Source organism: Bifidobacterium sp. LH_450 (assembly GCF_056356715.1).
Genome location: NZ_JBKEUU010000004.1, coordinates 230,687 through 288,357, shown reverse-complemented (window position 1 = coordinate 288,357; position 57,671 = coordinate 230,687). Strand labels below are relative to the sequence as shown.

Sequence of the window (57,671 nt, the reverse complement as noted above, 5' to 3'; positions counted from 1 at the left end):
CTGAAGCTGGCGATGCGGGCCGGCGGCGGCTCCGTGCGTGACACGCTGTCGGTGCTGGACCAGCTGATGGTCGGCGCCGAGGATGGCGTCATCGCCTACGATTCCGCGGTGGCATTGCTGGGCTTTACGCCGGACGTGCTGATCGACGAAGCCATGGACGCGCTCACGTCGAACGACGGTGCCGCGCTGTACGGGGTGATCCAGAAGGTCGTGGTCGGAGGGTTCGACGGACGGCGTTTCGTCGAGGACCTGCTGGCCCGCGTACGCGACCTCCTTGTCATCGCCATCAGCGGCGATGAAGCGGCGCAGGTGCTTGGCGACGACATGGCCGACCGGCTTGGCGCGATGCGCCAGCAGGCCGATGAGCTGGGACTGCCGATGCTGACGGCGATGGCCGAAACGCTTGACGAGGCGCTGGCGTCGATGAGCGGCGCCGTTTCGGGCCGCATGCGCCTGGAGCTGCTTGCGGCGCGCCTGATGGCGGGACGCGAGCTAGGCTTTGCCATTGCCGGTGCGCAGGGCGTACCGGCCGCAGCGGCGCCCCCTGCCTCGACGGCCGTCTCCAAGGAACAGGCCATGGCGGCCGCTCAGGCACAGGGCGGTTTCATCGGCGCGAAGAAGGCGGCAGCCCCGCAGCAGCATACGCCTGCCGCCCAATCCGACGCAGAGTCCTCTTCTTCTCAGGCTACCGGAGCGGGCCATGGCTCCCCGACGCCGGCCGCCCCGGCTCCTGCAGCCATCCCCGAGCGCCAGACAGTGCAGGCGACGGCCGCTGCGCAGCAGCCTTCGGCCCCGGCGCAGCCTCCGGCTCCGGCATCGGCTGCAGGGGCAGGCGTACCCGCAGCGTCCCAGGACTCCGCCCAGCCGGCCGCGCACGGCGAAGGCGCTTCCGTCGATGAGCGATGGGACGCCATCGTGGCCGCATTGCCGGCTGATGCCCAGCGCTATGTCAACCGCGCCAAGGTGCCCCGCGTCATGCTTGCTCCCGACAAGGCCAGCGGCCGGGAACGGCTGTGGATCAAGTTCGACAAGCCGGTCAGCAAATACGCCTTCGCGCTTGCCGTCATCAACGACCCCATTTCCGGAACGATGAGCCTGCCGGACATCATGCGTGCGCGCGTGCGCGAAACGTTCGGCGAACGCGTACAGCTGGCCCCCACCGAGAAGATGGCCGACGGCCAGAAGGCCCCGGCGTTCAGCAAGCTCGACCCCGCTCGCCAGCAGCAGGTGAAGGCGCAGGTGGCGCAGGCCAGCCTGCAGGAAAAGATGGGGCTTGCCCTGCGGGGGGATGCGTCCGCGTCCAACCAGTCCGGCCATACCGTCGCGTCCGCGTCGCCGTCGACTGCGAGCAGCCGTTCCACGCCGGCAGGCTCATCCGCCTCCGGCGCAGCCGACGACGAGGAGGATCCATGGGCGGCCAGCGCCGAGCAGATCGGACGGATGCAAACGCATTTCGGGCAGCCCGCGAACCCGGCGCCCCAGCCGGCGCATGCGCCGGCGGCGGAGCCGAAGCGCGTGCCGGTTCCCGATCCGGATGACGACGAGGACCCATGGGCGAACCCGCCCGCTTCCCAGGCGCATCACGACGAAGCCAAGGCGCCGGCGCAGGCGCAGGCCGATCCATGGGAGCATGTCGAACCGGCCGCCGCATCCTCCGGGTGGGGGGCGCATGTGCCTGCAGCGCCGGCCGAGCCGGAGCCGGAAGAACCGGTGGCGCCTGAGGAAGACGTCTATTCATTGAGCGACCAGTCGCTGGAAAGCGCCGGCGAAATGGGGCTTGACGAGCTCAAGGAGATCTTCGAGGTGAAGAAGGTCGAGACGTTCGCGCCTGACGACCCGAAGAACCCGAAGAACATGCACGCGCGGAAGGGCGAGTTCGAATAGCGCACAGCGCCCTCAAGGCGCCAGGAGGAAACTGATATGGCATTGGCATACGATGGCGCCATCCAGCGCCTGATCGACGCGTTCGCCGCATTGCCCGGCATTGGCCCGAAGGGCGCGCAGCGCATCGCCTTCTACCTGCTTTCGGCGTCCCGTGAGGAAACCGACCGCCTGGTGGAGGCCATTACCGAGGTCAAGGACAAGGTGACGTTCTGCGAAATCTGCGGGAACGTCTGCGAGCACAGCCCCTGCGCGATCTGTTCCGACCCGCGCAGGGACCATTCGCTCATCTGCGTCGTCGAAGAGCCCAAGGACGTCATGAGCATCGAGCGCACCCGCGAATACCGGGGGCTCTACCATGTGCTTGGCGGCACGATCAACCCGATGGCCAACGTCGGGCCGTCCGACCTGGCGATCGCGTCGCTGCTGCAGCGGCTGCAGGGCGACGAAGTCAAGGAAATCATCGTGGCGCTCAACCCGAACATCGAGGGCGAGGCGACGACGACGTACCTGAGCCGGCTGCTCACGCCCCTGGACGTGAAGGTCACGAAGCTCGCCAGCGGCCTGCCGGTAGGCGGCGACCTCGAGTACGCCGACGAAATCACGCTCTCGCGCGCGCTCGCCGGACGCCGGGAAGCGTAGCCGCGGTTTTCGTATCGTGGGAGGGCCGCGCTGCAGACGCGTAGCATACCCTTATAATCGTCCTGTTTGCGTACACTTTGGCGTGAGAACGCTATTTCCGTATGACAGATTGGATTGCTGTGGCTCTTATCGTGCAGAAATACGGCGGCTCTTCGGTCGCCGACGCCGATTCGATCAAACGCGTAGCGCGAAGGATTATCGAGACCAAGAATGCTGGCAACGACGTTGCCGTCGTCGTGTCGGCGATGGGGGATACCACCGATGACCTCATCGACCAGGCGATGAGCATCGATTCCGATCCGCCGGCCCGTGAAATGGACATGCTGATGACGGCTGGCGAACGCATTTCCATGAGCCTGCTCGCCATGGCTATCCACGCCGCCGGTTCGCATGCCTATTCGTTCACCGGCTCGCAGGCCGGCTTCATGACGGACGCCCAGTTCGGCGCCGCACATATCAAGGCGGTCAATCCTGACCGCGTGCGCCGTGCCCTTGGCAAGGGCAGCGTAGCCATCGTCGCCGGCTTCCAGGGCCGTGACGGCAATGGCGACGCGACCACTCTCGGCCGCGGCGGTTCCGATACGTCCGCCGTGGCGCTGGCCGTGGCGCTGGGCGCGGATATCTGTGAAATCTATACCGACGTCGACGGCGTCTTCACCGCCGACCCGCGCATCGTGCCGACGGCCCGGCGCATTCCGGTCATTGGCTACGAAGCCATTCTGGAAATGGCGTCGTGCGGCTCCAAGGTGCTTGCGCTGCGCTGCGTGGAGTACGCGCAGCGTTTCGGCATGCCGCTGCATGTGCGCAGCTCCTTCTCGCACCGCCCCGGCACCCTTGTGATTCCCGATGGCGTGGACCCGTCCACGCTTCCGAACATTGCCTGACTGTAAGGATTGGAGAGAGCAATGAACGAAGACAAGTCGCTAGGGGACCTCTTCCCCGATCTGGGCCAGGAAACGCCCATCATTTCCGGGGTCGCGCATGACCGCACCGAAACGCTCGCCACCGTGCGCGGCGTTCCCGACGAGCCGGGCATGGCCGCGAAGGTATTCAAGTGCCTGGCCGAAGCGGACGTGAACATCGACATGATCGTGCAGGCGGGCGCATCCACCGGCACGGCCGACATCTCCTTCACGCTGCCGGGCTCGGCCGCCGCCAAGGTGCAGGACGTGCTGCTGGAGCACCAGGAGGAGCTGGGCTACGAGTCGTTCGACGTCAATCCGAACGTCGGCAAGGTGGCCGTCGTCGGCGTGGGCATGAAGACCCATTCCGGCCTGGCCTCGAAGTTCTTCCAGGCGCTGAGCGACGAAGGCATCAACGTGCTGATGATTTCGACGTCGGAAATCCGCATCGCCGCGCTCGTCCCGCTGCCGCAGCTCGACGCCGCCGTCAAGGCGCTCCATACCGCCTATGGCCTAGACGCTGATCAGGTGGAAGCGGTGGTCTATGGCGGCACCGGCCGCTAATCCGCAAATGTTGGAAAGCGAACAAGAGAAGGATAGGAAATAACCAAAATGGCACACATCAATGAACGCGGCGTGAACGTTGCAGTCCTTGGCGCCACCGGCCAGGTGGGCATGGTCATGCGCCGGGTGCTCGACGAGCGCGACTTCCCGGTCAAGGACCTGCGTTTCCTGGCATCCGCGCACTCGGCAGGACAGGTCCTGCAGTGGCGCGGCCACGACATCGTGGTGGAGGACGTCGCCACCGCCGACCTGAGCGGCATCGATATCGCCATTTTCTCCGCCGGCGGCGGCACCAGCCGCCAGTGGGCGCCCAAGTTCGCCGAGGCCGGCGCCTACGTCATCGACAACTCCTCGCAGTGGCGCATGCATGACGACGTGCCGCTCGTCGTGGCCGAAGTCAACCCGGACGACCTCGACGACATCCCGTCTCGCATCGTCGCCAACCCCAACTGCACGACGATGGCCATCATGCCCGTCGTCAAGCCGCTGGCCGATGCGTTCGGCCTCAAGCGCCTGATCGTCAGCTCCTACCAGGCGGTGTCCGGCGCCGGCCGCGCCGGGGTCGAACAGCTGATGAACGAGGCGAAGGCCGCCGTGGAACAGGGCGCCGACAAGCTCGTGTTCGGCGGCGACGCCATCGACTTCCCGGAGCCGACGAAGGTCGCCCGCACCATTGCGTTCAACGAAGTGCCGTTCATCGGCTCGATTGTCGACGATGGTTCGGAAGAGACCGACGAAGAGCAGAAGCTGCGCAACGAAAGCCGCAAGATCCTGCATCTGCCCGACCTCAAGGCGTCGTGCACTTGCGTGCGCGTCGGCGTCTTCACATCGCACGGCATGAGCGTCAACGCCGAGTTCGAACGCGACGTGACGCCGGATGAAGCCCGTGAGGTGCTGGCCAACGCCGAGGCCGTGGAAATCGTCGACATCCCGACCGCGCAGCTGGCCGCCGGCAAGACCCCGAGCTTCGTGGGACGTATCCGCCAGGACCAGGCCGTCGACGGCAAGAAGGGCCTTGCGTTCTTCGTGACCAACGACAACCTGCGCAAGGGCGCGGCGCTCAACGCTGTCGAACTGGCCGAGATCGTCGCGAAGAAGCATTTCGCAGACCAGCTCTAGGAAAAGCGGCGCGTCCACTCCGCCGGCGGCTTGTGCTATCGATGGCCGCCGGCGGACGCGCTAAGCTGTAAATCATGTCACAGGCATCGAATGAAGCGCGCAGGCAGCTGGACCGCATCGTCGCATTGGGGTACCCGGACGTTGCCGACATGAGCGCCGCAGCGTTCCGCGCCCTTGCGGAGCCGCTGATCCGCGCGCTGGAGGGCAGCGACCTGGGCTCGCGCCTCCTGCTGGTGCCGACCCGTGAGCTCGTTTCCCCTGAATCGCTGATCGCGCGCACGTCGATCAACCGCATGGCCGGCTTTACGACGATGCCGCCGCGCGATATCGCCAGCTTCGTGCCCCAGAAAGGCTTCGAGCCTCCGGAGGGGCCCTTCTACCTGGTCGTCGAACCCCACACCGGTACCTGCTATGTCAACCGCGAACCCGATGTGGCGCGCAAGCTCATCGACTCCGACGAGCGCACGCCGCTGACGCTGGAGGAGGGGCTCGCCATCGCTACGCAGCACCCTGAATGGCTGCTGGAAAAGAACGGATTCAACCTGCTAGGCTCGCGCAGCAACGATGGGCGCGTGCCGAGCATCTGGCTGAGCCAGAATGCGCCGCGGCTAGGGGCCGTCTGGCCGAATTCGCGCCATACATGGCTGGGCAATGCGTACTGTTTGGGGCGGCGCGGCGTTTCGCTATTCGCGTGATGGCCGACGCTTGCGACCACACTATGAACTCCGCTTTGACATGTGGAATCCGGGCGTTTATTCCAAGGTTATGTCGGTAGGATGGAAGAGCCGCTCTCTAACCGCTGAAAACCGGGTAGGGAACGGCGTAGCTGTCTCTACACCGACCAACCATCGCCAAGCGTATTTGAAGAAGGAGGAGTGATGGGTCAGGATCAATCATCTGTATTTGATCTCGCTGCGGTCGCCGCGGCATCCAACGGAGGGAACAATGACCCGCTGCTGCCCCCGGCCCGTTTCATTGGATCGCCACAGAAGCCCAGCGCGATGCCCTACACGAAGTACGTTGCCTACGACAAGCAGGTTCCGTTTGACTATCCCGAGCGTACATGGCCCGGCAAGCGCCTGGCGCGAGCGCCGCGCTGGTGCTCGGTCGACCTGCGCGACGGCAACCAGGCGCTGGTCAACCCGATGGATTCCGAACGCAAGCTGCGTTTCTGGAACCTCCTCGTCGACATGGGCTTCAAGGAAATCGAAGTGGGCTTCCCGAGCGCTTCGGAAACCGACTACGATTTCATCCGCATGCTCATCGAGCGCGAGCTCATTCCCGACGACGTAACGATCGTCGTGCTCACCCAGGCCCGCGAGCACCTTATCCGCAAGACCTATGAATGCCTCAGGGGCGCGCGCCGCGCCATCGTGCACTTCTACAATTCCGTCTCCGTGCTGCAGCGCGAAGTGGTGTTCCGCAAGGACCGCGAGGGCATCAAGAAGCTCGCTACCGACGCGGCGGCCCTGTGCAAGGAGCTTGAAGGCGACGCCGACGGCACCGACCTGTACTACGAGTATTCGCCCGAATCCTTTACCGGCACCGAGCCCGACTACGCCGTCGAGGTGTGCAACGCGGTCATCGACGTCATCAAGCCTACGCCTGAACATCCGATGATCATCAATCTGCCCGCCACCGTGGAGATGACGACGCCGAACGTATTCGCCGATGAAGTGGAATACGTGTCGAACAACCTCGCCGACCGCGACGCGGTCGTGCTGTCGCTGCACCCGCACAACGACGAAGGCATGGGCGTGGCCGCGGCCGAACTGGGCATCCTTGCCGGCGCCGACCGCATCGAGGGATGCCTGCTGGGCAATGGCGAGCGTACCGGCAATGTCGACCTCGTGACGCTGGGGCTCAATTTCCTCACGCAGGGCATCGATCCGCAGCTCGACCTGTCGAACGTGCCGGAAATCCGCAAGACGGTGGAATACTGCAACCAGATCAAGGTGTCTGAACGCCACCCGTACGCCGGCAATTTCGTGTTCACCGCGTTCTCCGGCTCCCATCAGGACGCCATCAAGAAGGGCCTTGAGGCCCGTGAAGCGGCCGCTGCGGCAGCCGGCGCCGAACTCGACAACTTCGTGTGGCTCGTGCCATATCTGCCCATCGACCCCAAGGATGTCGGCCGCTCCTACGAAGCGATCATCCGCGTCAACTCGCAGTCGGGCAAGGGTGGCATGGCCTACCTGCTCAAAGCCAACCACAATCTCGACCTGCCCAAGCGCCTGCAGATTGAGTTCGACCGCGTCGTGCAGGCCCATGCCGACGCCACGAAGAAGGAAGTGACGGACGGCGATATCTGGCGCCTCTTCAAGGACGAATACCTGCCGGTCGAGGAAAGCGGCGCGACGAGCGCAGGCCATGCAGTTTCCGACGTGCACGACGAAACCCTCGAGCAGTGGGGGCGCCTGAAGCTGCTCAAGGTCGCCGTGTCCTCTGGCGAGGACGGGTCCGATACCGAACTCACCGCCAAGGTGCTTGACCGTGGCCTGATGCCGGGCAAGGAAGAGGCGGTGGAGCGCCGCATCACCGGCCATGGCAATGGGCCGATCGCCGCGTTCCTCGATGCCGTCGGCTCCTTCGGAGTCAAGGCCCGCGTGCTCGACTACGCCGAGCATACGATGGGCGTAGGGTCCGATGCGATGGCGGCTTCCTATGTGGAGTGCGAAATCGGCGAAGACGCCGAAAAGCGCGTGCTATGGGGTGTCGGCATCGACTCGTCGATCATTACGAGCTCGCTGAAGGCCATTATTTCGGCCATCAACCGTTCGGTGCGCTAAGCATCTAAACGCACGGCAAAGGGCCCCGCGACGAGCATTCGTCGCGGGGCCCTTTGCGTTGCCGCCTAGGACGTCACCGGATGGAGCGGGACGTCACCATGCGCAGCCGGATGCCACCGGTTTTCTGTGCATCTGGCCGCCATTGTCATCGACATCGCCATGCGCAGCCGGACATCACTTGGTGGAACCGGTGGTCTGGTTCTGCGCCTGGGGTTCCTCCGTCGCCGTCGAGGTGGACGGTTGCGGCGCCGGGGCGGTCGTCGTTTCCGGCTGGGTCGGCGTCTGGGTCGGCGTCTGCGAAGGCGTGGCCGTTTCGGAGGGCTGGGCGGACTGCGTCGTATCGTCGCCGTCGCCCGAGCCGCTGGTGCTCGTCGTCTCCTGATCGGTCGAGTCGTTCTGGTTCTCCGTATTCGTCGACGTCCACGGTTGCGTGGTGGTCGACGACGACCTGCTGCCACCAAGGCCCCAATCGCCGTCAGGACCGCCGATCTTGCCGGTGTCCTCGGCCGTCGGGAAATCGATGACTTCCTGGCCCTCGAGCGCCTGCGACATGAATTCGCTGAACAGGTGCGCTGGGTATCCAGTCGATGTCACGCCGTAGCCGGCGAAGGAAGGCACCACCTGCGCACTGCCGTCCTCGCCTGGATTCCAGATGGCCCAGACGTTGAGCAGCTGTGGCGTATAGCCGACGAACGAGGCCGCCGTCTCGTCGTTGGCGGTACCCGACTTGCCCGCTACCTGCCGTCCCACGGTCGCCTGGACCGTCGGGGCCGTGCCGCCGGTGGTCGTCGTGCCCAGCATGGCCTTCTGCACCAGCGCGCAGTCATTGGCATCGAACACCTTCGTCGCGTCGGACTTGGCCTTATAGAGCTCCTTGTCGTCCTTCGTGACCGACGAGACGATGTGGAGCGTGTTCTTCGTGCCGTTGTCGGCGATCGTCGAATGGCCTTGCGCAAGGTCCCAGGCGGTGATCGAATTGATGCCGAGGATGTTGTACAGCGTGTTGGCATCGACGTCGCCGGTAATGCCGGCCTCCTTGACGATTTCCGCGTAGCGCTGCGACGTCAGATGCTCGTTAAGGTTCATGAACACCGTGTTGACGGACTTGGCGGTAGCCGTGTAGAGGTTGATGCTTCCATAGCTGTATCCCAGCGCGTTGGGCACCTGGGCGTAGACGCCTGGCTGCGTTTCGAACGTCAACCCGGAATTGCCGTTGAACAGCGTGCTGAAGCTCACGTCGTCCTGCGCCGCGCCGAGCAAGCCGAACGGCTTCATCGTCGAGCCAGGCTGGAACGTGGCCTGCGTGGCGTTGTTGAGCTGGTGGGCCAGGTAGTCCGAACCGGCATACATCGCCTTGACGGAACCGTCGCGCGGGTCGACGGCTATGCCGCCGATCTGGATGCTGTCGGGCATGTCCTCCGGCCTCGTGTCGCCCACCGTCTGGATTTCCGACTGCATGTCCTTGTCAAGGGTGGTGATGACCTTGTAGCCGCCGGTTTCCAGCTCGTCCTTGGTAAAGGCCCCGCTGTCAACGAGTTCGTTCTCCACCGTCGACAGCAGGTAGCCGTTGGCGCCGGCGAAGTCGTTGCCGAGCGCGTATTCCTTCACCTCGGGGAACTTCGCTTGGGAAGCCTGCTCGTCAGTGAGGTATCCATCCTCCTTCATGATGCGGATGACACGGTCGAAACGCTCTTCGGCCTTGTCCTTGTCGACGGCCGGGTCCCAGCTGCTCGGCGCGGGGATGATGCCGGCGAGCATGGCGGATTCCGACGGCGTCAGGTCCTTCGCGTCCTTGCCGAAATACGCCTGGGCGGCCGCCTGGATGCCGTAGGCTCCGCGCCCGAAGTAGATGGTGTTCATGTAGTTGCACAGCACGGTGCCCTTATCCTGCGACTGGGCGATCTTGATGGCCAGGATCGCCTCGCGCAGCTTGCCTGAATAGCTGGTCGTTTCGCCGAGGTAATACCTCTCGACGTACTGCTGGGTAATCGTCGAGCCGCCCTGGCGCGAGCCGGTGGTGAGGTTGTTGTACAGCGCACGGGCGATGCCGCCGATGTCTATGCCCTTGTTGGTATAGAAGCTGCGGTCTTCGGAGGCGACAATGGAGTCGCCTACGTAGCTGGGGAGCACCGAGCAGTCGATGATTTCGCGGTTCTGCTCCTCGAACGACCCGATTTTCGTGGTGCCGTCGGAATAGTAGACGGTCGTCTTTTCCGAGAGGGCCATGCTCTCGGGCTGCGGGATGTCGGTGGTGGCGTACAGGTATGCGAATACGCCGATGCCCAGGGCCAGGATTCCTCCGATGACGCCCAGGAGGATTTTCCACCACAGGCCTTTTTTCTTGCCGTTCTTCTTCTTTTTGCCGTTCTTCGGCTTCTGGCTGCGGCGATGGGCGCCGGAGCCGGTCTTGGCACGGGTGGTACTGCTGCGGCTGGTCCGAGGACCGTTGCCGTTCGGACTCGAGCTTGCGGTTCTTGCTTGTGAAGCCATGCGTTCCACGGTAATAGCCGCACCAGAAAAAACGCTTAGGCGATTGGGTGGAAATTGTCAAGGCGACGTCCGTTTTCGCGCTCGCTGCCTGTTTTCCGCGGCTTAGGCTATCTTTTCCGTACAACCTCCGGTAACCAAAGGGGGTTCGAGAAGGTATGCTTAAGGATTGACAACACGACAAGCAACATAGAGGAGTCGTTTAGATGAGCATTCGCGTGGCTATTGCAGGCGTGGGCAATTGTGCTTCATCCCTGGTGCAAGGTGTGGAATACTACAAGGACACCAAGGATGAGGACAAGATCCCGGGCCTGATGCACAACAACTTCGGCGGCTACCGCGTCGGCGACATCGAGTTCGTCACCGCGTTCGACGTGGACTCCGAAAAGGTCGGCAAGGACCTTTCCGAAGCCATTGGCGCCTCGCAGAACAATACGATCAAGTTTGCGGACGTGCCGAACCTCGGCGTTGAGGTGCTGCGCGGCCCGACGTATGACGGTCTGGGCGAATACTACCGCCAGATGATCACCGAATCCGACGCGGAGCCGGTGGACGTCGCCCAGGTCCTGCGCGACAAGAAGGTCGACGTCCTCGTGTCCTACCTGCCCGTCGGCTCCGAAGAGGCCGACAAGGCGTATGCCCAGGCTGCCATGGATGCCGGCGTGGCCTTCGTGAACTGCCTGCCGGTCTTCATTGCTTCGGACCCCGAATGGGCCCAGAAGTTCCGTGACGCCGGCGTGCCGATCGTCGGCGACGACATCAAGAGCCAGGTCGGCGCCACCATCACCCACCGTGTGATGGCACGCCTGTTCGAGGACCGCGGCGTGCGCCTCGACCGCACCTATCAGCTCAACGTCGGCGGCAACATGGATTTCATGAACATGCTGCAGCGTTCGCGCCTGGAGTCCAAGAAGATCTCCAAGACGCGCGCCGTGACCTCGATCGTGCCTCACGAGATGGATGACTACAACGTGCATATCGGGCCGTCCGACTACGTCGCATGGCTCGATGACCGCAAGTTCGCCTTCGTGCGCCTGGAAGGCACCACGTTCGGCGATGTGCCGCTGAACCTGGAATACAAGCTTGAGGTGTGGGATTCCCCGAACTCGGCCGGCATCGTCATCGATGCCGTGCGCGCCGCCAAGATCGCCCTTGACCGTGGCCTGGCTGGCCCGGTGCTCGCGCCGAGCTCCTACTTCATGAAGTCCCCGGCCGTCCAGCATGAGGACAACGAAGCGCGCCAGCTGGTGGAGGACTTCATCGCCGGCAACGTGGAAGCCACCGAAGAGCAGCTCAATGCCGATGTGGCCGCTGCCAAGGCCGCCGGCAAGGACGTGTGGAAGGCCTGATTGCCTATCCTCCGAAGCCTGGAAGAAAGCCCGCATCGCCTTGATGGCCTGCGGGCTTTCCCTTTGGTCGAGGCATGGTGTACACTGGCTTGTGCCTCCACGCGGCGTTATGTCACCCAAACCCCCCAGGGCAGGAATGCAGCAAGGGTAAGTGGCCTCTGGCGGGTGCGTGGAGGTTTTCCATTTCCTTTCCACCTCCCGGGCAATTTTTGGCTTCGTAAACGGCAGGCCCTACAGTCTTAGACTATGAGCGACGTACAGCACCCCACTGGGCCCTCGGACCCGCAGACCACCGGCAATGAGGCCGGCGGCACCCAATGGCAGCCCCTGCTGGCACACGAACCGTTACCGGCTGCCCCTGCACCTGCTCGGCAGCCGCAGCGTGACAGCATGCAGTCGACGTTTACCGATGAAGCCCTCGCCGAGGACCTGGAAGAGGGCCTGGCCAAGGCCGATCCGCTCACGTTCAGGCCGCGCCGTTCAAGCGTGGCGCTGTGCGTGGCGTTCGGCGTGATGTTCCTGCTGATGGCCGCCGGGGCGTACCGGCTTGGCGTGCATACGGTGCTGGGGCAGGCCTATGAGGATCAGGTCTTCGGCACATACAAGACGTCAAGCCCCGCATTCCTGCAAGCTGCTGGCGCCATGGTGGCCTCTTCCCTCGTCGTCTTCATCGCCAGCGGCGTTGTGGGCGTGGCGGCGGCCGTCGCGGCCATCGTGCGCAAGCGGTGGTGGCTGCTCGGGCAGCTCGCCGTGTTCGCCCTGGTCTGCCTGGCTGCGGCGCGCATGCTCAAGCCGTTGCTGCCGCGGCCGTTCCTGGTCAACATCGAGTCGTCGACGGCCAATTCGGCTCCCTCCGGCCACGTCATGCTCGCGGCAGCCGCGTCCATCGCGCTGGTATGCGCGGTGCCGCACATGCTGCGTGCGTTGTGCGCGGTGCTCGGGGGCGCCTTCACGGTGGCGGTGTCGTGCTCGGTCATCATGGAGCAGTGGCACCGTCCCGCCGACGTGGTCATGGCCATGCTGATTGCCGGGGGCGTGGCGTTGCTGGCCATGGCCTTCACGCGCAATACCGGCATGGATGCCCCCGGCACCCGCGTATCGTCGCCGAGCGTGCAGATCGTGGGCAGCGCGCTGATCACGCTGGGCGTGTGTGCCTACGCCTATGCGGCCTATGCCATCTGGCAGATTGCGGATGGGCTGCAACTTGACGCCGCATGGACCTTCCAGGCGGCCGATAACTCGACGACGGCACTGGTCGTCGGCACCGCCTGCCTGGTATTCGGCTTGGTGCTGGCCATGCGCCAGCTTACCGCCTCGCCTCTGAGCCGGCTTGGGCTGATCGGTGCCCCGCCGGCGCCTCCCCAGAAGCGTTGAAGGGGCTGACCGCAGCCTTTCGCAACGCGGGAAAAGGCCATTTTGCGCCCATTCTGAGTAATATGACGTGCGAAAGTCCCGTCACGCTTGAAGTTGAAGGAGAAAAAACATGACGCATGGCAGCAAGCTGGTCATTGTGGAGTCTCCCACCAAAGCCAGGAAAATAGGCGGGTATTTGGGGGATGACTATACCGTCATGGCATCGGTAGGGCATATCCGCGATCTTGCGCAGCCCAGCCAGATACCTGCCGATGAGAAGCAGAAGTTCGGCAAGTTCGGTGTCAATGTCGACGATGGCTTCGAGCCCTACTACGTCATAGGGCAGGACAAGAAGAAAACCGTGGCCGATTTGCGGGCGGCCCTGCGCAATGCCGATGAACTCTACCTGGCAACCGATGAGGATCGCGAAGGGGAAGCGATTGCGTGGCATCTGGTACAGACGCTCAAGCCGAAGGTCCCGGTCAAGCGCATGGTGTTCCACGAAATCACGCCGGAAGCCATCAAAGCGTCGCTGTCCAATACGCGCGATGTAGATGCCAATATGGTCGACGCGCAGGAAACGCGCCGCATTCTCGACCGTCTGTATGGCTATGAGCTTTCGCCGGTGCTATGGCGCAAAGTAGGCCCTGGGCTGTCCGCCGGCCGCGTGCAATCGGTGGCCACGCGCCTGATCGTGGAGCGCGAGCGCGAGCGCATGGCATTCGTGCGCGCAGCCTACTGGGATGTCACGGCCACGCTGTCTGCAAGCGCACTGGACGGTCAGGACGGTTCATTCGACGCGCGCATGGTGGCGCTCGATGGCCATCGGGTCGCCGGATCCAAGGACTTTGCCGACAACGGGCAGCTGACCGAATCCGCTGCCGCCGAGGGCGTCGCGCTCGTCGGCGAAGCGCAGGCGCGGGCCATTGCCTCGGCCTTGCAGGGTGCCCCGTTCGCGGTGGATTCGATGGACACGAAGCCGTACCATCGTCGTCCGCAGCCGCCGTTCACCACCTCGACGCTGCAGCAGGCCGCAGGCAACCGCCTGGGCATGAGCTCGCGCCAAACGATGCGCGCTGCGCAGGGGCTCTATGAGAACGGCTTCATTACCTACATGCGTACCGATTCGGTGACGCTGAGCCAGGAGGCCATCCACGCGGCGCGCAAATCGGTGGAAGGTCTCTATGGCGCGCAGTACCTTTCCGACAAGCCGCGCCAGTACGCCACGAAGACGGCCGGCGCGCAGGAAGCCCATGAATGCATCCGCCCTGCCGGTTCGCATTTCCGTGATCCTTCCGAACTGGCGTCGCGCGTGCCGCCGGACCAGCTCAAGCTCTATACGCTGATCTGGCAGCGTACCCTGGCCTGCCAGATGGCCGACGCTTCCGGCTCCACCGCCACCGTCAAGCTTTCCGCATTCGCCGAGGGGCATGGGCGCACCATGTTCCAGGCGTCCGGCACCGTCATCGAGTTTCCCGGCTTCCTGAAGGCCTATGGCGATGGCAGCAAGGCGAAGCAGGGCGATGAGGCGTCGTTGCCGCCGATGGCGCCAGGCGACGAGCTGAAGGCCACCGACGTGCAGCCGGACGGCCATGAAACGCAGCCGCCGGCCCGGTATACCGAGGCTTCGCTTGTCAAGACGCTGGAAGCCAAGGAAATCGGCCGTCCGTCTACCTACGCCAGCATCATCTCGACGATCATCGACCGCGGCTACGTGTATGAGCGCGGACGGGCGCTGATTCCGTCATGGCTGGCCTTCGCTGTCGTCAAGCTGCTGGAAACGAAATTCCCCAAGTACGTGGACTACCAGTTCACGGCCGACATGGAGAACGGGCTTGATGAAATCGCCCATGGTCGCGAAAGCCGCAACGACTGGCTGACGCGCTTCTACTTCGGCTCCGGAAACGGGGCCGCGCAGTCGCAGGACGAAGCGCATGCCGGTTTGCAGCAGCAGGTGGCGCAACTAGGCGAAATCGACGCACGCGCCATCAACACCATCGAAATCGGCGACGGCATCAATGTGCGCGTAGGCCGCTATGGCCCGTACCTGGAGGATACCGAACAGCTCGGGGCGGACGGCAATCCCCGCCATGCCTCCATTCCGGATACGCTGGCTCCCGACGAGCTGACGGTAGCCGAAGCGCGGGCGTTGCTGGACAGCAATGCCGGAGGTCCGCGCGTGCTGGGGACCGATCCGGCGACCGGCGGCACCGTGGAGGTCCGGCAAGGCCGTTTCGGCCCCTATGTGGCGCTGGTGGAACCAAAGACCGACGGAGCTGCCGCGGCGAAACCCAGGATGGCTTCGCTGTTCAAGTCGATGCAGCCTGAAACGGTGACGTTCGAAGACGCCATGAAGCTGCTGTCGTTGCCGCGCACGCTCGGTTCCTATGAGGAAGCCGACGAGAAGACCGGTGAAACGCAGGCCGTCACCGTTACCGCCAACAACGGCCGCTATGGCCCCTACCTGACCAAGACCGGGGCCGATGGCAAGTCGGACACGCGGTCGCTGGGCAGCGAAGAGGAAATCTTCACCGTCGATCTGGCCAAGGCGCAGGAGCTGTTCCAGCAGCCCAAGTATGGGCGGCGCCGCGGCTCCGCCAAGCCGCCGCTGCGCGAACTGGGCAACGATCCGTCCAACGGCAAGCCGGTGACGATCAAGGAAGGCTTCTACGGTGCCTACATCACCGACGGGGAGACCAACCGTTCGCTGCCCAAGCAATACGACCCGAAGACCATTTCGGCCGAGGATGCCTTCCGGCTGCTGGCTGAGAAGAGGGCTGCTGGGCCGTCCAAGCGCGGCCGCAAGGGCGCTGCGAAAAAGACGGCCAAGGGCGGCGCCAAAGCCTCGAAGGCAGCCAAGGCAGCGCCCAAGAGCGCAGCGGCCCAGGCCCGCGAAGAGCGCAGGGCGAAGGTGAAGGAGCTGGCCGCCCAGGGGTGGGCCAATACCCGCATCGCCAAGGAAGTGGGCTCTACGCCCGCGACCGTCAAGAACGACGTCGAATGGCTCGAGGCCAACGAAGGGTTCAAGCGCCCTCCGGTCATCGTGGCGCGATGAACGCGTAGGGGAATGCCTGGCCGGCGCACTCGTGCAGAGCGCCGGCCAGGCATCGTCTTCTTCGGTGCCGGAGGAACGGCAGCGGGCGGTTGTCTGCATGGCGTCTTCTGCCTGCGCAACGCCGGGCAGGGCGCGCCTGCCGTGCAGCGCGGCGTTGCTACCATAGAGAAAAGGTTCGGGAAGGCGGGGATCATGGAGCACGCAGGCTTATTCATTACGTTCGAAGGCGTCGATGGCGCCGGCAAGAGCACGCAGGCGCGCCGTCTGGCTGAATACTGGCGCAACCAGGGCCGTGAAACGGTGCTGACCCGCGAGCCCGGAGGGACATCCTTGGGCTGCACGTTGCGCAAGATGGTGCTGGACCCCGCCGAAGGCGAAGGAAGCATCGCGCCTCGGGCGGAGGCGTTGCTGTTCGCCGCCGACCGCGCCCAGCATGCGGCACGGGTCATCATGCCGGCGCTGCAGCGTGGCGCCGTCGTCATCTCCGACCGCTATTTCGACTCGTCGGTAGCATATCAGGCCGGCGGCCGGGAACTGGACGGCGATGAAATACGCGAGTTGAGCCTGTGGGCCACCAATGGCCTGGTGCCGCATCGTACCTATCTGCTTGATATCGACCCGTCGGTATCGCATCAGCGGCTCAGCGGTCCGGAAGACCGCATGGAAGCGGCCGGCGACGGCTTCCAGCAGCGTACGCGCGAAGCGTTCCTTGCGATGGCGCGGCGTGAGCCGGCGCGGTTCATGGTGCTGGATGCCACGCGGCCCAAGGACGAGGTGGCCGCGCAAATCGAACGCGACAGCGTCATGTTGGCCACGATGGCCACGCCGCGCAGCGAATCGGTGGAGCAGGTCGCCGCGCGCAGGGAACGCAACGGAAGCGGGGAGCGGTCATGAGCGTTTGGGATTCGCTGGTTGGCCAGCAGCGGGCCGTGGGGCAGTTGCGCGCGGTCGCCAATGGCGATCCGTCCGGCATCGCGCAGTCATGGCTGATCTGCGGACCTCCCGGATCTGGGCGTTCCAACATGGCGCGCGCCTTCGCCGCCGCCCTGGAAAGCGACGACCATGGCGAAGGCGACGAGCCCACCAAGACGGCGCAGCTGGTGCTCAACGGCACCCATCCGGATGTGACGGTACTGGCTACCGACAAGGTGACCATCGGCATCCGCGAAGTGCGCGACCTCGTCGAGCAGTCCGAACAGGCTCCCGCAACCGCGCCCTGGCGCATCATCATCATCGAGGACGTCGACAGGATGCTGGAACGCACCACGAACGTGCTGCTCAAGGAAGTGGAGGAGCCAAGCCCGCGCACGATATGGATCCTGTGCGCGCCGAGCCCGCAGGACGTACTGCCGACGATTCGTTCACGCACCCGCATCGTCAATCTGGCCGTTCCCTCGACGCGGGACGTCGCGGCATACCTGGAAACGCAGGTCGGCATCGAAAGCGCGCTGGCGGCCCGTGCCGCGCGGCTGGCGGAAGGCCATATCGGGGTGGCGCAGCTGTATGCGCAGGATTCGCAGGTGCTGGCCGACCGCGACGAGCTGGTGGTGGGCGTATTGGGCCTTTCGCGCGCCTCGCAGGCCGTGCTGCTTGCCGCAACGCTGAACGATACGGCCAAAAGCCAGGCCCAGGCGGACGTGGAACGCGCCAGCGAACAGCGGCAACGTGAATTCCGGCATCTGCAGGGGCTGGATGACGATGAGCCGGTGCCTGCAAAGCTGCGCGGGGCATTCAATCAGCTGGCCAAGAAGGACGAGCTGAAGCGCCAGGCGACGCGCCGCACGCGCGATGTGCTTGACCGCGCCCTGAACACCATCGCGAGCGTATACCGCGATGTCGCCGTACTGCAGAACGGGGCGGAAGAGGAAGTGGGCCTGGTCAACCGCGAGAACCGCAGCGCCATCGCCGCGCTGTCGGCGCGCCTGACGCGCCAGGCGGTGGTGGAACGGCAGGATGCGGTGGAGACGGCGCGCCGCCGCCTCGCCGGCAACGGGAACCCGGTACTGGTTTTCGAAGCGCTGTTCTGCTCCCTTATCGCCTAGCGGATCTTGCCGAATGCCGGAAAACGGAGAATCGCCAGACGGGTTCACCGTCCTCTGGCTGTGCGTGTAGGGGCAGCTGCGAACAACAACCTGTCCGGCGAATCCGACCGCGCCTCTGGCTGTGCGTGTAGGGGCAGCTGGCACCAGGCCATGCCCGTGTGCCGCTGGCTGTTTCTGTAAGGGGAGGCTGATCGCGAACCCGATGCGGGTGGAACCGGCAGCCCGGAGGGACTGCCTGCACGGGCAGGGGCAGCCGGCCCCTTATTGCACGCTGGCGGCTGCGCCCTGCGCATCGCTGCCGGCGGTGGACTGCCGGATAACCAGGTCGCAGGCAAGCGCCACCTGCGCCGCCTTGGAGGCGCCCTGCTCGATCAGCCTCAGCGATTCGTCGACGATGCGTTCGAACGGCGGTTTCAGCGTGGTCAGCCCGGCCGCTGGCGGGGCCGCGTTCCCGTTGCCGATGACCATGACCTCGTTGGGCACGTCCAGCCCCATGGATGCGCATGCGAGGACGACGCCATGGGCGACGGCGTCGCTGGAGCAGATGACCGCATCCGGATGGCTCTCGCGGAACAGCGTGCAGGCCGAGCGGAATCCCCGGTCGAGGGTGTCGTCGCCGAACTCGTTCCATTGGCTGGTGGTCGTCAGGCCGAACGTGCGGATCTGCGTATGGAGCATCGCCACCTGCTCCGCCTCTTCGAACGAATGGGCCTGCGTGCCCAGATAGGCTACCGTCGAGGCGCCGCGGCTGGCCAGATGGGCAATGGCCTGCTCCATGGCCAGCACGTTGTCGAGCGACACCTGGCTGGTGGAGAGCATGCGCTTGCCGTTGCCGATGCCGACGATGGGCACCGTCTGGGCATGGCGCTCCAGCACGCGCGACAGGTCGATGCCGGGCGTCTCGACGTAGATGAGCCCGTCCACGTTGCGCGCCATCAGCGATTCGATGCGCGAGGCCTGCAGTCCCTGCGTTGCCCCGACGCCTAGCAGTAGCTGGGTCTGGCGGTCGTCCGCGGCGGGTTCCAGGGCGTCGAGCAACTGGGCGCAGAAGGGGTCGGTGGCGCTGGGGATGACCAGGCCGATGGTCCTGGTGCCGGCCCCGCGCAGGGAGCTGGCGGCGTAGTTGACCGAATAGTTGAGCTGTTCGGCGGCTTCGCGCACGCGCCGGGCCAGCTCGTCGTCCTTCTGGCGCTTGCCCGACAGCACGCGGGAGACGGTGGCGATCGATACATTGGCCAGCGCCGCTACATCGGTAATGGAACTGGACGCGGCCGGCCGCGCCGAGCCGTTGTATTGACGTACCATGTCGTGCCTCTCCCTCGAATGCTTGGCGTCCGTCTTTACACTATCCAAGCAAAAACCGTCCGCCGAAAGGCGGACGGTTGAAAAAATCCAGAAAATCTTTTCAGCGTGCAGCTTACTCGGCAGCCAGAAGAATGGAAACGAGTTCGTCGGCGACGGCTTCGGCGTTGTCGCCTTCCACGGTGACGGTCACGTTGTCGCCCTGCTTGACGCCCAGTCCCATGACGGACAGGATGGAGTTGGCGGCCACGGGGGCGCCGTCGCCCTTGGCGATGGTGACGTTGGCGCCGGATGCGCCGGCCGCCTGCGCGAACTGCGCTGCCGGACGGGCGTGGATGCCGACGGGGTCGTTGATGACGGTGGTACGGGTTGCAGTTGCCATGAAAGCACTCCTTTGCGCGCGAAATACCTATGTAGGGCCGTTGCCGCAGCCGCGGGCATGGGAAGCGACGCGTACCGCAGGTCGCTACGGCATCCGTCATTCCCGCAGCCAAGGGCACGCGGGCTGGCGAACGATTCAAGCATAGCGCTTATGCCTGATTGCTTGAAAACGTTTACCCTTTGTAAAATGTACCCTCTTAGCGTATACTGAGGTGCTGATAAAAAACTGTTTACCGGGTATTACCGAAAACGATGAGGCATGCAGCGGCGCACCTTGTTCGCTGCGGCCCCTCGGGCTCCCGTAATGCCGCCGGGACAACGCAACCCAAGGAGAGCACATGATCATCAAGGGTGTGGGCATCGGGCGCGGCGTGGCCGTCGGGCCGGTGATGCGTATGGCCGATCCGCTTCCGGAACCGGCGGACGAGCCGCGTGACGCTTCGGTTTCGGCCGAGGCCGAGACCGAGCGGGTAATGAAGGCGCTGAACGCCGTGAACGCCGATCTCAACAGGCGCGCCGAGGAAGCGGCCCATGGCGACGAAGGCGCGAAGGAAGCGGCTTCGATCCTCGAGGCCATCGCGATGTTCGCGTCCGATCCGCAGCTGGCGGCTTCGATCCAGCAGCTGATCGAACAGGGCAAGACCGGCGAACGCGCCGTGCTGGAAGGCTTCGGCGCCGTCGAGGACATGTTCCGCGCCATCGGCGGCTACCAGGGCGAGCGCGCCGCCGACCTGCATGATGTCGGCCAGCGCGTCATCGCGCTGCTCATGGGGCTGCCGGCGCCGGGCGTGCCGGAATCCGACGAGCCGTTCGTGCTCGTCGCCAAGGACCTCTCCCCGGCCGACACCGCGGGCCTTGACCTCGCCAAGACGCTGGCCATCGTCACGTCCGAAGGCGGGCCGACGTCCCATACGGCCATCCTGGCGCGCGCCCGCGGCATCGTGGCCGTCGTTTCGGCTCCGGAAGCCGCGTCGCTGTCCAATGGCGAAACGGTCATCGTCGACGCCGCCCGCAGCGAAGTCATCGCCGATCCTTCGGCCGAGCAGATCGAGCAGGCGCATGCGGCCAAGGCGAAGGCCGACCAGGCCAAGGAGCTGCGCGGGCAGCCCGGCCGCATGGCCGATGGCACGCTGATCCCGCTGCTGGCCAATGTCGGCAAGCCGGCCGACGCGAAGGCGGCGCATGAGTACGGCGCCGAGGGCGTGGGCCTGTTCCGCACCGAGTTCCTGTTCATCGGCAACAGCGAGCCGCCGAGCGTCGAAGAGCAGACGAAGGCGTATGCCGAACTGCTCTCCCAGTTCCCGGGCAAGAAGGTCGTCATCCGCATGCTCGACGCCGGCGCCGACAAGCCGCTGCCGTTCCTGACGCCGGAAGACGAGCCGAACCCGGCCCTGGGCCTGCGCGGCCTGCGTACGCTGGTTGCCCACCGTCAGGTGCTCGAAGACCAGCTCAAGGCGCTGGCGGCAGCCGATGCGCAGACCGATGCGAACCTGTGGGTCATGGCCCCGATGGTGGCCGACGAGCGCGAAGCGGACTATTTCGTCAAGCTCGGCAAGAGCTATGGCCTCAAGTTCGTCGGCGCCATGGCCGAGGTGCCGTCCATCGCCCTGATGGCCGACAAGGTCGCCGACGTCGCCGACTTCGTGTCGATCGGCACGAACGACCTGACGCAGTACACGCTGGCCGCCGACCGCACGCTCGGTTCGGTCGCCTCCTACCAGACGGCATGGCATCCGGCTGTGCTGCGCAACATCAAGCTGATCTGCGACGCCGGCAATGCCAAGGGCATGCCGGTGGGCGTGTGCGGCGAAGCGGCGGCCGATCCTGACCTGGCCGTCGTGCTCGCCGGCCTTGGCGTCAACTCGCTGTCGATGACCCCGGTGGCCCTCGATGACGTGCGCGCCGAACTGGCCAAGCACACGATGGAAGAAGCCCGCGAACTGGCCGCCAAGGCCCTCAACGGCGACTTCTACCATCCGTCCGGCTGGGCTGGCGAAGCCCAGGCCTGACAGCTTCCTTTCTCTCTCCTCCGCGCCGGCTTGTGCGGCGCGTCCTCCCTTTTCTCTCAGACAGGCCCCGTCGCTTCGGCGTGCGGGGCTGCCAGCTGCTGGCTTTGCCGTTTGTTTCTGTTTGCTGTCGTCTGTTTTCCGTTGGCGTTGGCTGGCTTTGCCTACTGTGCTGGCGTGTTTTGCAGCCCTGCGTCTTCTATACTGGACTGTGTTAGAACATTTGTTCGAATACTGGGAGGTGACGGGGCCATGCAATCGATGTATAGCGTTTTGCATGCCCACGGTGCTTTCCGGTTTTCGCTGGGGGCGGGCTGATGTTGCGGGCGGTGCGGGTGCGCCTGGACCCGTCCCCGGCGCAGGAGCGGCTGCTGCGCGCGCATGCGGGCGCAGCCCGGTTTGCCTATAACTTCATGCTTACCCTGGTCAAGAGGGCCATTGATGGGCATATCGGCTGGGTGGGCTGGTCGCGCGCCGAACTGCGCAAGACGTGGAACTCGTGGAAAGACGACGTGGCCCCCTGGTGGCGGGAGAATTCGAAGGAGGCGTACGCGTACGGCGTCGAATGCCTCGCCAACGCGTTGAAGAACTGGGCGGACTCCAGGCATGGCAGGCGCAAGGGACGCCGGGTGGGCTTCCCGAAATACAAGTCGCGCGCCAGGCATATGAAGTTCGCGTACACCACCGGCAGCTTCGGACTTATTGAAGGGGACCCGAAGGCGTTGAAGCTGCCGCGGATCGGGCGCGTGCACTGCTTCGAGAACGTGGAGAAACGCGTCGGCGCCGGGCGCGTGGTGCGCATGACCATCAGCCAGCAGGCCGGCGCATGGCATGCGTCGCTGACGGTCGAATACCCCGACCGTCCAATCACCCCTAAGAACGGGGGCAGGAGGGTCGGCGTGGATCTGGGCGTGAAAACGCTGGCCACGCTCTCGGACGGCACCGTCATCGCCAACCCAAAGCATTACCAGCACGGCGAACGCAGGCTGCGCCGCGCCAACAAGCGCCTCGCGCGCCGCGTGCAGGGATCCAACCGGTGGAGAAAGGCGAAGCTCGCCGTGCAGAAACAGCACGCGCATGTCGCCGCCCAGCGCCGGGACGCCATCGACAAGGCCACGGCGATGATCGCCCGCGACTACGACGTGGTTGTCGTCGAGGATTTGAACGTGGAAGGCATGAAGCGCAACTGCCGTCTTGCCAAGGCCATCTCGGATGCCGGGTTCGGCGAGTTCCGCCGCCAACTGGCCTACAAATGCCAGCAGGCCGGTGCGACGCTGATCGTTGCCGACCGCTGGTATCCATCCTCGAAAACATGCTCGAAGTGCGGGACGGTGAAAGCCAAGCTGTCCCTCGCGGACCGCGTGTTTGTCTGCGACAACCCGGAATGCGACTACCATGCCCATGGCGTGGACCGTGACTGGAACGCCGCCATGAATCTTGAACAGTACGTCGCCCCGAGTGCCGTGGGAGACGCTAAACGCGCGCGGAGGAACCATAAGACGACCGGCCCCAGGATGGCCGGCAACGCAGGACCCGTTGAAACGCGAACCAAGCAGAACGCTCTCATCAGCGTTTCATAAGTCTTGGAGCCTCCCCGCCGCAAGGCGCGGGAGTGCAACCAGCGTTGCTTTCGTCCAACAAACGAAAACAAAGCCAGTTGCAACGGCCTGTCCGTGTGCGTGGATGTCGGCGCACGTTCCTAGTTTGCTGGGGTGGGCGTTGCGCCGGCCTGAACGCTAGGCGCGTGCTGGATGGCATGCGCTTGCCGGACGGCCTCATGCCGTTCTCCGCAGCCCCGCGTGCCTGGCGGGTGACGCCGTACGGCGTCCGCCACGCCAAGAGGGAAGTCGCGTGAAGCGGGGACGGAAATGTCCGAATATGGAAACCGCATTATCGTCCCGACGCAAGGAAAGGAATACTGGAATCATGTTACTTTCAGCCGATTTCAGCGTTATCCCGGACGCCTACGCGAAAAAGGCGCCCGCAGAGGATCGAATCGATGGCGAACCGATGGTGTCGTTCCCGTTCTTCATCGACCGTCTTGCCCCGTCCGTGCGCTACCTGCACTGGCAGTTCCTCGACCCTGATTCCATTCCGGTCTGCGGGTTTGAATGGATCCACTGGACGGTGGCGAACCTGCCGGTGGAAGCGCTGATGTTCGATCCCAACAACGCGCATGCGCTGTCCATCCCCGCCGATTTCTCGCGCACGATGGCGACGATGGTCCCGGAAGCGGCGCAGGGCCGCAATTCCTCGGCATCGCCGTTGCTGGGGCGCCCGCAGGATCCGGCGCTGACGATGCGCTACAACGGGCCCGTGCCGCCCGACAAGGACCACGAATACTTCCTCGAGGCGTGGGGCACCCACGATCCGCTTCCCGGACTGGAGCAGGGATTCTGGATGAACGACATGATGCACGCGTTGCGCGACTGCAACGACGTGCGCGACGAAGGCGCGATGTTCCTCATCGGCAAGGCCTGAACGGCAGGGCCATGGCCTTCGCGACGCAAGGCTCCAGCAGTATTTGCACTACCAAACCAAAGGAGAACAACCAGCATGGCATGCACCACGATTCTGGTCGGCAAGGATGCGAGCTATGACGGCTCCACGATCATTGCCCGCAACGAAGACAGCCCCAACGGCGAATTCTGCCCGAAGAAGTTCGTCGTCGTCAGGCCCGATGAGCAACCGCGTACCTATACCAGCGTGCTGAGCCACCTGACCATCCAGCTGCCTGATGACCCGCTGCAGTATACGGCGGTGCCGAACGCCGACCTCAAGGAAGGCATCTGGGGCGAAGCCGGCGTCAACGAGGCGAACGTGGCGATGAGCGCCACTGAAACGATCACTTCCAACGAGCGCGTGCTGGGTGCCGACCCGCTCGTCGAATACGTGCCGGCCCAGGGCCGCGAAGGTGAGGAAGGCTACCAGGCGGCCGTGCCCGGCGGCATCGGCGAAGAGGACTTCCTCACCATCGTGCTGCCGTATGTCAAGACGGCCCGCGAAGGCGTGCAGCGTCTCGGCGCGCTGCTCGAGGAATACGGCACCTACGAAATGAACGGCGTAGCCTTCTCGGATGCGGAGGAAATCTGGTGGCTGGAAACGGTGGGCGGCCACCACTGGATTGCCAAGCGCGTTCCCGACGAGGCCTACGTGACGATGCCCAACCAGCTTGGCATCGACGAATTCGACCTGGAAGACGCGCTCGGTGAGCAGATGGACCATATGTGCTCGGCGGACCTCGAGGAGTTCATCGACCACTACCACCTCGACCTGTCGGTCGAGCATGCCTCGATGTTCAACCCGCGCGAGGCCTTCGGCTCGCATTCGGATTCCGACCACGTCTACAACACGCCGCGCGCCTGGTACATGCAGCGCTGCCTGAACCCGTATGACGAGGTCTGGGACGGCCATGACGCCGACCACAAGCCGACCAGCGACGATATTCCGTGGGCACGCCAGCCTGACCAGAAGATCACGATCGAAGAGGTCAAGTACGTGCTCAGCTCCCACTACCAGGGCACGAAATACGATCCGTACGGCAAGCTCGGCGACGATGCCACGCGCCACCTGTTCCGCCCCATCGGCATCAACCGCACCAACCAGCTGGCGGTGCTGCAGATCCGTTCCTACCGGCCGCAGGTTGCGCGTTCGGTGCAGTGGATGGCATACGGCTCGAACCCGTTCAACGCCCTCGTGCCGTTCTTCACGAACGTCGACGCGACGCCCGAATACCTGGCCGATACCACCAACGAGGTGACGACCGACAGCTTCTACTGGGCCAACCGGCTGATCGGCGTCATCTGCGACGCCCAGTTCGCCGACACGTCCGCAGCCGTCGAGCGCTACCAGGAGAAGGTCGGCGGCCAGGGCCACCGCATGATCGCCGACGCCGACGAAGCCATTGCCCGGCTGGTGGGCGAAGGGGATGCCGACCCGCAGGTCGCGGACCAGGAATTCCAGGAGGCCGGCATCAACGACGACGTGCAGCCGATGGATCCAGACGCCATCGTCGAGGCGGTGCGCAACCCCGAAGCGCGCCGCGTTCTGGAGGAATTCAACCAGAAGATGGCGGATTCGCTGCGCCGGGAAACCGGCAAGCTGCTTTCCGAAACGCTCTTCACGGCAAGCCTGCACATGAAGAACGGCTTCGGCATGTCGGACAACTAGTCCGTAACGGCCCGGTTTCCTCGACCCGCTAAGGTGGGGAGCCGGGCCGCCGGCGCCTGCGCGCCGCTTCCAGCTCCCCGACGGAGGACCACGACAGAAAGGAACCCGTACCCGTGACCGGTATCGAGGATTTCACAAGCCAGCATGGCCTTGTGGACAAGATTGACGCATTCGGCTATCTGGATTACCTGAAGAACAACCCCGACGCGCCGCGCAAGCACGGCAAGGTCGTGCTGGTCACGGCGGATACGCCGCTCAAGGCTTCCCGAGGGGAAGGCAAGACCACGACGACGATCGCGATGATCGACGCGCTGCGTGAGCGCGGCATCGACGCGGCGGCCGTGCTGCGCCAGCCGAGCATGGGCATCACGGCGGCCGGCTCGAAGGGCGGCGCTTCCGGCGGCGGCAAGGCGTCGCTGACGCACCCCGAAATCGTCGACTGGGGCCTGACCGGCGAAATGGGCGCCATCGAGGCGGCCCAGAACCTGCTGGTGTCGTTTGCGGAGAAGGCCGTGGACGACGGGCTGCTTGACGACATCGCGGTGCCCCGTGTCAGCGAGGTGCCTTCGCGCTCGCTGCGTCAAATCGCCGTCGACCGCGGCAAGGGCGACATCGCCGAGCGCGTCGTGCTGACGCCGACGTGCGAGCTCATGCAGATCGTCGTGCTTTCCCGCTCGATGGACGAAATCGCCGACCGCGTGTCGAAGATGATTGCCGGCACCAAGGACGGCAAGGCCGTGACGTTCGGCGAATTCGTCGACCTGTGGCGCATTACGAACATCCTCACCGATGCCGTCAAGCCGGCCAAGACGGAGACGGTCAACGGTTCTCCGGTCTATGTGCATGGCGGCCCGTTCGCGAACGTGTCGATTGGCATTCCGACGCTGGTGGCCGTCGAAATGGCCACCGCACTGCATGACGTCGTCATCGTCGAGGCCGGCTATGGTGCCGATGCCGGTGCCCAGAAGTGGCTCGACATCGCATGCCGCGAATACGGCGCGCAGTGGCCGAGCGCGGCCATCGTCGTGACGCGCGCCTCGACGTGGCGCGACGACCCGGCGCTGAGCTGGCGCTATCCGTTCCACGTGGAACGCCTTGAAAGCCTCGATATCCCGACGTTCCCGCTGGTGAACCTGTGGGACGGCGAGGACGACCAGGTCGATCAGCTGCGCGAAACGGCTGCCACGCTCAAGTTCCGCGAGCCCATCATCGGCAACCTCTACCGCGACGGCGGCGACGCGCTCGCCCCGCAGCTTGACGGCTTCCTCGAGGCGGTCGTCGATGCGCCGATGCCGGCGGCTCCGCACAGCCATCGTGGCATGTCGCTGATCGAGAACCTGCGCTGGATCAGCGAGCACGCCTACGGCGTGCCGCGTGAACGCGTCGTGCTCAAGGACGGCTTCACCGATTCGGCCAGGGCCGCCAGCAACCTGTGCAAGAGCGCCGGCATCAACATCGACGACCTGACCGTCGTCGCCGTCAAGTCGCCTGCGACGATGACCGACAACGACGCCGCGCCGGCCGATGAGCGTACGGTGACCCTCAAGAAGGTGGAGGTCCATACCGGAGCCGGACTCGTGCACGTCAACCTGACGACGTCGCTGACCACGCCGATGCCGAAGATCGTCTGAGGCCCAACAGCGTTCCTGCAAGCGGGGTGCCGGCCTAGTGCGGCACCCCGCTTGTGCGTTCCGGCGCCACGGGCCTTACGGGTCCGCTAGCAGTTCCAAGACCGACTAGAAGCCTTGACGCCCCTGCCGCTGGGTCTTGAACAAGACCAACGACAGGGGCGTCAAGGGGTCCGATAAGGGAGAGAGAGGAGTTGGCAGCAATAGCCGCGGCTTGTCTCCCGAGGGTTCCGGTGGGGTAGCGGTTAGAAGTTGGAGCCGTTCCAGCCCCAGTCCGGCGTAGCCGTGTAGCGGATGTACGTGCGGTCGTTGGGGATGTCCGTCTCCTGCTTGAGCGCGGCCATGATGTCCGTCGTCAGCTTTTCCCACGCGTCGCGCGGCACGCTGCTGCCGAATACGTTGACCTCGATGTAGGCGCTCGGCGCCATATCGTCGCCCCCGTAGTAGATCGGCATCGAATCGAACGGGCACATCAGCCAGCGTTCCGTCTTGCCCGGCACGGCGGTGATGGCGCGGCCATAGGCAGCCTTCAACGCTTCGCGCTGCTCCAGCGACAGTTCTTCGGAAGTATGGGTGAAGATTACCGGCATCGTTCCTCCTGTGATAGATGGGTAAATCCGGCGTCCCCTCCCGTGCGGGCGCCTGCGGGCAGGCGCCCCGTTGCGCGGGCCAGGGCCGGCTCATACTCCAGTGTAGGCGGTTGGAGGTTAAATGGATTGTTGTGAAAAAACTGATTGAGCAGATCCTCAAGTTCGGCGTCGTGGGCATTATCGCGGCCCTCATCGATTTCGGCGCCCTCAATCTCCTCGTCGGCCTTTTCCATATGCACAACGTGCTGGCGAGCACCATTTCGTTTACCGTGTCGCTGGTGTTCAACTACTTCGCCAGCATGCGGTTCGTGTTCCATCACCGGCCGGACATGGCCCGCTGGATGGAAATGGTGATCTTCCTGTTCTCGGCCGTGGTCGGCCTGCTGATGAACGACGCCATCATCTGGCTGTCGACCTACGGCATGAACAAGGATGCCTACTACTCGCAGCACATCGAATACCTGTTCCGCACGAACCTCGGCAAGATCGTCGCCACCGTCGTCGTCGCGATATGGAACTTCATCATCCGCAAGTGGCTGCTCGATGACACCCATACCCCGCTGATGAACCGGTTCCGCCGCGAAGACAAGCGCCTTTCCGAGGAGGAATGCGAGCTCAAGTGGGAGCACAGCTTCTCGCACAAGCTGGGCATGTGGTCCATCGAGCACACCCCGAAGGGCTGGCACTGACGACCCCGAAGGACTGGCAGTGCGTCAGCGTGACCCGTCGGCGCTTATTTCGGTCAGCACCGGCGTTTCCGTGCTGGTCTTGATCTGCTTGATGCCGCAGAACGCAATGGCCAGCGAAACGAGCGCCAACGCCGTGACAACGGCAAAGCCGCCATGGGAGCCGGCGCGGTCGATGAACACGCCGGCAATGGCCGAGCCGGCCGAACCGCCGATGGAGTTCATCGCGCCCATCCATGCCATGCCTTCGGTGAACCGCGACTGCGGCACCAGGTGCAGCATCAGCTGGTTGCCGTTGATCCACGTCGGCGCCTGGCATACGCCGATGATCAGGTAGATGATCATGATGACCCACAGGTGCCGGGCGAACAGGAACGCGCCGATGCCGACGTTCAGCACCGTCAGGCAGAAGTAGAAGCGCTTCCACAGCGGAATCGTCCAGTTCTTCGCGCCATAGAGCAGCGCGCCGGTCAGCGAGCTGATCGAGAAGCAGGCGAACACGAAGCCGGTGTACGACTTCATGTTCGCTTCGGTGGCGAACGCGATGATCGAGATGCTGGCGGCCGACTGGAACGCGCCCAGCCCGAACCAGGTGACGCATACGGCGATGAGGCCCGGGCTCCAGATCGATTCCTTCTTGCCTGCCATCGCATCGTCGTAGGCGTGCGTGGCGGCCGCTTCCTGCGCGGCGGCGTCCATGCCTTCGGCTTCGGCGTGCTTGCGGGCGTCGGCTGCCGCCGTCTGCGCGCGCATCGTGCGCGCCTTGAGGTCTTCGCGGGCGCGGAATTCGCGGCGCGTCAGCCCTTCGGCCTGCGCAAGCTCGGTCTGGCTCTCCGGCTCCGTCGACACGCAGGTGAGGAACATCAGCGCGCCGATGATGACGCACACCCCGGTGAACGAGAACGCCAGCACGCCGGAGATGACGGCAAGCGTGGACGCCAGCGGATTGCCGATGACCCACATGGCCTCGTCGAACACGCCGCACAGGCTCATTGCGCGGTTGACGCCTTCGCGGTCGTGGCCCAGCAGATTCGTCCAGCGGGCGCGGCTCATCGCGCCCCACGGCGGGGTGAACGCCATGAACGGCACGATGCACACGAGGATCCACGGCGCGACGGTGGCCTTAATGCAGGTGACCATCGCGCAGGCCGCCACCATCCATACGCAGATGATCGGAATCGACACGCGCCGCTGGCCGAAACGGTCGACCAGTATGCCGAAGACGGGCCCGAGGACGGCGCCGGCAATCGCCTGGATGGCCGTCAGCAAGCCGGCCAGCGAATAGTTGCCGTAATAGTGCTGCACGGCGATCGTAATGGTCATGCCGACCATCGGATAGGGCATGCATGCGATGACCGCGCCGATGGTAAAGCGGGCCGTGTGGGGGATTTTCAATAGCTGGGCATATCCGCCGAATACGCGGTGGCCGACATCCTTGATGCCGGCGAGGACCTTCGAGGTCATGGGGCCGCTCCTTCCTGCTCGCGGTCGGGCCTCCCGCTGCTACGCGCACAGCGGGCTGGCAAATGGTGGGGCAGCGGCTGCGGCCTACCCCGTTGGCTCCGCATGCCGCCGTTTGAAAACAGATGCCACTTTAGGAGCGGGTACCCTCTCGACACGCGGGAAGGAATCAAGATTCCGTCGACGCGAAGATTAAATCTGTGTAACTGAAATTTCAGTGGCTTAAGCGCTCCCGTTGGCGTCGGGCGGAAAGCGGGGCGCCGGTCAATCTTGTATACGAGAATGGAAGGCGGATTGCCAACGCGAGGGAGCCGGACCGGCCGGCAGCGAGGAGTGACGATGAGCGCGACAACGGTGAATTTCGTACGCCACGGCAAGGTGGAGAACCCGGGGCACCTGCTGTATGAGCGGCTTTCTGGCTTCCACCTTTCCGAAGCCGGCCGGCGCATGGCGCAGGCGACGGCGCGGTACATCGCCGAAAGCCCGCAGCTCAATACGGCCGTCGCCGTCTATTCGTCGCCGCTGGAACGCACCCGCGAAACGGCCGGCGAAATCCTCGATGCGCTGAACCGGCACCGCAAGGAAGAGGGACAGCCTGCGCTGGAACTGATGACCGACGAACGCGTCATCGAAGCCGGCAACGAATTCCGCGGCAAGCGCATCGGCTACGGCGAGGGGGCGCTGTGGAAGAACGGCAACTGGAAGCTCGTGTCGAATCTCTGGAAGCCGAGCTGGGGGGAAAGCTACCAGTCGATTGCGCGGCGCGTGCGCGACTTCACGCTCGACATGGTCGGGCGGTACCCGGGCGAGCAGATCATCGTCGTCTCGCACGAATCGCCGATCTGGTCGTTCAGGCACCTGATGGAAACCGGGCACCCGGAGCACAACATGCTGCTACGCAAGACGGCGCTGGCCTCGATTACGTCGTTCACGTTCGATTCCGATACGCGCAGGCTGCTGTCGATTACCTATGTCGACCCGGCGAAAGGTATAGAGTAGCGCTAGGCAGATGGCAGGGCGCCGTTGGCGCATAGACGGCGCCATGGTCGTGGCCGCAAGCCGGGCGTGGCGGGTTGCCGCCGAAAGCGGGCGCTGCGGGAACCGGGCGCCCAGACGGTCAGGCAGCCGGCGTGATATCGAGGCGGCAAGCAGTGCGGCAAACGGGCAAAGCAAAGGAGCATAGATGGCATTCGAAGCAGGCAAGACGGTAGAGCAAGTGGCGGCGGTGCCGCGCGTGAAGCAGGCGGCACAGGAAGGTGCCGAGCTGCTGGCGCTGTGGCCGCTGTCCGATGCCCAGCGGATGGACAACGACGCGAAGTACGCGGAGAACCTGCAGGTGCGGATTACGCAGGCGCTCGCCGGGCTGATGGCCGGCACCGACGTGCGCACCGCGGACGCCGAATACGTGTATGAAGGCGCCGAGTCGATTCCCGGTTGCGACCAGAAGGTCGTCGACGCGCTGCTGGCAGCCAACGATGCCTACGACGCCATCGATAGCTTCAGTGAAACGCAGGACGTGGCGCTGCTCGAGGAAGCCGCGGAAACGCTGGATGCCGGCTGGGACGACGGTACGGCTGCCGCGATGGGCTCGCGCGCGCAGGAGTGGGAGAACGAAACGCAGCGCCGGATCGGCGCCGATCCGCATTGGCTGACGGGTTCCGATGAAGCGTCGATTGCCGGCCGCTTCGCCGTCATGGTCGCCGAACTCGACGATTTGCTGGCGTTGCTGGCCACGAAGCTGCCGGACCATGGGCCGCAGATCGGCGGGGCGGACACCGAGCGCAACGCGGCGATGGAACGCATGGCGCGGCCGCTAGTGCTGTTCGCCAACGAGCTGGCCGAGCGGCTGGCCATTCCGCGCGTGTATGCCACGGCGGCGCAGCTGCGCGGCGTGGCTGGCGCCTATGACACCCCCAATGGCGGCTATGCCGACGACGAGCGCGTGCTGGTGCTCGCCGAAGCGCTCGCGCCGCTGGCGGCCGGCGAGTGGAAGCGGCACCGTGCGGACGTGCTGTGGGACCCGGCGAAGGCCAAGGCGGATGCCAAGGCCGAGGACGAGCGCAAGAACAAGGAGGCGCTCGCCGCGAAATTCGCGCACGTCAAGGACGACCCGACGAAGGAGGAAGTCGAGCTGTAGCGGTTCCCGGGGAGGTGCCCGGGCGCGCGTGGCTATTTTGCCGGATAGCTTCAGGGTCGTAGCCGGGGAGAATGCTTCCCGGGCGTGCGTAGACGCGCGGCTACCTCATCCGGGTGCCCCGTTGAGCGGCTAGGGGGGCTGCCACGGCTGCCGTAACGGTGTCTGGGCACGTCCCGGTTGCGCGGAACAATGGTGGGCATGAGTGAAGACCATGCCGCAATGGCTGAAAATGCCCCCATTGAAACGTCCGATAAGCCCGCGCTGCCCGATAAGGTGCGCGTGCGTTTCTGCCCGTCGCCGACCGGCACGCCGCACGTCGGCATGGTGCGCACCGCCCTGTTCAACTGGGCCGAAGCGCGCCATACCGGCGGCACGTTCGTGTTCCGCATCGAGGACACCGACGCGCAGCGCGATTCCGAGGAAAGCTACCACCAGATCATCGACGCGCTGACGTGGCTGGGCCTCGACTGGGACGAGGGCATCGACGTTGGCGGTCCCGACGGCCCGTACCGCCAGTCGCAGCGCAGCGACATCTACAAGGACGCCGCCGCCAAGCTGCTGGAAGCCGGCTATGCCTACGAATCCTTCTCGACGCCGGAGGAGATCGCCGAACGCAACGTCGCCGCCGGGCGTCCGAAGGAGTTCGGCTACGACGGCTACGACCGCAATCTCACCGAGGAGCAGAAGGCGGCCTTCCGCGCCGAAGGGCGCAAGCCGGCGATCCGCATCCGCATGCCCGACGAGGACATCGTGTTCGACGACCTGATCCGCGGCCGCATCGAGTTCAAGGCCGGTTCGGTGCCGGACTACGTCATCGTGCGCCCCAACGGCGATCCGCTCTATACGCTGACCAACCCGGTCGACGACGCTCTGATGCGCATCAACGTCGTCCTGCGCGGCGAGGACCTGCTCAGCTCCACCCCGCGCCAGATCGTGCTCTACCGCTACCTGATGGAGCTCGGGCTGGCCGAAACGGTGCCGGTGTTCGGCCACATGCCGTACGTCATGGGCCAGGGCAACAAGAAGCTTTCCAAGCGCGACCCCGAGTCGAACCTGTTCCTGCACCGCGAGCATGGCTTCATCAAGGAAGGCCTGCTCAACTACCTGGCGCTGCTGGGGTGGTCCATCGCGCCGGACAACGACATCTTCTCGATGGACGAAATGGTCGAGGCGTTCGACGTGCGTAACGTCAAGGCGAACCCGGCCCACTTCGACCTTGACAAGGCCATTTCAATCAACGCCGAGCACATCCGCCAGCTCGACCCGCAGGACTTCCTCGAGCGTTCCGTGCCGTACATGTTCCGCGAGGGCGTCGTGTCGGCCGAAACGTGGGACGGCCTGACTGACCGTGAACGCGAGGTGCTGACGGCGGCCGCGCCGCTCGTGCAGCCGCGCGTGCGCCTGCTGGGCGAAGTGGCCGGCATGGCCGGCTCGCTGCTGAGCGCGGAGGAATACATCGAGCCGGACAAGGATGCGACCAAACAGCTCAAGGAATCCGCGGGCGACGTGCTCGACATGGCCGTGCAGGCGCTCGACGCCGTCGACGAGGCCGACTGGGCCACCGACATGCTCCATGACACGCTCAACAAGGCGCTGGTGGAAGAGGGCGGCTATAAGCCGCGCCTGGCGTTCGGCCCGGTACGCGTCGCCATGTCTGGGCGCCGCGTGTCGCCGCCGCTGTTTGAATCGATGGAAATCGTCGGCAAGCCGGTGACGATGGCGCGTCTGAAGAACCTGCGCGCACACCTCGACGAGATCAAGGGCTGAGCGCGACACGCCGATAGTTGACGGAGACGATGGAGCCGGGTATATTTTCTATCTGTTGCTTCAAGCAAGTAACACAAAGGCCTCCATCGTCTAGCGGTCTAGGACTACGCCCTCTCACGGCGCCAACACCGGTTCAAATCCGGTTGGAGGTACGACGCTCGGGTGAGCGCAATTCTGCGCTGACTTCGAGAGCCTGCCAAAATTGGGATGTGGTGTAATTGGCAACACAGCTGATTCTGGTTCAGCCATTCTTGGTTCGAGTCCAGGCATCCCAGCCAAGGAACCCTCGCGAAAGCGAGGGTTTTTTCGTTCTGCGCCGTGCCTTGCGCCGGGCCGGCTCAACTTGGTTTATCGTTGAAGTATGACTGAACACGAGCATGGCCATCCTACGCACGGCATCCACCCGTCGCCGCGGGATAAAGAGGGGCAACGCCGACCGCTTTCGGTGTCGGCGCGGCTAGGCCGGCTCCAGTTCCATCACTCCGGGAAATTCCGCGTACTGCAATTCGCCGACCTGCAGGACGGCCCCAAGCCGGCCAAGGATTCGCTGCGGCTGATCGAGGCGGCGCTTGAGGCCGCCCGGCCCGACCTCGTGGTATTTACCGGCAACCAGATTGCCGGGTACGATCCGGCCTATGAAGCGACCTACCGCAAGCGCCGGTGGCAGTCGCCGATGGCTGGCGCGCCGGCTGCGGCCGTCGAGGCCGATCTGGAAAGAACGCGGCAGACGGTCCGTGCCCAGATTGCCCGCATGGTGGCCCCGCTTATTGAAGCCGGCGTTCCGTGGGCAGTGACCTACGGCAACCACGATTTCCAATGCGGGCTCGATAACGCCGAGCTGGACTCCATCTACCGCGAGTTCGAAGGGTGCCTGAACGGGGATGCCTCGCTGTGCGGCAGCGACCTGATGGAATTCGAGGTGTGCAAGGCGCTGCCCGACCAGTACGTGTATGCCTGCGAGCCGGGGACGTTCGCGCTGCCGGTGTCCGACGTCGACCATAAGCACGCCGTCATCGGCATCGTGCTCGTGGATTCGGGCGACTATGCGCGTGCGGGCGGCTATGGCAGCCCGTCGCCCAGGGCGCTGGAGTTCCTGCGCAAGGTGCCGGCGAAATTCGGTTCGCAGGCGAAGTCGATAGTGTTCCAGCACACGGCACTGCCGCAGTTCTACCAGCTGCTCAAGCAGGTGGCGCCCACGGCCGCCCACGCCATCGAGGGCTACCGCATGTTCGCGGGTCAGTACTATGCGCTGGATGAGGACAAGGCGGATCCCGGCAGCTACGCCGGCGAAGGCATCAGCTGCCCCGACCATGACAGCGGCGAGTTCGCTGCGCTGGAGGAGACCGGGGCCTATTTCGCCGTGGCCGTCGGCCACGACCACCGCAACGCGTTCTCCGGGACGGTGGACGGCATCAAGCTCATCGAAACGCCGACCGCCGGCTTCAATTCCTATGGACCCGTTCCTGCCAAGCGCGCGGCCAGGCTGTTCGAGTTCGATATCCGCCATCCGTTTGCGCCGCGCACCCAGCTGCTGGAATTCGGCGAGCTGGTCGGCAAGCCCAGTTCCAAGAAGGCCTATGCGTATGGCATGACGGCGGCTTCCAAGGCCGAAAGCGAAGGCGTCGACCTGCTGCACCGTCCCAGCTGGTGGTCGCGGCTGCTGGACCGCATTCTGCAGCGGTAAGTCGGCCGTGGCTTGGCCGTGCCGCGAGGCTAGCGCCTGAATGCAGTGCGTCCCGCCGTGCTGTGGTGGCGCACGGCGGGACGCGGTTGAGATTGATAGTGCCGGCATCCGCTCCCGCTTACGGGCCGTATGATGCCGGCGAGTGTAGCTGCCTGCATCCCCGTGGGGCGGGTGGCGTATGCCGCCTTCCAGTCTAGCGGTCGGCCAGAGGACCAGCCCAGGCGGTCTCCTCCGGTTCGCGGGCGCTGGCGATGGCCGCTTCCGGCTCGTTCTTTGCGGGAATCGTCTTCGGCTTGAACGGGAAGCGTTCGGCGCGCATCTTCTCATAGGCGACGATGTCGTCCTCATGCTGCAGCGTCAGGTCGATGTCGTCGTAGCCGTTCATCAGGCGCCAGCGCACGTAGTCGCCGACTTCGAACGGCAGCGTGACTTCGCCGCAGGTGACGGTGCGGCTTTCCAGATCGACGGTCATCTGCCGGCCCGGCTCCTCTTCCAGCAGCTTCCACAGCAGCTCGATGGATTCCTGTGGCATGATGGCGGCCAGCACGCCGTTCTTCGCGGTGTTGCCGTAGAAGATGTCGGCGAACTTGGGGGCGATGACGACGCGGAAGCCGTAGTCATGCAGCGCCCATACCGCGTGTTCGCGCGAGCTGCCGATGCCGAAGTCGGTGCCGGCCACGAGGATCTTGCCGTCTGCGTATTCGGGCTTGTTGAGCACGAAATCCGGGTCGCGGCGCCAGGCGTAGAACAGCGCGTCCTCGAAGCCGGAACGCGAAACGCGCTTGAGGAACACGGCCGGGATGATCTGGTCGGTGTCGACGTTGGAGCGGCGCAGCGGGACGCCGGTGCCGGTGAGCGTAGTGAGTTTTTCCATGGATTACCTTGTCCTTAACAGCGGTGCGGTTGAAGCCTTGTAGCGTGGGCCTTCAGTCCACGAGGTCGGCCGGCGACGAAATGGTGCCTCGGATCGCCGTGGCGGCGGCCACGGCCGGCGATGCCAGATGGGTGCGCGACCCCTTGCCCTGGCGTCCCTCGAAATTGCGGTTCGACGTGGAGATGGAGCGTTCATGCTCGACGAGCTTGTCGGGGTTCATGCCCAGGCACATCGAGCAGCCGGCATTGCGCCATTCAGCGCCGAAGTCCTTGAAGATGCGGTCAAGGCCCTCGGCCTCGGCCTGCAGGCGGATGCGCGAGGATGCCGGCACGACGAGCACGCGGTGAATCGAATCGGCCTTATGGTGTCCCTTCATGATGGCGGCGGCCGCACGCAGGTCCTCGATGCGGCCGTTCGTGCACGAGCCGATGAACACCGTGTCGATCGGGATGTCCTTGATGTTCGTGCCGGGTTCCAGGCCCATGTAGTCCACGGCGCGTTCGGCGGCCGCCCGCTCGGTGGCGTCGGAGAAGCTGGCCGGGTCGGGAACCTTGGCCGAAATCGGGGCGCCCTGGCCCGGGTTGGTGCCCCAGGTGACGTAGGGCTCGAGCTCGTCGGCGTGGATCGTGACCTCGGCATCGAACGTGGCATCGTCGTCGGTCTTCAGCGTGCGCCAGTAGGTGACGGCCTGGTCCCACAGCTCGCCTTCGGGAGCATGGGGGCGTCCCTTGAGGTATTCGAACGTCGTTTCGTCCGGCGCGATCATGCCGGCGCGGGCGCCCGCCTCGATGGACATGTTGCAGATCGTCATGCGCGCGTCCATCGACAGCTTCTCGATGGCTTCGCCGCGGTATTCGATGACGTAGCCCTGGCCGCCGCCGGTGCCGATCTTGGCGATGATCGCCAGGATGATGTCCTTCGCGCCGACGCCTTCGGGCAGTTCGCCCTCGACGTTGACGGCCATCGTCTTGAACGGCTTGAGGCTCAGCGTCTGCGTGGCCATGACGTGCTCCACTTCGGAGGTGCCGATGCCGAAGGCCAAGGCGCCGAAGGCGCCGTGGGTCGACGTGTGCGAATCGCCGCAGACAATCGTCATGCCCGGCTGCGTGAGCCCCAGCACCGGGGCGAAGGCGTGGACGATGCCCTGGTCGGCATCGCCAAGCGGATGCAGCCGCACGCCGAACTCCTTGCAGTTCTTCTCCAGCGTCGTCAGCTGCAGCGCCGACGTTTCGTCGGGGTTCGGCCGGTCGATGTCGACGGTGGGGGTGTTGTGGTCCTCGGTGGCGATCAGCTGGTCGAGGTGCCGTGGCTTGCGGCCGGCGAGCCGCAGCCCGTCGAAGGCCTGCGGGCTCGTCACCTCATGCATCAGCATCAGATCGATGTACAGCAGGTCCGGTTCGCCGTCGCTTCCCTGACGCACCAGATGATCGGCCCAGACTTTCTCGGCCAGCGTTTTTCCCATTGCCGCAACCTCCAATATCGTCCGCGCTCGATGCGGACCGGTTCATTCCTTGCATACAGCTAACGCTGCATTGTGTCGTGCAAACCAATCTAGGAGGTTGCTGAAGGGGTCCGTCAGTAAGTGCCGCAATGTGAGATGAGGAGATTTCATGGTGATTCGCAACGCGGATGCAAGGGTTCCAAAAAAGGTTTACCGCCCTGATTTCAATGCTTTTGAAGCGCTTCATAAACGATGAATGTCAAAACGCCATTTTGCGTTTCAGTATTTGAGATGCAATAATCGTGCGTATGACAACAACTACGCTGAACGCTGAAGTCTCGAAGCTGCCTTCCGACGCTTCGCCTTCCGGTACTTCCAAGAACGACGCCCATATGATGGCGGACAACGAAATCCACTCGGGTGTCGGTGTGCTCGATAAAACGGTGAAAATCCTGGACGCCCTTGAATCGGGTCCGGCGACGCTGGGCCAGCTCGTGGCCGCCACCGGTCTGGCGCGTCCGACGGCTCACCGTCTGGCCATCGCCCTGGAACGCCATCGTTTCGTGCTGCGCGACCAGCATGGACGCTTCGTGCTCGGCTCCCGCTTCGCCGAACTGGCCGCCGCAGCGGGCGAGGACCGCCTGCTGGCCGCAGCTGGCCCGATCCTGCAGACGCTGCTCGACCGCACTGGCGAATCCGCGCAGATCTACCGTCGCCAGGGCGAGCAGCGCGTATGCATCGCTTCGGTGGAGCGGGCCAGCGGCCTGCGCGATTCCATTCCGGTGGGCGCGATGCTGTCGATGGAAGCCGGTTCGGCTGCCCAGATCCTGCTGGCGTGGGAGGATTCCGAGCGCTTGCACCAGGGCCTGCGCCATGCCAAGTTCACCGCGGCGAAGCTGGCCGCCGTGCGCAAGCGCGGCTGGGCGGAGTCGATCAACGAGCGCGACGAGGGCGTGTGCTCCATTTCCGCACCGATCCGCAACGCTTCCGGCCAGGTCATCGCGGCCATTTCCATCTCCGGCCCCTCGGGCCGCATGGGCGCCAATCCAGGCCGCCGCTACGCGCCGCTGGTCATGGGCGCCGGCAAGTACCTGACCGATGCGCTGATCAAGGCGAGCGTCGGCCGCTAAGCGCGGTTCGCGAATCGCGAATCCTATACAGAAACGCCAGGCGGCTCCGGCAGGAAAGACCGGAGCCGCCTGGCGTTTTCCATATACACTGCGTACGCAACGCAGGAGGCGGGTGAATCTTGTTGCGATTATTCGGCGGCGGCCTTCATGGCGACGGCGCCGACGTAGTAGACCGGCTTGTCGAAATTGGGCTGGAACAGGAAGTCGACGTTGGCGAGCTGGTCGATGGTGAAGCCGGCCTGGATTGCCACGGACACGACGTTGGCCGCGCCGGAAACGTCGACGGTGGAGCAGAACTGGGCGCCCTTGACCAGGCGCGTGGACGGATCCCAGGTCAGGATCGACGTAACCGGCGCAGTCGTAAGCATGAAATCGGGGCGGTAGTCTTCGGTCAGCGACGTCGAACGGAAGTCGAGGCCGCGGCGTTCGGCGCCGCCTTCGGTGCAGCCGGAAGCGGCCAGCGACAAATCGTAGAGCTGCACGGCGCTAGTGGCCTGCGTGCCCATGTACTTGACGGCCGGCCCGGCGATGTTCTTGCCGACCAGCAGGCCCTGGCGCACGGCGTTGGTGGCCAGCGGGATGTAGTCGTGCTTGCCGGTGGGGTTGTAGAGCACGGTGGCCGAGTCGCCGGCGGCATAGACGTCCGGGACCGACGCCTGCATGTATTCGTCGACGATGATGGCGCCGTTGGGCAGCGTATCGAGCTGGCCGCGCACCAGGTCGTTGTTCGGCAGGAAGCCCATCGCCAGGATGGCGAACGCGGCCGTGTATTCGCCCGCTTCGGTGACGACGGTGACGGAGCCGTCCGGGTTGTCGCGGAACGCCGTGACCTTCTGGCCGAGGGCCAGCGTGACGCCATGGTCGGCGAAGCGCTGCTCGACGATATCGGTGATCGGCTTGTCGAAATTGTTGGCGAGGACGCGGTCGAGGCCGTCGATCAGCGTCGTCGCGATGCCCGATTCGCTAAACTGCTCGGCCAGCTCCGCGCCGATATAGCCGGCGCCGATGACGATCGCCGAGTCGGCGCCGGATACGCGTTCCTTGATGCGCACGGCGTCGTCCCAGTTCTTGCACGGCTGGACGCGGTCGGAATGGATGCCGGGAATCGACGGGACGACCGGGCGCGAGCCGGTCGTGACGACGAGCTTGTCGAACGGCAGCGCCTTGACGTCGCCGCTTTCCAGGTCGCGGTACGTCAGCGACTTGCCGGCGATGTCGACGTCGGTGACGTCGGTGCGCATGTGCATGTGCGCACCGGCCTCTTCCAGCGCCGCCGGCGACGAATAGAACATGCGCTTGGGGTCGGAAACGTGGTCGCCAGCCCACAGCGCGATGCCGCACGACAGGAAGGATACGGTGGCGTTGCGTTCGAAGACGTGGACGTCCCAATCGGGATGTTCGGCGAGGATCGAAGTGGTGGCGAATGTGCCGGCGTGCGTGCAGCCGATGACGGCGACAGTGGTCATGGAAAGCTCCTTTGCGGGTGAGGGGTGGATGCCAAAACGTTCCTAATTGGATAGTAGAATCGCCGCCGGGGCCGGCCGGGCCCATTTCGCGGGCAGGGGAGCGGATGACGTTGTCTGTACTGTAGGGGGTTTGAAACGGGCCGATACCGCATTTTCCTAGCACGGCTGGCAATGCTCCGGCTGCATATGGCGGCCTGCTGCATGCCGTGCGGAACGTAAGGGGAGCGGTGCGTGGAGAATCTTGAGGTTTGGCACTGCCTAGAAATAGAATTGCATGCGGGATTGTTAGATACCGTTAGATACCATTGCAAGCTTGGGACACGGCGCCCGTTTTCTGCAGGGCGCGGCCAAAACGTTACGGTGAAAGAGGTTGCCAACTGTGGCTGAAAACAAGAACGATGTGCTGCACGTTGAGGGAGGCAAGCCGCTGAACGGCACCATCAAGGTGCGCGGCGCGAAGAATTTCGTCAGCAAGGCGATGGTGGCCGCCCTTCTGGCCCCGGGCACGTCGGTGCTCAAGAACGTACCGGAAATCCGCGATGTCCATGTCGTTTCGGACCTGCTGCGGCTGCACGGCGTGGACGTGACGGTCGACGGCGACGCCGGCATCGTGACGATCGACGCCACCAACGTCCAGCTCGCCGACGTCGCGGACGTGGATACGCTCTCCGGTTCCTCCCGCATTCCGATCCTGTTCTCGGGCCCGCTGCTGCACCGCCTGGGGGAGGCGTTCATCCCCGCGCTCGGCGGCTGCAACATCGGCGGCCGCCCCATCGACTTCCATCTGGAAACGCTGCGCAAGCTCGGCGCCAACGTCGACAAGGAACATCAGGACGGCATCCACATCACGGCGCCGAACGGCCTGCATGGCGCCAAGATCCACCTGCCCTACCCGTCGGTCGGCGCGACCGAGCAGACGCTGCTCGCCGCCGTGCTCGCCGAAGGCAAGACCGAGCTGTCCGGCGCGGCCACCGAGCCGGAAATCATGGACCTGGTCGCCGTGCTGCAGAAGATGGGCGCGATCATTTCCGTCGACGTCGACCGCACGTTCCGCATCGAAGGCGTCAAGGAGCTCAAGGGCTACACGCATACGGCGCTGACCGACCGCATCGAGGCCGCTTCGTGGGCTTCCGCGGCGCTCGCCACCCATGGCGACATTTTCGTCAAGGGCGCCACGCAGCCGGAAATGATGACGTTCCTCAACGTATTCCGCAAGATCGGCGGCGAATTCGACATCACCGACAAGGGCATCCGCTTCTGGCACCCGGGCGGCGACCTGAAGCCCGTGGCCATCGAAACCGACGTGCACCCCGGCTTCATGACCGACTGGCAGCAGCCGCTCGTCGTGGCGCTGACGCAGGCCAACGGCCTGTCGATCGTGCACGAGACCGTGTACGAAAACCGCTTCGGCTTCACCAAGCCGCTTGTGGAGATGGGCGCGACGATCCAGCTGTACCGCGAATGCCTTGGCTCGCTGCCGTGCCGCTTCCAGCAGCGCAACTACAAGCATTCGGCCGTCATCTTCGGCCCCACGCCGCTGACCGGGCGCGACATCGACGTGCCGGACCTGCGCGGCGGCTTCAGCCACCTGATTGCGGCGCTGGCGGCCCAGGGCCCCAGCAACGTGCACGGCATTTCGCTGATCGACCGCGGCTACGCCGATTTCCGCGGCAAGCTCGCCGCGCTCGACGCCGACGTCGACTGACCGTGGCGCCGGCCGGTGATGGCAAGTCGCCGTCCGGTCCGGTAACGCTACGCTGCCGGCCGCGCCGGTGACGGCACGGCATCGTGCGCCTTGCATGCGCCATGCGTTGATACGGGCTGCCCGTGAAGGGCGGCCCGTTTTTTTCTTGCGGCGCACTGTTGGTAGGGCTGTTGGGGCACAATGGGGGCATGACTTCCAAAGGAAAACCGTCTCCGCGCTCGGCCGTCAAGCCCCTCAGCGACGAACAGCTGGCGAAACTGGGCCGCGAACACCATCTGGTCGATCCGACGCGGCCATTCCCTACCGGCAGGCGCGAGCCGAACGAACAGGAAATCAAGGAGCAGAACCCCAAGGTGACGCACCGGCTGCTCGAAGGCTGCAGCTGGGTGTTGCGCAACCGCTGCAAGCCGTACGCGTGGGGGCTCGACAACATTCCGGCGACCGGACAGTACATCTGCGCCGCCACGCACGTCACGCAGTTCGACGTGTTCGTGCCGATGTGCGCGCAATTCCACATGGGGCGCCGCCCGCGCTACATGGCGAAGGCCGAGATGGCGAAGTGGCCGCTCATCGGCAAATGGTTCCAGGCCGTCGGCATGCAGCCCGTCAAGCGCCATAGCGGCCAGGCGCGCGCCATCGAGGAAACGTCCATCGACATCCTCACCGCCGGCCGCCCGCTGACGATCTGGCCGGAAGGCACCGTGACCCGCGATCCAAAGAAGTGGCCGATGAGCATGAAGAACGGCGTCGGCTACATCGCGCTGGAAGCCTCGCGCCGGCTGGGACGCCAGATTCCGCTGCACTGCTCGGTGACGTGGGGCGCCGCCAGCATCAACCAGCTGTGGCCATGGCCGCGCAAGAACGTCGTCATGTGCTTCGACAAGCCGCTCGACTACTCCGACCTGCTGGCCGACGCGGACAGCTGGGGCGAGGAGCCGCCGATGGCCTACGCCGACGAACTCGCCAGGCGCGTGCGCATCCGCATGAAGGAGATCATGTCGTACATCCGCGGCATCCCCGCTCCCGACGGCTTCTTCGACTACCGGCTGATGAAGGAAGTGCCGGAAGCCGACCCGTACGAAACGCCGGCCGAGGTCGACGCGCGCCTGACCGACCAGGTCAAGGCCGACATCGCCGCCGCGGTGAAGGAAAACGGCCGCGCCTAGAATGGCGGGCAGCGCTGAATCCTGGATTCCAGATTGCCGAATCTTGGATTCTGGCCGCCGTTGCCGGACGTACCGGAAGCGGCGGCGCGAACAACGAACGTAGCGAACGCAAGAACGTAAGGAGAACAGCTATGGCGAATGTGACGGTCCTCGGGGCGGGCGCATGGGGCACCGCGTTCGGGCAGGTCCTGGCCGACGCCGGCAACGACGTGACGATGTGGGCGATCGAGCCGGAAATCGTCGACGACATCAAGAACAAGCACTGCAACCCGGTGCGGCTGCCCGTCGTCAAGGAACTGCCGGCGAACATGACCGCCACCGGCGACCGCGCCGAAGCGGTGAAGGACGCCGAGGTCGTCGTGGTGGCCATCGCCGCGCAGCACGCCCGCGAAGCGCTCGAGCAGTTCAAGGGGCTGATCGGCGAAACCGCGCTCGTCGTCTCGCTGATGAAGGGCATCGAAAAGGCCACCGGCAAGCGCATGGATCAGGTTGTGCAGGAAGCGCTCGGCCTCGAGCCGGACCGTTTCCTGGCCATTTCGGGCCCCAACCTCTCCAAGCAGGTCGCCGAACGCCAGCCGGCGGCCACCGTCGTGGGCTGCACCGACATCGACAACGCGTACAAGGTGGCGAAGCTGTGCACGACCGACTACTTCAAGGCCGTCGTGACCAGCGACGTCATCGGCCTGGAGATGTGCGGGTCCCTGAAGAACGTCGTCGCGCTGGCCGTGGGCATGGCGCATGGCGCCGGCTATGGCGAGAACACGGCCGCGATGATCGAAACGCGCGGCCTGGCCGAGCTGACGGCCGTCGGCGAAGCAGCCGGCGCCAGCCCGCGCACCTTCATGGGGCTGGCCGGCGTGGGCGACCTGATCGCCACCTGCGGCTCGCCGCTGTCGCGCAACTTCACGTTCGGCGCCAACCTCGGCAAGGGCATGAGCGTCGAGGAAGCCACCAAGGCGTCCAATGGCGTAGCGGAAGGCGTCGCCACCGCTTCGGCCGTCGTGGCGCTGGGCGAACGCTACCATGTGCCTACGCCGCTGGCGGTGGCGATGACGCATGTGCTTGCCGACGGCATCTCCTGCAAGCAGATGCTCGGCGAGCTCTTCCCAGAAGGCATCATCGAGGAGTAGCGTGCGCGCTACACTGTCGGGTAGCAACCGAATATTCCCAAGGTGAGGAAACTATGGCGAAAAAGCGCGTAGCCGTGTTTTATGGCGGCAAGGCCGATGAACATTCCATTTCCTGCATTTCCGCGGCCAGCGTGCTCAGGGCCCTCGACCCCGAGCGTTTCGAGCCGGTGCTGATCGGCATTACGAAGAGCGGCCAGTGGATTACCGATGGCGCCGATCCGCGCGGATGGGACCTGGAACACGGGCTGCCGACCGTCGAGGCGGTGCCCGGCTCGCGCAACGTCGTCGTGGACTTCGCGCGCGGCCGCGAAGGCTTCCTTGCCGTGAACGAAGACGGCACCCTCGAGTCGCTGGGCGCCATCGACGCCGTGCTGCCGGTGCTGCACGGCCCGTACGGGGAAGACGGCACGATCCAGGGCGTATTCGAAATGCTCGGCGTGCCCTACGTTGGCTGCGGCGTGCTCGCGTCCGCCGCCAGCATGGACAAGCACTATACGAAGACGCTGCTGGCCGCCGCCGGCATTCCGGTAGCGCCGGGCATCACGCTCGATACGCGCCTGTACGACGCCGCGGACGGTTTCGCTGCCGCCGCTCCGGAAATCCTGGCCAGAATCGACGAAGCCGGGCTGCGCTACCCGCTGTTCGTCAAGCCGTCGCGCGCCGGCTCGAGCTTCGGCGTGACGAAGGTCGAGCGCCCGCAGGACGCCGCTGAACTGGCTGCCGCCGTCGCCGAAGCCGCGCGCCACGACTGGCGCGTGCTGGTCGAGCAGGGCGTCGACGCACGCGAAATCGAATGCGCCGTGCTGTGCGCCGAACCGACCGGAGAGCCGCAGGCCGCGTGGCCCGGCGAAATCGTGCTGGACCGGCGCAATGAAGGCGACGACCAGTTCTACGATTTCGACAGCAAGTACATGGACGCTTCCGCCAGCCACGTGGAAGTGCCGGCCGCGCTGCCCGACGAATTGCTTGCCAAGGTGCGCCAGACGGCCATCGATGCGTTCCGTGCCGTTGACGGCGCCGGCTTGAGCCGCGTCGACACGTTCGTGACGCCCGACGGCGACGTGCTGGTCAACGAAATCAATACGATGCCGGGATTCACCTCCATTTCGATGTATCCTAAGGCTTGGGAGGCCACCGGGCTGCCCTATTCAGAACTTATCGGCACGCTGATCGACGGCGTCGCCGAATAGGCGCCGGACCACTACAGACTAGAAGCACCGACCAGAAGGAAACAACGATGTCCAATCCCAACGATCCGAACTATGCCAACGGACAGGTTCCGCAGTACCAGCAGCCGGCCGCCCAGCCGCAGTACCAGGGTGATCCGTACGCCCAGCAGGGCTACCAGCAGCCGCAGTATCAGGGCGATCCGTATGCGCAGCAGGGCGCGTATCAGCAGCCGCAGTACCAGTCGAACCCCTACGCCCAGCAGATGCCGCCCGCAACGCCGGACTATTCGTCCTATGCCACGCCGCAGCATCCGGAACGCTGGAACGGCATGGCGATCGCCGGCTTCGTCTGCTCGTTCTTCATCGCCATCATCGGCCTGATCCTGAGCATCATCGGCCTGACGCAGGTGAACAAGACGAAGGAGAAGGGCAAGGGCCTGGCCATTGCCGGCATCATCATCGCCGCGGTCGAAATGATCGGCTCCATCGCGCTGATGGCCACCGGCTATTCCAGCTACATGGACTACGTCGATTCGGCCATCGCGTTCATCCCGATGTTCTTCTAAGGCGCGCCATCCTGGCAGGCGCGTGCGGCCGCCTGTCAGGATGCCCCGTTCAGGCACGGTTGGGTTTCCGCTAGACTAGGACCACCGCCGGAAATGAGAGAACCGGCATGGTGGGACCTACAGATCAAGGAGAACCCATGGCAGATCCCAATGGACAGCAAGCGCCGCAGGATTCCTACGGCATTGCGCCAACGACGCCGCAGCAGGCTGGCGACCCGTATGCGCAGCAGTATGCGCAAACGCCATACGAACAGCCCCAGTACAGCCAGTCGCCCTATGAACAGCCGCAGTACGGCCAGGCGCCGTATGGGCAGGCTCCCTACGGACAACCCCCTGCGCAGCCGCAGTACGCGCCGGCCTACGCGCAGCCCGAGCCGCGCTGGAACGGCATGGCCATCGCCGGTTTCGTCTGCTCGTTCTTCGTGGCGATCGTCGGCCTGGCGCTGAGCATCGTCGGTTATACGCAGGTCAAGAAGTCGGGCGAAAAGGGCCGCGGCCTGGCGCTTGCCGGCATCATCATCAGCGCCGTCGAAATGGTGGCGTCGGTGATTCTCGCCATTGTGCTCGTCGTGGCTGGCACTGCCGGCGTGGCCGCCCTCGTCCAGTACTCCAACGACCAGCAGACCAGTTCGGCCCAGGCGACCGACGGCCAGCCGAATGAGGACGGCCTGTACGCCACGGTGGAGGACTACTTCAATTCCCCTGAACAGCAGGAAGCCGTCGACGAGCTCATGGATACGCTGGGCTCGGCTGCCGAGGATTCGACGGTGAACGTGCAGGGCAATACGCTGACGATGATCTACCGCTTCGAGGATATCGACGATCTCGACGATGCCGGTACGTCGATGGACTACATTGCCCAGGGGTTCGGCGAAGTGCTGCCGGTATTCGCCAAAACGATCGATGCCAATCTGGAAGGCGGCGTAGGCACGACGAAGATCCACGTGCAGTTCCTGGGGGCCGGAGGCAAGACGCTGCTCGACGAGACCTATCAGGCCGACGAAAACACGCCGGACTCTTTCGACGGCATTTCTTCCGGAACCGGCAGCGAGGAGACTTCCTACGAGCTGGCGTCCTGACGGCTGGAACCGGCCGATGCCGTATCCCTATGCTCCGCAGCCCATGGCCAATCCGTGGCTCAAAGCGGCCAGAAGCCGGTATTCGCGGCTTGGGGCCGCATTGTGCGTGCTGATCGTGGTATGGAACGTCACGGCGATCATCATCTGCAGCGTCGTCAGGATCATCGTCTCCGACGGCGTATACGCAAATGCCTGGGTGACGTTCCTGCTGAACGACGTCCCGCTCTATGGCATTGCGTTGCCGCTGGCGCTGCTGACGTTGTCGGGAGTGCGGCCTGTTGAGACCAGGCGCCTGCCCATGCGTTTGCGGGACCTGTTCGCGATTTTCCTGATCATGATCGCCGTCATGTATATCGGTTCGCTGCTGGGCAGTTCGCTGGCGGCCTTCTTCAGTTCCGGCGAATCGGAGAATCCGATTGATGACCTTGTCGGAAACAGCGTATGGGCCGACCTGGTGTTCGCCGTCATCGTGGCGCCGATAGGGGAAGAGTTCATTTTCCGCAAATGCCTGGTTTCCCGTGCGCGCGTATTCGGCGAGAAGACGGCAATCGTGTTCTCGGCGCTGGCATTCGCGCTGTTCCACGCCAACCTGTACCAGGCGTTCTACACGTTCGGCACCGGGCTGCTGCTGGCCTATGTCTACGTGCGCACGAGCAACATGTGGTATTCGGTCGGGCTGCATGCGGCCATGAATTTCGTGGGCGGCACCCTTTCCCCGGCCGCGCTGACATGCGTGCAGGCACAGACCGACGATAACGGCGAACTGATTGCCGGGGCCTATGGCAATCCGGCGTTCCTGCTCTCGCTCGTGTACGTGCTGGCGTTGCTGGCCGCCGTCATCGCGGGCATCGTGCTGCTCATCGTGCGCTGGCGCAGGGCGACGTTCTATGCCGCTCCGTGCCAGTTGCCTCGTGGCAAGGGCGGCGTGGCGATGTATGGCAATGCCGGCGTCATCGTCTACACGGCGATCTGCGTGCTCCTGATGTTCGCCAACCTATACCTCAGCTGAATGCGCCAAAGCTCATTGGCCGGTTGCGGCGCGCTGCTCGAGCAGGTCGCAACCGGCAATGGCGCGCGTGACGGCATCGGCGACCGATGACAGCGCGATGCCTTCGCGGGCGTAGGCGAAGATCTCCCCGGACATGCCGTACGGCGTCACGCCGTTGAATTTCACGACCGGCGGCTGCTTGGGGTTGAGCACCTTGGCGCACTTGTCGTCGACGACGGAGACGAGCGTTTTCGTCAATTCGTGCGTATCGACGCCGGCCTTCGCGGTGAACGGCACCTTGACGAGCCCTTCGGAAGCGGGGTTGAGCTTCTCCAGCGCCGTGGTGGCCAGCACCGAATTGGGGATGATGACGGTGTCGCCGGAACGCGACTGCACGATGGTCTGCCGCCAGGTGATGTCCTTGACGACGCCGGTCATGCCGGACACGTTGACGACGTCGCCGGGCATGATGACCTTGCCGGCCATGAGGTCGAAGCCGGAGACGATGTTGGAAATCCAGTCTTTGAGGCCGAGGGAAATGGCCAGGCCTCCAATGCCGAGCGCGGTGAACACCGTGGTGGGGTTGATGCCGAACACCGGCTGCAGCACCAGCGTAATCGCCAGCGTCCATACCAGCACGCGCATGATGTTGACGAACAGCGAGACGTTGGGAATGCCGGCCTTTCTCAGCACCCTGCGCAGGATCGACGCCAGCGCCTTGGCAAGCACCGCCGCGCACGCGGCGACGATGAGCAGCCAGATGATTTTGCCGGCATTGTTCTGCAGGAAGTCGCGGAAGGTTTCGAGGAGTTGCTGCATGGGACATGAGTGTAGGGGATGCCCCTAGAAATAAGACTGGGGGGCGGGGGAGTCGCCTTGCTCCCGGGATTGCGAACCGGCTTGCGCCGGTTCGCGACCACCCACCGCTTCGAGCGTCGCTTCGCTCGCTCTCAGCGACTCCCGAACAAGGCCGCAAACGCTTTTCGCGTTTGCATATTCCAGCGGCGGACGCCAGCGGGAGTGGCGTCCTTGTGGGCGGGAGTGGAGTTTTTATTGTTAGGCGATTTCGGAGTGGGCTAGGGCGAAGGCGCTGGAGTGGCGGGGGCGGTCGCTGTTGAAGATGCGGTGCCAGTAGGCGACCATGTTTTCCTTCGACATCGACAGGTAGATGCCCATCGCCAGCACGGCGAGGTCCTCGCTGAGCAGGTCGTCGATGGAAATGGTCGCTTCAAGCTCCGGCCACATCTGCAGGATCGCCATCAGGCCGCCGACGGTGAAGTTGAGTATCAGCATCGTCTTCAGGCTCATCTGCGCCGGGTCGATGTCGAGCAGGCTCATGAGCGTCATGCGCGTGAAATCGTACAGCGACTCCTGCAGTTCAGGGGCGCTGTGCGGTCCCGCGACGAGCGCGAGGCGCGACAGGCGCTGGCGCTGGTCGCTGTCCTGCAGCAGCTGCGTGCAGTACTTGACCCATTCCTCATCCGGGTCGACGCCGACGTCGGGGATGTCGGGCATCGGCATGCACTGCACTTCGTGCAGGATGGCGGAATCGGCCAGCTCAGGCAATCCCGAGTAATGGTAATAGAAGGAATTGCGGTTCACATCGGCTTGGTGGACGACGTCCGTAACGGTGATCTTGTTGTATTCGCGCTCTTCCAGCAGCTCCCAGAAAGCGTTCTCCAGCCGTTCCTTCGCCGGAAGGATTTCCGAATCGCGGCGTGGTCTAGGCATTGTGTACTCCTCGATAACAGCCACCCGGCGTTGTGCGTAGAACGCCTGCGCGGCGGCATTGCTTTTCAGTCTACGTTCCGTACGGTCCAACCTTTTGGTACGGCGCGGCGGCTGCCGGCCTCCCTAGCCCCGAAGGTGTGGCCCGTACGTAGTCCCCAATCCGATTATTCTTGCCTTCAAGTTTATTCGCCTTCCATCTGCACAGATTGCGCCCGCGGCGGATTGTGCGCAAAGGCCGCGGATGCCAGCATGCGTATGGCCTGGTTGATGTACTTGCGGTCCTCCCCGCTCAGGCCCACGTAGCTGCCCACGATGTCCGGTATGATGCCGGGGCCGGCATGCATGATCTCGGAAACATTCGCATGGCCGCTGGACTCAAGGATGCGGAACAGCGCGGTGACGGCGTGTTCCCGCTGGCGCTGGCTCATGCCGGCCAGCCATTCGTTGACGGCTTCGTTGAACGTGCGCGAGCTGGGCGCGATGTCGGGGACGGTATGGAACCGGTCGCCGTCCATCTGCCACGTATACCCCGAATGCTGCATGACGCCATCGGCCTGCGACGTCACGACGATGCGCCGTTCGGACGGGGGCGCCTTGAGCAGCATGCCGATGATCGACAGTTCCGGCACGACCTTCGTGATCCGGTCGGCGATGGCGCTGTATTCGTAGCTTTCGATGACGTTCTGCTGGAAACCCGGTCCGTCCATCGAATAGATCTGCTCGATGCGGTCCTGGATGTCGTCCGGCGCGTTCATCGCCGCGTAGACGGCGAGATTGCCGCCCTTGGAATGGCCGGTCAGGATCAGCGGGCCGTCCCACAGCCGGCCAATCTTCTCCAGATAGTCCGCCGCCGTACGCTGCGCCGGCACCGGGTACTGGTACGCCATGTTGAAATCCTCGCGCCAGCCGACGAGCGTATCGTCGGTGCCGCGGAACGCGACGACCAGCGTGCCGTCGGGAAGGCGGAACGTAACGGCCGCGAACTGCGTCTGCTGGTCGGCGCTGAAGATTTCCAGCGCGGCGTTCATCTGCGAATCCGCGAATCTTGGATTCGAAGCGGCGGCGCGGAAGAAATCGTGCGTTATCTTCGGGTTGATGAAGCCGGCGGCCTTGCTGGACGAATCGTCCGGCTGCGCGCGGTACCATTCCTCGGCTTCGGCGAGCGTCGCGCCGTCGTACGGCGCGTGTGCCAGCGCCTTCGCCGACGCGAGCGGATGGCGCAGCGAAAACGCCTTCAGGCGACGGCCGAGCGTGCCGTAGCGCCGCTCGACGTCCGGCAACTGCGGCACGATCGGCGGGAACTGGTCGTACGACAGCAGCGCATACACCAGCGCATCGGGCGCATGGAACGGGAATTCGGCGAACGTTCGCCGCTCCGTGCGCGCATAGGTAGCGATGGTGTCCATTGCCGAGTCCCCCGTAAGTCCTGCGCCGCCCCTGTGACGGCCTTCGTTCCATTCTAGTGCCGGGCGAGATGGGCGGGTCGGGCGGTCGGACGGCGGTGCCGCGTTGCGGTGGCCGCGCCGTATGCGCGGCCGGACGCCGCGGCGTTCACCGTGGCGTTTAGATTGGTGCATAGCAGGCCACGCGGCGCATGCCAACGAGAGCGGAGGGACGCGATGATCAACGAAACGTATAGGGACATGCTGGCGGAGAAATCGGTGATCCGCTCGATTTCCGAACGGGCGACGCAGCGGCGCGCGCAGGTAGGCGACGAGAACGTCTTCGATTTCTCGCTGGGCAATCCCAGCGTGCCGGCGCCGCGGAGCTTCGACGACGCCGTCACGTCGCTGTACGCCGAGCGCGACCCGATGGCGCTGCACGGCTACTCGCCGTCCGTCGGCATCGAAGAGGTGCGCGAGGCGATTGCCGCCAGCCTCAACCAGCGCTTCGGCATGGACTACGAAGCGCGGCATATCTTCCCCGTTTCCGGCGCGACCGGCGCGCTCGCGCACGCGCTGCGCGCGGTGACGGTGCCGGGCAGCGAAGTGGTGACGTTCGCGCCGTACTTCCCCGAATACCAGCCGTACGTCGGGGGCACCGGCGCGAAGCTGACCGTCGTGCCGCCGGATACCGAAGCGTTCCAGATCGACTTCGCCGCGCTCGAGGCCGCGCTGACGCCGAACGTCGCCGCCGTGCTCATCAACACGCCGAACAACCCGTCCGGCGCCGTCTACTCGGCGGCGACGCTGGAACGGCTCGCCGCGCTGCTGCAAGCCAAGCAGGAGGAGTACGGGCATGAGATTTTCCTCGTCAGCGACGAGCCGTACCGCGAAATCGTGTTCGACGGGGACAGCCAGGCGTACCCGGCGAAGTTCTACGACAACACGCTGACGTGCTATTCGTTCTCGAAGTCGCTGTCCATTCCCGGCGAGCGCATCGGCTACGTCGCCGTCAACCCGCGCGCCGCCGGAGCCGACATCCTCGTGCCGATGTTCGCGCAGATCAGCCGCACGATCGGGCACAACTGCCCGACGTCGACGATGCAGCTGGCCGTGGCGCGCGCGCTGGAGGAGACCAGCGACCTGTCGGTGTACGAAACGAACATGAACGTCATCTACGACACGCTCGTGCGGCTCGGGTTCGACGTCGTGCGGCCCGGCGGCACCTTCTATATTTTCCCGAAGGCGCTCGAGGAGGACGCGAAGGCGTTCTGCGAGAAGGCGATGGGCTACGACCTGTTCATGGTGCCGTCCGACAGCTTCGGCATGCCCGGCTACCTGCGCATTTCGTACTGCCTTGAGACCGACAAGGTGCGCGCGGGCATGGAGCGGCTTGAGCGGTTTGTGCGGGAGACGTACCGCAACTGATCCGCCGGGAACCGGCTGGGATGGTTGCCAGTGAAAGGGGCAGGGCTGTTGGAGCTGGATGCCCCCGGAACCGGGGCAGTGGTTGCTGGAACCGGGCCCTGGGACGGGATGCCCGACCGGGCGGATGTGGCACTGTGGAACAAAACGCCCGAATGCTGAAACCGAGGCGGCGCAACGCTGAGACATCCCAGCGCGCCGCTGGCGCCTTTGGCTACGATGCTGGGTAACGGAAAGCGGGCCCGCTGAAGGCGTGCGGGCCGATTCTGCAGGAGGTTCCAATGGCGAAGGTGACATCGACATCAAAGGCGACGGCGCGCATCGACCAGATGTTTGCGGAACTGCTCAGCCAGCCGCTGCCGGACGCGCTGGACGCGCTGATCTGGCGCGGCGCGACGAACAACGCCGACGCGACTCCGTTCGAGCGGTTCGCGGCGCGACAGCTCGTGGAGGCGGGAGCCGGGGAGATTCGCGCCATCGCCGCCGAGCATGAAATCCAGCTGATCAAGCTGACGACGACGAACATGTTCTGGATGCGGTTCGACGACGACCTCGAGGGGCTGCAGCGCGACGTCGTGCTGTCGGTCGAGGCCGCCCTCAACCGCCTCGCGTTCGTGCATCTGGATGCGCGCGAAAAGGACGGCGGCATCGGGCTGATGGCCACCGCCGACGAACGGTTCTGCTACCAGTCGATGATGGACGCGATGCACATGGTGTCGCAGCATGCCGGCTTCATCGACCGGCGCGACAAGGACGAGAACCCGCTGCGCACGATCCACGGCGTCAGCGCTACGCGCGGCGGCAACTGGGATGCCTCGACGCGCTTCGGGGCGATCTGCGAGCGGCTGATGCTGCCGTTCCGCCTCGAATACCGCTATGACATCGACACCGTCAGCGGCGCGTTGGCCGTGCGCTGCGGCGTGCCGACGGCGATGATGTTCCCGGTGACCGGCTACGACTTCGAGGCGGGGCACCCGATTGGGCTGCACGACCGGCGGCCGGCCTGGGCTGCCTCCTATGCGATGCGGCTCGCGGGGCTGCTGGCGATGGCTGCGTTCAAGTCCAGCCTGAACATCACCGACGTCACCGTCAGCTGCCATGCCGGCTCGATCAACGGCGACTGCGTGCTGTCGTTGCAGTTCGACCGCACGCCGTTCATGATGGGCGTCGTGCCGAAGCTGCTGGGCAAGGAGCTCGACGAGGCGTCGCTGGACGACGATCCGCTGGAGATCTACCGCATGCTCTCGCCGCGCCAGTACAGCCTGCGCTTCGGCGCCGGCCGGTGCCTGATGCCGGTCGAGCCGCTCCCGATGGCGCCGGCGCTGGCCGCGCGGCGGCTGCCGGTGTGGCGCGACGAGCGGCTGCTGCCGCCCGACCTGCAGACGCTGCTGCGCGCCGACCGCGCCTGCGAGCTCGACGTCATGAAGGACAACGGGGCCGTCAAGGGTTCCGAGGTCAGCGAAATCATCAGCGCCAACGAGGATTCGCCGCTGACGGCCTCCATCGAGCTTGAATCGGTGCTGCTGCGCCTGGAGGACGCCGAACGGCAGGCCGCGCTCGCCGAGGGCGCCGTAGACGGCGACGAGTCGGGCGAGCTGCACGATGCGCAGGGCCGCGTCATCAAGCCGCTGTACTGCGAGCATCCGCTGATGCGCCTGATGGTGTCGCTCGACGGTGACGACCCTGACGTGCGCTACCGCAAGATCCCGGATGCGCTGTTCGACGCGCGCCTGCTGCTGGGGCGGCTCAACCGCGAGGCCGGCAACAAGGAGCGCGCGCTCGCCGAAGAGGAGGAGTGCGCGCGGATCGCCTTCACGACGGCCCAGCCGTTCATCGACCTGTCGATGACGTACGCGGAAATCGATGAAGACTACGAGAAGGCTGCCGATGCGCTGACGCGCGCGCTGGCGGTGGCCGTCATGCCGGTGGACATCGCGTTCATCTACTACCGCCTCGCCTACGCGCTGTGGCAGACCGGCAGCCTGCGCGAGGCGCTCGCCTGCTACGTGAAGGTGCTGGACTACCCGTCGATGTCGTTCTGCGAGAACGCGCGCACGGAGATCCGCGACCTGAAGGCCTCGGCCGATGGGCTCGAGGAGCCGCAGTCGCTGGAGGAGGCCGCGCAGATCCTGCGCGCGGCCGGCATTCCGGTGGCTCCGGTGCACAGCGCCGTCACCGTGCTGACGAAGGCTGCGATGGGCTTGGTCGACGCCGGCTTCCCGCGCGCCGCCGACGAAACGGTATGGTTCCTCGGCCGGCTGGTCGAAGGCGATGTGCTGAGCTCGATGGCGCCGTCGCTGCGCTGGGGCGTGGGCCCGGAGGTCACGCCCACCGAGTGAGGCCGCCCGTTCCGTCCTCGCCTGCGCTGCATTCCGCTGTGTCCGCATCGGAATGCAGCGGGCAGGGGCTCTAGTGCACGGCAGCTAAGCGTGGGTGTCGATGGCCGCAGGTCGGGTGTCGAGCCTTGGGAATCTTGGCAATGAAAAAGCCCCGGAGATTTCCGGGGCTTTCTTCGAATTCGCTTGCTCACGCCTTGACGCGCTCGACCTTGCCGGCCTTGAGGCACTTGACGCACACGCGGATGCGGACGTTTTCACCGTCGATCGTGGTGCGAACCGGCTGGAGGTTCGGGCGGAAGAGGCGCTTATTGCGGATATGAGAGTGCGAAACCGTGTAACCGGTCTTCGGTCCCTTGCCGCACACTGCGCAACGAGCTGCCATAATGGACTCCCTACAATTACTTTTGACTTGCAAGTCTTGCGTGAACCACCATACCGACAGGCATGGATGAACACACAACTTCACAAGAATACACTATTTCGGCACCCAATGCAACCTCATGTTGCGTTGGATGGCTGGAAGGATTGCGTACCCGTGGCGCGAGGGTTGTGTGAAGCGGGAATCTTGGTGAAGCGGAAGGCGGGGCAAAGCAGAAGGCCGGATAAGGCAGAAGGCTCGATAAGGCAGGGGGCGGGAAGAGGGAAGTAGGAGGCGGGACGACCGCGCGAACCGTGGACGGGTTTTGGCATTGCCGTGACGGGAACAGTAGAATGCTGTGAAAGCCGAAATGCCGGGCAGTGTAGGCCGCGGCATGCAAGGATGCCAACGGAACAGTGCAATCAAGGAGGGGGCATGCTGAGCGATTTCCTGTCGAAGATCCATGCGAAGCGCGATCATGAGCCGACGGTCATTTCCCTCGGCCAGGTGTGGGTCGACATCATGATGGACGTCAACGAAATACCGCAGCCCGGGGAGTTCGTCGTCACCGAGCAGGTCAGCCGGTCGGTATCCGGCTCGTTCCGCATTCTGCAGGCGGCCAGCAAGATGGGCGCGAAGACGCAGAGCGCCGGCATTCTGGGGACCGGGCCGTGGAGCGAGATGATCCGCGAGCAGTTCCGCCGCGCGAAGATCGCGCACACCGGCGAAACGAAGCCTTCCGAAGACAACGGCTTCCGTCTCGTGCTCAACGACGGCAGCCGCAAGACGTTCATCGCCACCTACGGCGCCGAAGCCGATGGCGACAAGGATTGCTACGCGCACGTCGAGCCGGCCGAGGGCGACGTCGTGTTCATCAGCGGCAACGCGCTGCTCAACGATACGGCGCTGGGGGTCAACGAATTCATCCAGCGTCCCGAATGCAGTCCGGAAACGCGCAGCTTCAGGATCGTGCTCAACCCGACGAACTCGATGAATCTTGTCAGTGACCAGCTGCTCGAGCACCTTGTGCTGGCGCGGCCGATCTGGTCGCTCAACCGCCAGGAAGCGCGCACGCTGGCGCGCAAGCTGGGCGTTTCGCTGGACGAATCGAAGACGCTGACCGTCAACGGCGGCTTCGACGAAACGATGCAGGCGCTGTGCGAGGCGCTGGCCGATGCGCTGCATGCGCCGATCGTGCTGCGCGCCGGTTCGCGCGGCGCGTGGGTGCGCCGTCCGGGCCACCCGGTCGAGCACATCGAAGGCTTCGCCACGAAGGCGATCCATACCCGTTCCGCCGGCCCGTGCCATACCGGCGCGCTGTGCGCGCTGCTGGCCGAAGGCTGGGAGCTGGAAGACGCCGTGCAGATCGCCAACGCCGCCGCATCGCTCGCCATCGTGCATAACCGGCATGGCGTGCCGCTGTGCCCCTCGTTCGAGGAAGCGACGGCGTTGGCCGCCAGCGCGCTGCGGCACAACGCCAGCGCCGAAAAGGTGGAGCAGGTCGACGCCGCAATCAAGGGCGCCGAATAAACGTCGCCGAGCAGGCAGCCCCTGCTGCCCAGCTCCCAGTGGCGCGGTTCCTTCGCAACGTTCCTGCACGGCGGGAATCTAGGGCGGCCACGCAGCAGGCCGGGCTGGAACGGGCATGATGGGGTCGGCTCCGCATCTTGGCGCCCCGACGGGTTCGGGCGCGGGTGGCATAGCCGTGATGGGACCGGCCGGTAGGA

The 57,671-nt window shown here is 64.9% G+C and carries 45 protein-coding genes, 2 tRNA genes and 1 other RNA gene (1 of these 48 cut by a window edge); 36 read left to right on the top strand and 12 right to left on the bottom strand.

From position 1 onward, the window contains the following. From dnaX to leuA, 7 genes are all read left to right on the top strand, one after another. A protein-coding gene (gene dnaX, locus AC1AXT_RS07010) for a DNA polymerase III subunit gamma/tau (RefSeq protein WP_476540846.1) crosses the window boundary here: on the top strand, positions 1 to 1,884 show its 3' portion. Its footprint begins 609 nt before the window's first position; 1,884 of the gene's 2,493 nt are visible here — the last part of the coding sequence; its start codon lies beyond the left edge, outside the window; its stop codon occupies positions 1,882 to 1,884. A gap of 36 nt (positions 1,885 to 1,920) precedes the next feature. Then, the gene (recR, locus tag AC1AXT_RS07005; protein ID WP_476540845.1) at positions 1,921 to 2,523 is read left to right on the top strand and encodes a recombination mediator RecR; all 603 of its coding nucleotides are present in this window, start codon (positions 1,921 to 1,923) and stop codon (positions 2,521 to 2,523) included. A 119-nt stretch (positions 2,524 to 2,642) separates the two neighbouring features. After that, the gene (locus AC1AXT_RS07000; RefSeq protein WP_476540885.1) at positions 2,643 to 3,407 is read left to right on the top strand and encodes an aspartate kinase; all 765 of its coding nucleotides are present in this window, start codon (positions 2,643 to 2,645) and stop codon (positions 3,405 to 3,407) included. 21 nt (positions 3,408 to 3,428) lie between these two features. Then, complete coding sequence (locus AC1AXT_RS06995) at positions 3,429 to 3,989, top strand: ACT domain-containing protein (RefSeq protein ID WP_476540843.1); 561 nt, start codon at positions 3,429 to 3,431, stop codon at positions 3,987 to 3,989. 48 nt (positions 3,990 to 4,037) lie between these two features. After that, on the top strand, positions 4,038 to 5,108 hold the full coding sequence (locus tag AC1AXT_RS06990) for an aspartate-semialdehyde dehydrogenase (protein ID WP_476540841.1): 1,071 nt from the start codon (positions 4,038 to 4,040) through the stop codon (positions 5,106 to 5,108). 74 nt (positions 5,109 to 5,182) lie between these two features. Further along, positions 5,183 to 5,803, top strand: coding sequence for a DUF5701 family protein (locus tag AC1AXT_RS06985; RefSeq protein ID WP_476540839.1), 621 nt, complete (start codon positions 5,183 to 5,185; stop codon positions 5,801 to 5,803). A gap of 183 nt (positions 5,804 to 5,986) precedes the next feature. Then, a complete protein-coding gene (gene leuA / locus AC1AXT_RS06980) occupies positions 5,987 to 7,897 on the top strand; it encodes a 2-isopropylmalate synthase (protein ID WP_476540837.1) in 1,911 nt (636 codons plus the stop codon). A 174-nt stretch (positions 7,898 to 8,071) separates the two neighbouring features. Here the strand turns inward: leuA and AC1AXT_RS06975 are convergent, their stop codons facing one another. After that, positions 8,072 to 10,387 (bottom strand): transglycosylase domain-containing protein, encoded by a 2,316-nt coding sequence (locus AC1AXT_RS06975; protein WP_476540835.1) that lies wholly within the window; start codon positions 10,385 to 10,387, stop codon positions 8,072 to 8,074. Positions 10,388 to 10,590: 203 nt separating this feature from the next. On the opposite strand from AC1AXT_RS06975, the gene AC1AXT_RS06970 reads away from it, so the two are divergent. The 6 genes from AC1AXT_RS06970 to AC1AXT_RS06945 all read left to right on the top strand — a co-directional run bounded on the left by AC1AXT_RS06970 (position 10,591) and on the right by AC1AXT_RS06945 (position 18,183). Further along, complete coding sequence (locus tag AC1AXT_RS06970; RefSeq protein ID WP_476540833.1) at positions 10,591 to 11,733, top strand: inositol-3-phosphate synthase; 1,143 nt, start codon at positions 10,591 to 10,593, stop codon at positions 11,731 to 11,733. Between the two features lie 88 nt (positions 11,734 to 11,821). After that, an RNA gene (ffs, locus tag AC1AXT_RS06965) (signal recognition particle sRNA small type) lies at positions 11,822 to 11,918 on the top strand. Positions 11,919 to 11,979: 61 nt separating this feature from the next. Continuing rightward, positions 11,980 to 13,107 (top strand): phosphatase PAP2 family protein, encoded by a 1,128-nt coding sequence (locus tag AC1AXT_RS06960; protein ID WP_476540831.1) that lies wholly within the window; start codon positions 11,980 to 11,982, stop codon positions 13,105 to 13,107. A 109-nt stretch (positions 13,108 to 13,216) separates the two neighbouring features. Then, a complete protein-coding gene (topA, locus tag AC1AXT_RS06955) occupies positions 13,217 to 16,141 on the top strand; it encodes a type I DNA topoisomerase (protein WP_476540829.1) in 2,925 nt (974 codons plus the stop codon). A gap of 192 nt (positions 16,142 to 16,333) precedes the next feature. Further along, complete coding sequence (gene tmk, locus AC1AXT_RS06950) at positions 16,334 to 17,035, top strand: dTMP kinase (RefSeq protein ID WP_476540827.1); 702 nt, start codon at positions 16,334 to 16,336, stop codon at positions 17,033 to 17,035. Next, positions 17,032 to 18,183, top strand: a complete 1,152-nt coding sequence (locus AC1AXT_RS06945) for a DNA polymerase III subunit delta' (RefSeq protein WP_476540825.1) — start codon at positions 17,032 to 17,034, stop codon at positions 18,181 to 18,183. Before tmk ends, AC1AXT_RS06945 begins: the two co-directional genes overlap by 4 nt. Positions 18,184 to 18,444: 261 nt before the next feature. On the opposite strand, the gene AC1AXT_RS06940 is transcribed toward AC1AXT_RS06945, so the two are convergent. Then, on the bottom strand, positions 18,445 to 19,488 hold the full coding sequence (locus tag AC1AXT_RS06940; protein WP_476540823.1) for a LacI family DNA-binding transcriptional regulator: 1,044 nt from the start codon (positions 19,486 to 19,488) through the stop codon (positions 18,445 to 18,447). A 112-nt stretch (positions 19,489 to 19,600) separates the two neighbouring features. After that, the gene (locus AC1AXT_RS06935) at positions 19,601 to 19,867 is read right to left on the bottom strand and encodes an HPr family phosphocarrier protein (RefSeq protein WP_476540821.1); all 267 of its coding nucleotides are present in this window, start codon (positions 19,865 to 19,867) and stop codon (positions 19,601 to 19,603) included. A 337-nt stretch (positions 19,868 to 20,204) separates the two neighbouring features. On the opposite strand from AC1AXT_RS06935, the gene ptsP reads away from it, so the two are divergent. The 5 genes from ptsP (at position 20,205) to AC1AXT_RS06910 (ending at position 27,673) form a co-directional block, all read left to right on the top strand. Continuing rightward, positions 20,205 to 21,875 (top strand): phosphoenolpyruvate--protein phosphotransferase, encoded by a 1,671-nt coding sequence (gene ptsP / locus AC1AXT_RS06930; protein ID WP_476540819.1) that lies wholly within the window; start codon positions 20,205 to 20,207, stop codon positions 21,873 to 21,875. A gap of 314 nt (positions 21,876 to 22,189) precedes the next feature. Then, positions 22,190 to 23,452, top strand: a complete 1,263-nt coding sequence (gene tnpB / locus AC1AXT_RS06925; RefSeq protein WP_476540817.1) for an IS607 family element RNA-guided endonuclease TnpB — start codon at positions 22,190 to 22,192, stop codon at positions 23,450 to 23,452. 346 nt (positions 23,453 to 23,798) lie between these two features. Continuing rightward, positions 23,799 to 24,353, top strand: a complete 555-nt coding sequence (locus tag AC1AXT_RS06920; protein ID WP_476540815.1) for a YbhB/YbcL family Raf kinase inhibitor-like protein — start codon at positions 23,799 to 23,801, stop codon at positions 24,351 to 24,353. Positions 24,354 to 24,428: 75 nt separating this feature from the next. Beyond that, a complete protein-coding gene (locus AC1AXT_RS06915; RefSeq protein WP_476540814.1) occupies positions 24,429 to 26,042 on the top strand; it encodes a C69 family dipeptidase in 1,614 nt (537 codons plus the stop codon). Positions 26,043 to 26,155: 113 nt separating this feature from the next. Further along, a complete protein-coding gene (locus AC1AXT_RS06910) occupies positions 26,156 to 27,673 on the top strand; it encodes a formate--tetrahydrofolate ligase (protein WP_476540812.1) in 1,518 nt (505 codons plus the stop codon). A 242-nt stretch (positions 27,674 to 27,915) separates the two neighbouring features. Here AC1AXT_RS06910 and AC1AXT_RS06905 read toward each other — a convergent pair whose 3' ends face one another. Next, positions 27,916 to 28,260, bottom strand: coding sequence for a tautomerase family protein (locus tag AC1AXT_RS06905; protein WP_476540810.1), 345 nt, complete (start codon positions 28,258 to 28,260; stop codon positions 27,916 to 27,918). A gap of 131 nt (positions 28,261 to 28,391) precedes the next feature. Between AC1AXT_RS06905 and AC1AXT_RS06900 the strand changes: the two genes are divergently transcribed. Continuing rightward, positions 28,392 to 28,949 carry a GtrA family protein gene (locus tag AC1AXT_RS06900; protein WP_476540808.1) on the top strand — a complete coding sequence of 186 codons (558 nt, stop codon included), beginning with the start codon at positions 28,392 to 28,394 and terminating at the stop codon, positions 28,947 to 28,949. Between the two features lie 24 nt (positions 28,950 to 28,973). Here AC1AXT_RS06900 and AC1AXT_RS06895 read toward each other — a convergent pair whose 3' ends face one another. Beyond that, entirely contained in the window at positions 28,974 to 30,410 is a 1,437-nt protein-coding gene (locus AC1AXT_RS06895; RefSeq protein WP_476540806.1) for an MFS transporter, read from the bottom strand. 336 nt (positions 30,411 to 30,746) lie between these two features. Between AC1AXT_RS06895 and AC1AXT_RS06890 the strand changes: the two genes are divergently transcribed. The 6 genes from AC1AXT_RS06890 (at position 30,747) to AC1AXT_RS06865 (ending at position 35,995) form a co-directional block, all read left to right on the top strand. Then, a complete protein-coding gene (locus AC1AXT_RS06890; RefSeq protein ID WP_476540804.1) occupies positions 30,747 to 31,406 on the top strand; it encodes a histidine phosphatase family protein in 660 nt (219 codons plus the stop codon). A 184-nt stretch (positions 31,407 to 31,590) separates the two neighbouring features. Beyond that, the gene (locus AC1AXT_RS06885; protein WP_476540803.1) at positions 31,591 to 32,544 is read left to right on the top strand and encodes a hypothetical protein; all 954 of its coding nucleotides are present in this window, start codon (positions 31,591 to 31,593) and stop codon (positions 32,542 to 32,544) included. 219 nt (positions 32,545 to 32,763) lie between these two features. Next, positions 32,764 to 34,311, top strand: a complete 1,548-nt coding sequence (gene gltX / locus AC1AXT_RS06880; RefSeq protein WP_476540884.1) for a glutamate--tRNA ligase — start codon at positions 32,764 to 32,766, stop codon at positions 34,309 to 34,311. A 79-nt stretch (positions 34,312 to 34,390) separates the two neighbouring features. After that, positions 34,391 to 34,463: transfer RNA gene (locus tag AC1AXT_RS06875), tRNA-Glu, on the top strand. A gap of 51 nt (positions 34,464 to 34,514) precedes the next feature. Further along, positions 34,515 to 34,589 (top strand) — tRNA-Gln (locus tag AC1AXT_RS06870). An 83-nt stretch (positions 34,590 to 34,672) separates the two neighbouring features. Next, positions 34,673 to 35,995 (top strand): metallophosphoesterase, encoded by a 1,323-nt coding sequence (locus AC1AXT_RS06865; protein ID WP_476540801.1) that lies wholly within the window; start codon positions 34,673 to 34,675, stop codon positions 35,993 to 35,995. Positions 35,996 to 36,188: 193 nt separating this feature from the next. On the opposite strand, the gene leuD is transcribed toward AC1AXT_RS06865, so the two are convergent. Both leuD and leuC read right to left on the bottom strand, forming a co-directional pair. Further along, a complete protein-coding gene (leuD, locus tag AC1AXT_RS06860) occupies positions 36,189 to 36,869 on the bottom strand; it encodes a 3-isopropylmalate dehydratase small subunit (RefSeq protein ID WP_476540799.1) in 681 nt (226 codons plus the stop codon). Positions 36,870 to 36,921: 52 nt separating this feature from the next. Beyond that, entirely contained in the window at positions 36,922 to 38,331 is a 1,410-nt protein-coding gene (leuC, locus tag AC1AXT_RS06855; protein WP_476540797.1) for a 3-isopropylmalate dehydratase large subunit, read from the bottom strand. A gap of 287 nt (positions 38,332 to 38,618) precedes the next feature. Between leuC and AC1AXT_RS06850 the strand changes: the two genes are divergently transcribed. Next, complete coding sequence (locus AC1AXT_RS06850) at positions 38,619 to 39,440, top strand: IclR family transcriptional regulator (protein WP_476540795.1); 822 nt, start codon at positions 38,619 to 38,621, stop codon at positions 39,438 to 39,440. Between the two features lie 128 nt (positions 39,441 to 39,568). Here AC1AXT_RS06850 and AC1AXT_RS06845 read toward each other — a convergent pair whose 3' ends face one another. Continuing rightward, positions 39,569 to 40,906: an NAD(P)/FAD-dependent oxidoreductase gene (locus tag AC1AXT_RS06845; RefSeq protein ID WP_476540793.1), complete on the bottom strand. Its 1,338-nt coding sequence runs from the start codon at positions 40,904 to 40,906 to the stop codon at positions 39,569 to 39,571. Positions 40,907 to 41,285: 379 nt separating this feature from the next. Here AC1AXT_RS06845 and murA point away from each other — a divergent pair, with 379 nt between their 5' ends. The 7 genes from murA to AC1AXT_RS06810 all read left to right on the top strand — a co-directional run bounded on the left by murA (position 41,286) and on the right by AC1AXT_RS06810 (position 48,730). Continuing rightward, on the top strand, positions 41,286 to 42,611 hold the full coding sequence (gene murA, locus AC1AXT_RS06840; protein ID WP_476540792.1) for a UDP-N-acetylglucosamine 1-carboxyvinyltransferase: 1,326 nt from the start codon (positions 41,286 to 41,288) through the stop codon (positions 42,609 to 42,611). 188 nt (positions 42,612 to 42,799) lie between these two features. Next, entirely contained in the window at positions 42,800 to 43,777 is a 978-nt protein-coding gene (locus tag AC1AXT_RS06835; RefSeq protein ID WP_476540790.1) for a lysophospholipid acyltransferase family protein, read from the top strand. Positions 43,778 to 43,908: 131 nt separating this feature from the next. Next, positions 43,909 to 44,907, top strand: coding sequence for an NAD(P)H-dependent glycerol-3-phosphate dehydrogenase (locus AC1AXT_RS06830; protein WP_476540788.1), 999 nt, complete (start codon positions 43,909 to 43,911; stop codon positions 44,905 to 44,907). Positions 44,908 to 44,960: 53 nt separating this feature from the next. Beyond that, the gene (locus tag AC1AXT_RS06825; protein ID WP_476540787.1) at positions 44,961 to 46,097 is read left to right on the top strand and encodes a D-alanine--D-alanine ligase family protein; all 1,137 of its coding nucleotides are present in this window, start codon (positions 44,961 to 44,963) and stop codon (positions 46,095 to 46,097) included. A 47-nt stretch (positions 46,098 to 46,144) separates the two neighbouring features. Next, a complete protein-coding gene (locus AC1AXT_RS06820) occupies positions 46,145 to 46,642 on the top strand; it encodes a DUF4190 domain-containing protein (protein WP_476540785.1) in 498 nt (165 codons plus the stop codon). A 137-nt stretch (positions 46,643 to 46,779) separates the two neighbouring features. Continuing rightward, positions 46,780 to 47,721, top strand: a complete 942-nt coding sequence (locus AC1AXT_RS06815; RefSeq protein WP_476540783.1) for a DUF4190 domain-containing protein — start codon at positions 46,780 to 46,782, stop codon at positions 47,719 to 47,721. 43 nt (positions 47,722 to 47,764) lie between these two features. Continuing rightward, positions 47,765 to 48,730 carry a lysostaphin resistance A-like protein gene (locus tag AC1AXT_RS06810; protein WP_476540781.1) on the top strand — a complete coding sequence of 322 codons (966 nt, stop codon included), beginning with the start codon at positions 47,765 to 47,767 and terminating at the stop codon, positions 48,728 to 48,730. Between the two features lie 12 nt (positions 48,731 to 48,742). Here the strand turns inward: AC1AXT_RS06810 and AC1AXT_RS06805 are convergent, their stop codons facing one another. The 3 genes from AC1AXT_RS06805 to AC1AXT_RS06795 form a co-directional block, all read right to left on the bottom strand. After that, positions 48,743 to 49,528: a mechanosensitive ion channel family protein gene (locus tag AC1AXT_RS06805; RefSeq protein WP_476540779.1), complete on the bottom strand. Its 786-nt coding sequence runs from the start codon at positions 49,526 to 49,528 to the stop codon at positions 48,743 to 48,745. A 237-nt stretch (positions 49,529 to 49,765) separates the two neighbouring features. Continuing rightward, positions 49,766 to 50,440: a TetR/AcrR family transcriptional regulator gene (locus AC1AXT_RS06800; RefSeq protein WP_476540777.1), complete on the bottom strand. Its 675-nt coding sequence runs from the start codon at positions 50,438 to 50,440 to the stop codon at positions 49,766 to 49,768. Between the two features lie 182 nt (positions 50,441 to 50,622). Then, entirely contained in the window at positions 50,623 to 51,846 is a 1,224-nt protein-coding gene (locus tag AC1AXT_RS06795; RefSeq protein WP_476540775.1) for a DUF2974 domain-containing protein, read from the bottom strand. A gap of 213 nt (positions 51,847 to 52,059) precedes the next feature. On the opposite strand from AC1AXT_RS06795, the gene AC1AXT_RS06790 reads away from it, so the two are divergent. After that, on the top strand, positions 52,060 to 53,250 hold the full coding sequence (locus tag AC1AXT_RS06790) for a pyridoxal phosphate-dependent aminotransferase (protein ID WP_476540773.1): 1,191 nt from the start codon (positions 52,060 to 52,062) through the stop codon (positions 53,248 to 53,250). Between the two features lie 287 nt (positions 53,251 to 53,537). Further along, positions 53,538 to 55,586, top strand: coding sequence for a tetratricopeptide repeat protein (locus tag AC1AXT_RS06785; protein WP_476562948.1), 2,049 nt, complete (start codon positions 53,538 to 53,540; stop codon positions 55,584 to 55,586). 187 nt (positions 55,587 to 55,773) lie between these two features. Here the strand turns inward: AC1AXT_RS06785 and rpmB are convergent, their stop codons facing one another. Next, positions 55,774 to 55,968 carry a 50S ribosomal protein L28 gene (gene rpmB, locus AC1AXT_RS06780; RefSeq protein WP_476540769.1) on the bottom strand — a complete coding sequence of 65 codons (195 nt, stop codon included), beginning with the start codon at positions 55,966 to 55,968 and terminating at the stop codon, positions 55,774 to 55,776. A gap of 411 nt (positions 55,969 to 56,379) precedes the next feature. Between rpmB and AC1AXT_RS06775 the strand changes: the two genes are divergently transcribed. Next, the gene (locus AC1AXT_RS06775; RefSeq protein WP_476540767.1) at positions 56,380 to 57,474 is read left to right on the top strand and encodes a PfkB family carbohydrate kinase; all 1,095 of its coding nucleotides are present in this window, start codon (positions 56,380 to 56,382) and stop codon (positions 57,472 to 57,474) included. Positions 57,475 to 57,671: the final 197 nt, after the last annotated feature.

Coding starts and splice junctions, on each gene's coding strand:
- recR (WP_476540845.1), top strand. CDS start 1,921: ATGGCATTGGCATACGATGGCGCCATCCAGCGCCTGATCGACGCGTTC.
- AC1AXT_RS06995 (WP_476540843.1), top strand. CDS start 3,429: ATGAACGAAGACAAGTCGCTAGGGGACCTCTTCCCCGATCTGGGCCAG.
- AC1AXT_RS06990 (WP_476540841.1), top strand. CDS start 4,038: ATGGCACACATCAATGAACGCGGCGTGAACGTTGCAGTCCTTGGCGCC.
- AC1AXT_RS06985 (WP_476540839.1), top strand. CDS start 5,183: ATGTCACAGGCATCGAATGAAGCGCGCAGGCAGCTGGACCGCATCGTC.
- leuA (WP_476540837.1), top strand. CDS start 5,987: ATGGGTCAGGATCAATCATCTGTATTTGATCTCGCTGCGGTCGCCGCG.
- AC1AXT_RS06975 (WP_476540835.1), bottom strand. CDS start 10,387: ATGGCTTCACAAGCAAGAACCGCAAGCTCGAGTCCGAACGGCAACGGT.
- AC1AXT_RS06970 (WP_476540833.1), top strand. CDS start 10,591: ATGAGCATTCGCGTGGCTATTGCAGGCGTGGGCAATTGTGCTTCATCC.
- AC1AXT_RS06960 (WP_476540831.1), top strand. CDS start 11,980: ATGAGCGACGTACAGCACCCCACTGGGCCCTCGGACCCGCAGACCACC.
- topA (WP_476540829.1), top strand. CDS start 13,217: ATGACGCATGGCAGCAAGCTGGTCATTGTGGAGTCTCCCACCAAAGCC.
- tmk (WP_476540827.1), top strand. CDS start 16,334: ATGGAGCACGCAGGCTTATTCATTACGTTCGAAGGCGTCGATGGCGCC.
- AC1AXT_RS06945 (WP_476540825.1), top strand. CDS start 17,032: ATGAGCGTTTGGGATTCGCTGGTTGGCCAGCAGCGGGCCGTGGGGCAG.
- AC1AXT_RS06940 (WP_476540823.1), bottom strand. CDS start 19,488: ATGGTACGTCAATACAACGGCTCGGCGCGGCCGGCCGCGTCCAGTTCC.
- AC1AXT_RS06935 (WP_476540821.1), bottom strand. CDS start 19,867: ATGGCAACTGCAACCCGTACCACCGTCATCAACGACCCCGTCGGCATC.
- ptsP (WP_476540819.1), top strand. CDS start 20,205: ATGATCATCAAGGGTGTGGGCATCGGGCGCGGCGTGGCCGTCGGGCCG.
- tnpB (WP_476540817.1), top strand. CDS start 22,190: ATGTTGCGGGCGGTGCGGGTGCGCCTGGACCCGTCCCCGGCGCAGGAG.
- AC1AXT_RS06920 (WP_476540815.1), top strand. CDS start 23,799: ATGTTACTTTCAGCCGATTTCAGCGTTATCCCGGACGCCTACGCGAAA.
- AC1AXT_RS06915 (WP_476540814.1), top strand. CDS start 24,429: ATGGCATGCACCACGATTCTGGTCGGCAAGGATGCGAGCTATGACGGC.
- AC1AXT_RS06905 (WP_476540810.1), bottom strand. CDS start 28,260: ATGCCGGTAATCTTCACCCATACTTCCGAAGAACTGTCGCTGGAGCAG.
- AC1AXT_RS06895 (WP_476540806.1), bottom strand. CDS start 30,410: ATGACCTCGAAGGTCCTCGCCGGCATCAAGGATGTCGGCCACCGCGTA.
- AC1AXT_RS06890 (WP_476540804.1), top strand. CDS start 30,747: ATGAGCGCGACAACGGTGAATTTCGTACGCCACGGCAAGGTGGAGAAC.
- AC1AXT_RS06885 (WP_476540803.1), top strand. CDS start 31,591: ATGGCATTCGAAGCAGGCAAGACGGTAGAGCAAGTGGCGGCGGTGCCG.
- gltX (WP_476540884.1), top strand. CDS start 32,764: ATGGCTGAAAATGCCCCCATTGAAACGTCCGATAAGCCCGCGCTGCCC.
- AC1AXT_RS06865 (WP_476540801.1), top strand. CDS start 34,673: ATGACTGAACACGAGCATGGCCATCCTACGCACGGCATCCACCCGTCG.
- leuD (WP_476540799.1), bottom strand. CDS start 36,869: ATGGAAAAACTCACTACGCTCACCGGCACCGGCGTCCCGCTGCGCCGC.
- leuC (WP_476540797.1), bottom strand. CDS start 38,331: ATGGGAAAAACGCTGGCCGAGAAAGTCTGGGCCGATCATCTGGTGCGT.
- AC1AXT_RS06850 (WP_476540795.1), top strand. CDS start 38,619: ATGACAACAACTACGCTGAACGCTGAAGTCTCGAAGCTGCCTTCCGAC.
- AC1AXT_RS06845 (WP_476540793.1), bottom strand. CDS start 40,906: ATGACCACTGTCGCCGTCATCGGCTGCACGCACGCCGGCACATTCGCC.
- AC1AXT_RS06835 (WP_476540790.1), top strand. CDS start 42,800: ATGACTTCCAAAGGAAAACCGTCTCCGCGCTCGGCCGTCAAGCCCCTC.
- AC1AXT_RS06830 (WP_476540788.1), top strand. CDS start 43,909: ATGGCGAATGTGACGGTCCTCGGGGCGGGCGCATGGGGCACCGCGTTC.
- AC1AXT_RS06825 (WP_476540787.1), top strand. CDS start 44,961: ATGGCGAAAAAGCGCGTAGCCGTGTTTTATGGCGGCAAGGCCGATGAA.
- AC1AXT_RS06820 (WP_476540785.1), top strand. CDS start 46,145: ATGTCCAATCCCAACGATCCGAACTATGCCAACGGACAGGTTCCGCAG.
- AC1AXT_RS06815 (WP_476540783.1), top strand. CDS start 46,780: ATGGCAGATCCCAATGGACAGCAAGCGCCGCAGGATTCCTACGGCATT.
- AC1AXT_RS06810 (WP_476540781.1), top strand. CDS start 47,765: ATGGCCAATCCGTGGCTCAAAGCGGCCAGAAGCCGGTATTCGCGGCTT.
- AC1AXT_RS06805 (WP_476540779.1), bottom strand. CDS start 49,528: ATGCAGCAACTCCTCGAAACCTTCCGCGACTTCCTGCAGAACAATGCC.
- AC1AXT_RS06800 (WP_476540777.1), bottom strand. CDS start 50,440: ATGCCTAGACCACGCCGCGATTCGGAAATCCTTCCGGCGAAGGAACGG.
- AC1AXT_RS06795 (WP_476540775.1), bottom strand. CDS start 51,846: ATGGACACCATCGCTACCTATGCGCGCACGGAGCGGCGAACGTTCGCC.
- AC1AXT_RS06790 (WP_476540773.1), top strand. CDS start 52,060: ATGATCAACGAAACGTATAGGGACATGCTGGCGGAGAAATCGGTGATC.
- rpmB (WP_476540769.1), bottom strand. CDS start 55,968: ATGGCAGCTCGTTGCGCAGTGTGCGGCAAGGGACCGAAGACCGGTTAC.
- AC1AXT_RS06775 (WP_476540767.1), top strand. CDS start 56,380: ATGCTGAGCGATTTCCTGTCGAAGATCCATGCGAAGCGCGATCATGAG.